The organism is Streptomyces sp. NPDC012825, assembly GCF_042900925.1.
GTDB lineage: Bacteria > Actinomycetota > Actinomycetes > Streptomycetales > Streptomycetaceae > Streptomyces.
On record NZ_JBIBBZ010000001.1, the window covers coordinates 1082807 to 1140477 of the forward strand.

Annotated in this window: 47 protein-coding genes and 1 pseudogene (1 of these 48 cut by a window edge); 37 read left to right on the top strand and 11 right to left on the bottom strand. The window is 73.1% G+C overall.

What is annotated here, in order from left to right:
• Window positions 1-147: 147 nt before the first annotated feature.
• From ACFY7E_RS05205 to ACFY7E_RS05230, 6 genes are all read left to right on the top strand, one after another.
• Window positions 148-1146 (top strand): ABC transporter permease, encoded by a 999-nt coding sequence (locus ACFY7E_RS05205; protein WP_389480877.1) that lies wholly within the window; start codon window positions 148-150, stop codon window positions 1144-1146.
• Window positions 1143-2249, top strand: coding sequence for an ABC transporter ATP-binding protein (locus tag ACFY7E_RS05210; RefSeq protein WP_383448207.1), 1107 nt, complete (start codon window positions 1143-1145; stop codon window positions 2247-2249). Before ACFY7E_RS05205 ends, ACFY7E_RS05210 begins: the two co-directional genes overlap by 4 nt.
• 8 nt (window positions 2250-2257) lie before the next feature.
• Window positions 2258-3427 carry an ABC transporter ATP-binding protein gene (locus tag ACFY7E_RS05215; RefSeq protein WP_389481064.1) on the top strand — a complete coding sequence of 390 codons (1170 nt, stop codon included), beginning with the start codon at window positions 2258-2260 and terminating at the stop codon, window positions 3425-3427.
• 213 nt (window positions 3428-3640) lie between these two features.
• Window positions 3641-4318: a trimeric intracellular cation channel family protein gene (locus ACFY7E_RS05220; RefSeq protein ID WP_383443430.1), complete on the top strand. Its 678-nt coding sequence runs from the start codon at window positions 3641-3643 to the stop codon at window positions 4316-4318.
• Between the two features lie 23 nt (window positions 4319-4341).
• A complete protein-coding gene (locus ACFY7E_RS05225; protein WP_383443427.1) occupies window positions 4342-5205 on the top strand; it encodes a thioesterase family protein in 864 nt (287 codons plus the stop codon).
• 149 nt (window positions 5206-5354) lie between these two features.
• A complete protein-coding gene (locus tag ACFY7E_RS05230) occupies window positions 5355-6518 on the top strand; it encodes a cysteine desulfurase family protein (RefSeq protein WP_389480881.1) in 1164 nt (387 codons plus the stop codon).
• 25 nt (window positions 6519-6543) lie between these two features.
• On the opposite strand, the gene ACFY7E_RS05235 is transcribed toward ACFY7E_RS05230, so the two are convergent.
• Complete coding sequence (locus ACFY7E_RS05235) at window positions 6544-7194, bottom strand: N-acetylmuramoyl-L-alanine amidase (RefSeq protein WP_389480883.1); 651 nt, start codon at window positions 7192-7194, stop codon at window positions 6544-6546.
• A gap of 61 nt (window positions 7195-7255) precedes the next feature.
• Between ACFY7E_RS05235 and mnmA the strand changes: the two genes are divergently transcribed.
• Window positions 7256-8410 carry a tRNA 2-thiouridine(34) synthase MnmA gene (gene mnmA / locus ACFY7E_RS05240; RefSeq protein WP_389480886.1) on the top strand — a complete coding sequence of 385 codons (1155 nt, stop codon included), beginning with the start codon at window positions 7256-7258 and terminating at the stop codon, window positions 8408-8410.
• A gap of 38 nt (window positions 8411-8448) precedes the next feature.
• Here the strand turns inward: mnmA and ACFY7E_RS05245 are convergent, their stop codons facing one another.
• A complete protein-coding gene (locus ACFY7E_RS05245) occupies window positions 8449-9045 on the bottom strand; it encodes an alpha/beta fold hydrolase (RefSeq protein WP_389480888.1) in 597 nt (198 codons plus the stop codon).
• Between the two features lie 78 nt (window positions 9046-9123).
• Here ACFY7E_RS05245 and ACFY7E_RS05250 point away from each other — a divergent pair, with 78 nt between their 5' ends.
• From ACFY7E_RS05250 to gatB, 9 genes are all read left to right on the top strand, one after another.
• Complete coding sequence (locus ACFY7E_RS05250) at window positions 9124-9663, top strand: TIGR00730 family Rossman fold protein (RefSeq protein WP_389480890.1); 540 nt, start codon at window positions 9124-9126, stop codon at window positions 9661-9663.
• A gap of 7 nt (window positions 9664-9670) precedes the next feature.
• Window positions 9671-10369, top strand: a complete 699-nt coding sequence (locus tag ACFY7E_RS05255; RefSeq protein ID WP_389480893.1) for an SDR family oxidoreductase — start codon at window positions 9671-9673, stop codon at window positions 10367-10369.
• Window positions 10370-10371: 2 nt separating this feature from the next.
• Window positions 10372-11370 (top strand): methionine synthase, encoded by a 999-nt coding sequence (locus ACFY7E_RS05260; protein ID WP_383443406.1) that lies wholly within the window; start codon window positions 10372-10374, stop codon window positions 11368-11370.
• Between the two features lie 32 nt (window positions 11371-11402).
• Window positions 11403-13592: an NAD-dependent DNA ligase LigA gene (ligA, locus tag ACFY7E_RS05265; protein WP_389480895.1), complete on the top strand. Its 2190-nt coding sequence runs from the start codon at window positions 11403-11405 to the stop codon at window positions 13590-13592.
• Between the two features lie 316 nt (window positions 13593-13908).
• Entirely contained in the window at window positions 13909-16029 is a 2121-nt protein-coding gene (locus tag ACFY7E_RS05270; protein ID WP_389480898.1) for a putative bifunctional diguanylate cyclase/phosphodiesterase, read from the top strand.
• An 87-nt stretch (window positions 16030-16116) separates the two neighbouring features.
• Window positions 16117-16413, top strand: coding sequence for an Asp-tRNA(Asn)/Glu-tRNA(Gln) amidotransferase subunit GatC (gatC, locus tag ACFY7E_RS05275; RefSeq protein ID WP_015036350.1), 297 nt, complete (start codon window positions 16117-16119; stop codon window positions 16411-16413).
• A 6-nt stretch (window positions 16414-16419) separates the two neighbouring features.
• Window positions 16420-17919, top strand: coding sequence for an Asp-tRNA(Asn)/Glu-tRNA(Gln) amidotransferase subunit GatA (gatA, locus tag ACFY7E_RS05280; RefSeq protein ID WP_389480900.1), 1500 nt, complete (start codon window positions 16420-16422; stop codon window positions 17917-17919).
• A gap of 5 nt (window positions 17920-17924) precedes the next feature.
• Entirely contained in the window at window positions 17925-18158 is a 234-nt protein-coding gene (locus ACFY7E_RS05285) for a hypothetical protein (RefSeq protein WP_356548322.1), read from the top strand.
• Between the two features lie 16 nt (window positions 18159-18174).
• On the top strand, window positions 18175-19686 hold the full coding sequence (gene gatB, locus ACFY7E_RS05290; protein WP_389480902.1) for an Asp-tRNA(Asn)/Glu-tRNA(Gln) amidotransferase subunit GatB: 1512 nt from the start codon (window positions 18175-18177) through the stop codon (window positions 19684-19686).
• A gap of 80 nt (window positions 19687-19766) precedes the next feature.
• Here the strand turns inward: gatB and ACFY7E_RS05295 are convergent, their stop codons facing one another.
• A complete protein-coding gene (locus ACFY7E_RS05295; protein WP_389480904.1) occupies window positions 19767-21812 on the bottom strand; it encodes a protein kinase in 2046 nt (681 codons plus the stop codon).
• 389 nt (window positions 21813-22201) lie between these two features.
• Between ACFY7E_RS05295 and ACFY7E_RS05300 the strand changes: the two genes are divergently transcribed.
• The 6 genes from ACFY7E_RS05300 (at window position 22202) to ACFY7E_RS05325 (ending at window position 31747) form a co-directional block, all read left to right on the top strand.
• Complete coding sequence (locus tag ACFY7E_RS05300) at window positions 22202-24280, top strand: phosphocholine-specific phospholipase C (RefSeq protein WP_389480907.1); 2079 nt, start codon at window positions 22202-22204, stop codon at window positions 24278-24280.
• A gap of 187 nt (window positions 24281-24467) precedes the next feature.
• On the top strand, window positions 24468-26705 hold the full coding sequence (locus tag ACFY7E_RS05305; RefSeq protein WP_389480909.1) for an MMPL family transporter: 2238 nt from the start codon (window positions 24468-24470) through the stop codon (window positions 26703-26705).
• A complete protein-coding gene (locus ACFY7E_RS05310) occupies window positions 26683-27252 on the top strand; it encodes a GNAT family N-acetyltransferase (RefSeq protein ID WP_389480911.1) in 570 nt (189 codons plus the stop codon). Before ACFY7E_RS05305 ends, ACFY7E_RS05310 begins: the two co-directional genes overlap by 23 nt.
• Window positions 27253-27306: 54 nt before the next feature.
• Window positions 27307-27882, top strand: coding sequence for a hypothetical protein (locus ACFY7E_RS05315; protein ID WP_389480913.1), 576 nt, complete (start codon window positions 27307-27309; stop codon window positions 27880-27882).
• 538 nt (window positions 27883-28420) lie between these two features.
• Complete coding sequence (locus tag ACFY7E_RS05320) at window positions 28421-28624, top strand: hypothetical protein (protein WP_389480916.1); 204 nt, start codon at window positions 28421-28423, stop codon at window positions 28622-28624.
• A gap of 93 nt (window positions 28625-28717) precedes the next feature.
• A complete protein-coding gene (locus ACFY7E_RS05325) occupies window positions 28718-31747 on the top strand; it encodes an AAA family ATPase (protein WP_389481066.1) in 3030 nt (1009 codons plus the stop codon).
• Here the strand turns inward: ACFY7E_RS05325 and ACFY7E_RS05330 are convergent.
• The 3 genes from ACFY7E_RS05330 to ACFY7E_RS05340 form a co-directional block, all read right to left on the bottom strand.
• On the bottom strand, window positions 31676-31942 hold the full coding sequence (locus ACFY7E_RS05330; RefSeq protein ID WP_389480917.1) for a DUF6191 domain-containing protein: 267 nt from the start codon (window positions 31940-31942) through the stop codon (window positions 31676-31678). The genes ACFY7E_RS05325 and ACFY7E_RS05330 overlap by 72 nt on opposite strands.
• An 8-nt stretch (window positions 31943-31950) precedes the next feature.
• Complete coding sequence (locus ACFY7E_RS05335; RefSeq protein WP_389480919.1) at window positions 31951-33105, bottom strand: PQQ-dependent sugar dehydrogenase; 1155 nt, start codon at window positions 33103-33105, stop codon at window positions 31951-31953.
• A 168-nt stretch (window positions 33106-33273) separates the two neighbouring features.
• Entirely contained in the window at window positions 33274-34275 is a 1002-nt protein-coding gene (locus ACFY7E_RS05340) for an aldo/keto reductase (protein WP_389480921.1), read from the bottom strand.
• Window positions 34276-34350: 75 nt separating this feature from the next.
• On the opposite strand from ACFY7E_RS05340, the gene ACFY7E_RS05345 reads away from it, so the two are divergent.
• The 7 genes from ACFY7E_RS05345 (at window position 34351) to ACFY7E_RS05375 (ending at window position 44769) form a co-directional block, all read left to right on the top strand.
• Window positions 34351-35316: a 2-hydroxyacid dehydrogenase gene (locus ACFY7E_RS05345; RefSeq protein ID WP_389480923.1), complete on the top strand. Its 966-nt coding sequence runs from the start codon at window positions 34351-34353 to the stop codon at window positions 35314-35316.
• A gap of 501 nt (window positions 35317-35817) precedes the next feature.
• Complete coding sequence (locus ACFY7E_RS05350; protein WP_389481068.1) at window positions 35818-38655, top strand: putative bifunctional diguanylate cyclase/phosphodiesterase; 2838 nt, start codon at window positions 35818-35820, stop codon at window positions 38653-38655.
• Between the two features lie 240 nt (window positions 38656-38895).
• Window positions 38896-40743, top strand: coding sequence for an acetolactate synthase large subunit (locus ACFY7E_RS05355; RefSeq protein WP_389480926.1), 1848 nt, complete (start codon window positions 38896-38898; stop codon window positions 40741-40743).
• Between the two features lie 38 nt (window positions 40744-40781).
• Window positions 40782-41309: an acetolactate synthase small subunit gene (ilvN, locus tag ACFY7E_RS05360; RefSeq protein WP_125663775.1), complete on the top strand. Its 528-nt coding sequence runs from the start codon at window positions 40782-40784 to the stop codon at window positions 41307-41309.
• A 95-nt stretch (window positions 41310-41404) separates the two neighbouring features.
• Entirely contained in the window at window positions 41405-42406 is a 1002-nt protein-coding gene (gene ilvC / locus ACFY7E_RS05365; RefSeq protein WP_389480929.1) for a ketol-acid reductoisomerase, read from the top strand.
• A gap of 236 nt (window positions 42407-42642) precedes the next feature.
• Window positions 42643-44232, top strand: coding sequence for a phosphoglycerate dehydrogenase (gene serA / locus ACFY7E_RS05370; protein WP_389480932.1), 1590 nt, complete (start codon window positions 42643-42645; stop codon window positions 44230-44232).
• A gap of 69 nt (window positions 44233-44301) precedes the next feature.
• Window positions 44302-44769 (top strand): TetR/AcrR family transcriptional regulator, encoded by a 468-nt coding sequence (locus ACFY7E_RS05375; RefSeq protein ID WP_389480934.1) that lies wholly within the window; start codon window positions 44302-44304, stop codon window positions 44767-44769.
• Between the two features lie 427 nt (window positions 44770-45196).
• On the opposite strand, the gene ACFY7E_RS05380 is transcribed toward ACFY7E_RS05375, so the two are convergent.
• The 3 genes from ACFY7E_RS05380 to ACFY7E_RS05390 all read right to left on the bottom strand — a co-directional run bounded on the left by ACFY7E_RS05380 (window position 45197) and on the right by ACFY7E_RS05390 (window position 48039).
• Complete coding sequence (locus ACFY7E_RS05380) at window positions 45197-45868, bottom strand: hypothetical protein (protein ID WP_389480936.1); 672 nt, start codon at window positions 45866-45868, stop codon at window positions 45197-45199.
• A 220-nt stretch (window positions 45869-46088) separates the two neighbouring features.
• Window positions 46089-46562, bottom strand: coding sequence for a hypothetical protein (locus ACFY7E_RS05385; protein ID WP_389480938.1), 474 nt, complete (start codon window positions 46560-46562; stop codon window positions 46089-46091).
• Between the two features lie 364 nt (window positions 46563-46926).
• Window positions 46927-48039 carry a PucR family transcriptional regulator gene (locus ACFY7E_RS05390; RefSeq protein WP_389480939.1) on the bottom strand — a complete coding sequence of 371 codons (1113 nt, stop codon included), beginning with the start codon at window positions 48037-48039 and terminating at the stop codon, window positions 46927-46929.
• Between the two features lie 181 nt (window positions 48040-48220).
• On the opposite strand from ACFY7E_RS05390, the gene ACFY7E_RS05395 reads away from it, so the two are divergent.
• The 4 genes from ACFY7E_RS05395 (at window position 48221) to ACFY7E_RS05410 (ending at window position 52551) form a co-directional block, all read left to right on the top strand.
• On the top strand, window positions 48221-49147 hold the full coding sequence (locus tag ACFY7E_RS05395; RefSeq protein ID WP_389480942.1) for a proline dehydrogenase family protein: 927 nt from the start codon (window positions 48221-48223) through the stop codon (window positions 49145-49147).
• A 34-nt stretch (window positions 49148-49181) separates the two neighbouring features.
• Window positions 49182-50813: an L-glutamate gamma-semialdehyde dehydrogenase gene (gene pruA, locus ACFY7E_RS05400; protein ID WP_389480944.1), complete on the top strand. Its 1632-nt coding sequence runs from the start codon at window positions 49182-49184 to the stop codon at window positions 50811-50813.
• Between the two features lie 176 nt (window positions 50814-50989).
• Window positions 50990-51889, top strand: a complete 900-nt coding sequence (locus tag ACFY7E_RS05405) for a GNAT family N-acetyltransferase (RefSeq protein ID WP_389480946.1) — start codon at window positions 50990-50992, stop codon at window positions 51887-51889.
• Window positions 51890-52014: 125 nt separating this feature from the next.
• Window positions 52015-52551 (top strand): GNAT family N-acetyltransferase, encoded by a 537-nt coding sequence (locus ACFY7E_RS05410; protein WP_389480948.1) that lies wholly within the window; start codon window positions 52015-52017, stop codon window positions 52549-52551.
• A gap of 196 nt (window positions 52552-52747) precedes the next feature.
• Here the strand turns inward: ACFY7E_RS05410 and ACFY7E_RS05415 are convergent.
• A pseudogene (locus tag ACFY7E_RS05415) lies at window positions 52748-53322 on the bottom strand (zinc-binding dehydrogenase); the annotation flags it as partial.
• Window positions 53323-53540: 218 nt separating this feature from the next.
• Between ACFY7E_RS05415 and ACFY7E_RS05420 the strand changes: the two are divergent.
• From ACFY7E_RS05420 to ACFY7E_RS05435, 4 genes are all read left to right on the top strand, one after another.
• Complete coding sequence (locus ACFY7E_RS05420; RefSeq protein WP_389480950.1) at window positions 53541-54440, top strand: LysR family transcriptional regulator; 900 nt, start codon at window positions 53541-53543, stop codon at window positions 54438-54440.
• Window positions 54441-54754: 314 nt separating this feature from the next.
• Window positions 54755-54895 (top strand): hypothetical protein, encoded by a 141-nt coding sequence (locus ACFY7E_RS05425; RefSeq protein ID WP_185893406.1) that lies wholly within the window; start codon window positions 54755-54757, stop codon window positions 54893-54895.
• An 80-nt stretch (window positions 54896-54975) separates the two neighbouring features.
• A complete protein-coding gene (locus tag ACFY7E_RS05430) occupies window positions 54976-56016 on the top strand; it encodes a 3-isopropylmalate dehydrogenase (RefSeq protein ID WP_383433636.1) in 1041 nt (346 codons plus the stop codon).
• A gap of 262 nt (window positions 56017-56278) precedes the next feature.
• Window positions 56279-57367: a branched-chain amino acid aminotransferase gene (locus tag ACFY7E_RS05435; RefSeq protein WP_389480952.1), complete on the top strand. Its 1089-nt coding sequence runs from the start codon at window positions 56279-56281 to the stop codon at window positions 57365-57367.
• Between the two features lie 3 nt (window positions 57368-57370).
• Here the strand turns inward: ACFY7E_RS05435 and ACFY7E_RS05440 are convergent, their stop codons facing one another.
• Window positions 57371-57671, bottom strand: the 3' portion of a protein-coding gene (locus ACFY7E_RS05440) for a cytosine permease (RefSeq protein WP_389480955.1). 1124 nt of this gene lie beyond the right edge of the window; the window shows 301 of its 1425 coding nt (coding positions 1125-1425); its start codon lies off the right edge, out of view; it ends in the stop codon at window positions 57371-57373.

Genomic DNA, 57671 nt, shown 5'->3' on the forward strand with positions numbered 1-57671 from the left:
CACCGGCGGGCCCCCAAATACACGGGGTTGCTGTTCCGGCCCCCCCCCCCCCCCCCCCCCCCCCCCCGGCCCCGGGGGGGGGGGGGGGGGGGGGGGGGGCGGCCGCGCCCCCGGCGGGCCCCCCCCCCCCCCCGACCGGCCGACCGCATGCTTGCATACATAGTCCGACGACTCTTCGCGGTCGTCGTGATGCTGCTCGTCGTCACGTTCGTGACGCTCAGCATCTTCTTCCTCATCCCCAAGATGACCGGCAGTGATCCTGCCGCGATGTTCGTCGGCAAGCAGGCGGATCCGGCCGCCATCGAGGGAGTCCGGCAGAAGCTCGGCCTGGACGAGCCGATCCTGGTGCAGTTCTGGCACTTCGTCTCCGGCATCTTCGTCGGCCGGGACTACGTCGGCGGCGGTGACAGCATCCACTGCGCGGCACCCTGCTTCGGGTACTCGTTCCGCACCGAGCAGGACGTCTCCAGCATGCTGGTCGACGCCTTCCCCGTGACCCTCTCCATGGTCCTGGGCGCCGCCGTGCTGTGGCTGCTCCTCGGCGTGTCGACGGGTGTGGTGTCCGCCCTCAAGCGGGGCACGATGATCGACCGCGCGGCCATGATCACCGCCCTGGCCGGCGTCTCGCTCCCCATCTTCTTCACCGCCATGCTGGCGATGCTCGTCTTCCGCACCCAGCTCGACTGGGTCGACGCCACGTACGTGCCGATCAGCGAGTCCTTCACCGGCTGGTTCGGCGGCCTGCTGCTGCCCTGGGTGACCCTGGCCTTCCTGTACGCGGCGATGTACGCGCGGCTCACCCGCGCCACCATGCTGGAGGTCCTGGGCGAGGACTACATCCGCACGGCCCGCGCCAAGGGCCTGCCGGAGCCGGTCGTGCTCGGCAAGCACGCGATGCGCTCCACCATGACCCCCATCCTGACCATCTTCGGCATGGACCTCGGCGCCCTTGTCGGCGGCGCGATCCTGACCGAGACCGCGTTCAGCCTCCACGGCCTCGGCGGAATGGCCATCAGGGGCGTGAGCGAGCGCGACCTGCCGTTGATCCTGGCGGTCACCCTCATCACCGCCACCTGCGTCGTCATCGCCAACCTCGTGGTGGACCTTCTGTACGCGGTGATCGACCCCCGAGTGAGGCTCGCATGACGGACCAGCTGTCGAAGACCGGAACGGCGGTGGGAGAGCCCGCCGCCGCGGGCGGGTCCGCCCCTTCCGACGCCTTCCTCGACGTGCGCGACCTGAAGATCCACTTCCCGACCGACGACGGTCTGGTCAAGTCGGTCGACGGCCTCTCCTTCCAGCTGGAGAAGGGCAAGACCCTCGGCATCGTCGGCGAGTCCGGCTCCGGCAAGTCGGTGACCTCGCTCGGCATCATGGGCCTGCACACGGTCGGCCAGTACGGCCGGCAGAAGGCCCGCATCTCCGGCGAGATCTGGCTGAACGGGCGCGAGCTGCTCTCGGCCGACCCGGAAGAGGTCCGCCGGATGCGCGGCCGCGAGATGGCCATGATCTTCCAGGACCCGCTGTCCGCGATGCACCCGTACTACACGGTGGGCGCCCAGATCGTGGAGGCGTACCGCGTCCACCACGACGTGAACAAGAAGACGGCGCGCACCCGGGCCGTCGAGCTCCTCGACCGGGTCGGCATCCCCGAGCCCGCCAAGCGGTTCGACAACTACCCGCACGAGTTCTCCGGCGGCATGCGCCAGCGCGCGATGATCGCCATGGCGCTCGTCAACAACCCCGAGCTGCTCATCGCCGACGAGCCGACCACGGCCCTCGACGTGACCGTGCAGGCGCAGATCCTCGACCTGATGCGGGACCTCCAGAAGGAGTTCGGCTCCGCGGTCGTCATCATCACCCACGACCTCGGCGTCGTCGCCGAGCTCGCCGACGACATCCTCGTCATGTACGGCGGGCGCTGCGTCGAGCGCGGCCCGGCCGAGCAGGTCTTCTACGAGCCGCAGCACCCCTACACCTGGGGCCTGCTCGGCTCGATGCCCCGCATCGACCGGGAGCAGACCGACCGGCTCATCCCGGTCAAGGGCAACCCGCCCAGCCTCATCAACATCCCGAGCGGCTGCGCCTTCAACCCGCGCTGCCCGTACGCGGACGTCCCCGAGGGCGGCATCACGCGCACCCAGCGGCCCGAGCTGGAGCTCGTCGGAGAGCGCCACTACTCCGCCTGCCACATGGCGCAGGAGGAGCGCACCCGCATCTGGACCGAAGAGATTGCGCCGAAGCTGTGAGCGAGACCATGGAACCCCTGCTCAAGGTCACCGGCCTGCAGAAGCACTTCCCCATCCGGAAGGGTCTGCTCCAGCGCCAGACCGGCGCGGTCAAGGCGGTCGACGGCCTCGACTTCGAGGTCTACCCCGGTGAGACCCTCGGCGTCGTCGGCGAGTCCGGCTGCGGCAAGTCCACGATGGGCCGGCTCATCACCCGCCTGCTCGAACCGACCGGCGGCACGGTCGAGTTCCAGGGCAAGGACATCTCCCACCTCGGGGTGTCCGGGATGCGTCCCTTCCGCCGGGACATCCAGATGATCTTCCAGGACCCGTACGGCTCGCTGAACCCGCGCCACACGGTCGGCACGATCGTCTCGGCGCCCTTCCGGCTCCAGGGCGTCGAGCCCGAGGGCGGCGTGAAGAGGGAGGTGCAGCGCCTCCTCGGCCTGGTGGGCCTCAACCCGGAGCACTACAACCGCTACCCGCACGAGTTCTCCGGCGGCCAGCGCCAGCGCATCGGCATCGCCCGCGCGCTCGCCCTCAAGCCGAAGCTGGTCGTGGCGGACGAGCCGGTCTCGGCCCTGGACGTCTCCATCCAGGCGCAGGTGGTCAACCTCCTGGACGACCTCCAGGACGAGCTGGGCCTCACCTACGTGTTCATCGCGCACGACCTCTCGGTCGTCCGGCACGTCTCGGACCGCATCGCCGTGATGTACCTCGGCAAGATCGTCGAGCTCGCGGACCGCACGTCCCTGTACACGGCCCCGATGCACCCGTACACCCGGGCCCTGATGTCGGCGGTCCCGGTCCCGGACCCGCGCCGCCGGGGCGTCAAGAGCGAGCGCATCCTCCTCAACGGGGACGTGCCCTCGCCGATCGCCCCGCCGCCGGGCTGCCGCTTCCACACCCGCTGCTGGAAGGCCACGGAGGTCTGCAGGACCCAGGAGCCCCCGCTCCTGGAACTCCGCCCGGGCCAGCGGGTGGCCTGCCACCACCCGGAGAACGCGGAGGGCCTGGCGGTGCCGGGGGCGCGGGAGTCGGTGGAGATCACGAAGCGCCCGGAGCCCGACGCCACCGGGGCGGCCGTCGAGCCGGAGTCCCTGGTCAAGACGGACGGGGCGACCGAGCCCGCGTCCGGGGCGGCGAAGCCGGTCGAGGCCGCCGATCCCGCCGCCGAGGGCGACGCGCCGAAGGCGTGAACCCCGAGAGGTCCCCGTCGCCCGGTGGCGACGGGGACCTCTCGCGTGTGCGGGTGGCACGGCCGGTACGACGGGACCTCCCGCGTCCGCGTGCGGCACGGCCACCGGCGCCGGGGAGCGGGGGCCGCAGCCCCGCCAGGGGCGCCGGGACACCGGACCCGCCCCCGCGGGCCGACACCCACCCCCTGCGGGAACCACCGGCACAATTGGGCGGTGCTCCACGAACTGTTCACCCCCTCCGTCCAACACGCCCTCGATCTCGTCGGCATCTTCGTGTTCGCCATCTCCGGCGCCCTCCTCGCCGTCCGGAAGAACTTCGACGTCTTCGGCATCGCCGTCCTCGCCGAGGTCACCGCCCTGGGCGGCGGTCTCTTCCGCGACCTGATCATCGGCGCCGTACCCCCCGCCGCCTTCACCGACCTCGGCTACTTCCTCATGCCCCTGGTCGCGACGGTCCTCGTCTTCTTCCTGCACCCCCAGGTGGAGCGCACCCAGGTCGCCGTCAACGTGTTCGACGCCGCCGGGCTCGGTCTCTTCTGCGTGACGGGGACGACGAAGGCGTACGACTACGGCCTCGGCCTCACCTCCTCCGCCGCCCTCGGCCTCGCCACCGCCGTCGGCGGCGGCGTCCTGCGCGACGTGCTCGCCAACGAGGTGCCCTCGCTGCTGCGCTGGGACCGCGACCTGTACGCCGTCCCGGCGATCGTGGGCGCGGCGATGGTCGTGCTCTGCATCCGCTTCGACACCCTCAACGCCTTCACGAGCGGCGCCGCCGTCCTCACCGCCTTCGCGCTCCGCCTCCTCGCCATGCGCTACCACTGGCGCGCGCCCCGCGCCTGGAACCGCCGCTCCTCCGCCAGCGAGGAACCGGAGAAAGCTACCGCTCAGTAGTAACCTGCGGTACCTTCGGGTCCATGAGCACGAGCACCGAGACGAACGCCGTCGCGTCCTCCGCCGTCACGAACGAGTTCGACCGCGACACCGCCGTCACCCTCCGGGAGCCCGGCGTCTACGACGCCGACCTCTCCGCCGGCTGGACGATCATCCACGCCGTCAACGGCGGCTACCTCCTCGCCCTGCTCGGCCGCGCCCTCGGCCACCACCTCCCGCACCCCGACCCGTTCACGATCTCGGCGCACTACCTCACGCCGTCCGTGCCCGGCCCCGCGGTGATCCGGACCGAGACCGTCCGCACCGGCCGGACCCTCTCCACCGGACAGGCCTCGCTCTTCCAGTACGCCGAGGACGGCACCGAGGTCGAGCGCATCCGCGTCCTCGCCTCGTACGGAGACCTCGACGCCCTCCCCGACGACGTCCGCACCAGCGCGACGCCCCCGGCGATGGCCCCGATCGAGAACTGCTTCGGCGCCTCCGACGGCCCCACCCCGCAGATCCCCGGCTCCTCCGCCATCACCGAGCGGCTGGACATCCGACTCGACCCGGCCTGCGTCGGCTGGGCGATCGGCGCCCCCTCGGGCAAGGGCGAGATGCGCGCCTGGTTCGGCCTCGCCGACGGGCGCGAGCCCGACGCCCTCTCCCTGCTGCTCACCGTCGACGCCCTGCCGCCGACCTCCTTCGAGCTGGGCCTGAAGGGCTGGACCCCGACCGTCGAGCTCACCACCCACGTCCGCTGCCGCCCGGCCCCCGGCCCGCTGCGGGTCTCCATCACCACCCGCAACCTGGCCGGCGGCTTCCTGGAGGAGGACGCCGAGGTCTGGGACAGCGCCGACCGCCTGGTCGCCCAGTCCCGCCAGCTGGCCCGCGCCCCGCGCGGCTGAGGCCGCACCCCGGACCACCGCCGCCCCCGTCCTTGCCGCACAGGGACGGGGGCGGCGGCACACCCGGAAGCGACCGCGCACCCGGGTACGGCGGCACGAACGGGCCGGGCGCCGGGAGCCCCGCGGCGGACTCGTAGAATCGACCCACCATGGCTTACCTCGACCACGCCGCGACCACGCCCATGCTGCCCGAGGCGATCGAGGCGATGACCGCCCACCTCGCCGTCACGGGCAACGCCTCCTCCCTCCACGCCGCCGGACGGCGGGCCCGGCGGACCGTCGAGGAAGGGCGCGAGACCCTCGCCGCCGCCCTCGGCGCCCGGCCGAGCGAGGTCGTCCTCACCTCCGGCGGCACCGAGGCCGACAACCTCGCCGTCAAGGGCCTCTACTGGTCCCGCCGCGACGTCGACCCCCGCCGCGTCCGCGTCCTGGCCAGCCCGGTCGAGCACCACGCCGTCCTCGACGCCGTCGACTGGCTCGCCGTCCACGAGGGCGCGAGGGTCGAGTACCTGCCCGTCGACCGCCACGGCCGGGTGCACCCCGAGACCCTGCGCGAGGCGATCGCCCGCGACCCCGAGACCGTCGCCCTGGCCACCGTCATGTGGGCCAACAACGAGATCGGCACCCTCATGCCGGTCCGCGAACTCGCCGATGTCGCCGCCGAGTTCGGCGTCCCGCTGCACGCCGACGCCGTCCAGGCCGTGGGGCAGGTCCCGGTCGACTTCGCCGCCTCCGGACTCGCCGCCATGACCGTCTCCGCCCACAAGATCGGCGGCCCCTACGGCATCGGCGCCCTGCTCCTGGGCCGCGAGCACACCCCCGTGCCCGTGCTGCACGGCGGCGGCCAGGAGCGGCACGTCCGCTCCGGCACCCTCGACGTCCCGGCCGTCGCCGCCTTCGCCGTCGCCGCCCGGCTCGCCGCCGAGCGGCGCGAGGAGTTCGCCCGCGAGGTCGGCGCCCTGCGCGACGCGCTCGTCACCGCCGTCCGTACGTCCGTCCCCGACGCGATCCTCGGCGGCGACCCCGTCGACCGGCTCCCCGCCAACGCCCACTTCACCTTCCCCGGCTGCGAGGGCGACTCGCTGCTCCTGCTGCTCGACGCGGCCGGCATCGCCTGCTCCACCGGCTCCGCCTGCACCGCCGGCATCGCCCAGCCCAGCCACGTCCTGCTCGCCACCGGCACCGACCCCGACCTGGCCCGGGGCACCCTGCGCTTCTCCCTCGGCCACACCTCCACCGAGGAGGACGTGGCGGCGGTCGCCGGGGCGATCGGCCCGGCCGTGGAGCGGGCCCGCACGGCCGGCCTCACCTGAGCCGCCGGCCCCGGACCCCGGCCCCTCACGCCGGCTTCTTCGACACCTCCCGCACCAGCCGCAGATACCGGTCCCAGTCCCAGTGGGGACCGGGATCGGTGTGGTCGGTGCCCTCGACCTCGACGTGCCCGATGATGTGCTCCCGGTCCACGGGTATCCCGTACCGGGCGCAGATGTCGGCCGTGAGCCGCGCCGACCCCTCGTACATCGCCGCCGTGAAGTCCTGCGGCCGGTCGACGAAGCCCTCGTGCTCGATGCCGATGCTCCGCTCGTTCATGTCCCGGTTCCCGGCGTGGAAGGCCACGTCGAGCTCCCGGATCATCTGCGCCACGTGCCCGTCCTTGCGGACCACGTAGTGCGCGGCGGCCCCGTGCCCCGGGTTCTTGAAGACCTTCAGGGCGGTCGCGTAGCTGCCCTGCACGACGTGGATCACGACCCGGTCGACCGTGTAGTCGTCCGGCCGGTCCGCCCGCCGCCAGTTCGCCCGCGCCGCCGACGTCCACTCGGCGCCCGCGTGGTCCAGCTCCCCCTCCACCCGCTTCCTCTGCGACCCCGGCAGCCGCCACCAGAAGCGCGCCAGCTCCTCCCGGGCGAGCACGGCCGTGCCCACCACCGCGGCCCCGCCGCCGAGCAGGACGGCCCGCCGCCCCACCGCCCTGTTCCCCTTGCTCCCCATGCAACCGAGAACGCTCACCACCGCGCCGGTGGTTCCCGGCGCCCCGTACCCTGGTGGGGCTATGACTCAGACCCCGCCCCAGCGCCCCCACGCCCGCCCCCTCCGGGTCCTCGCCGCCATGTCGGGCGGCGTGGACTCCGCCGTCGCCGCCGCCCGCGCCGCCGAGGCGGGCCACGACGTCACCGGCGTCCACCTCGCCCTCTCCGCGAACCCGCAGTCGTTCCGCACGGGAGCGCGCGGCTGCTGCACGATCGAGGACTCCCGCGACGCGCGCCGGGCCGCCGACGTCATCGGCATCCCCTTCTACGTGTGGGACCTGGCCGAGCGGTTCCGCGAGGACGTCGTGGACGACTTCGTCGCGGAGTACGAGGCCGGCCGCACCCCCAACCCCTGCCTGCGCTGCAACGAGAAGATCAAGTTCGCGGCGCTCCTCGACAAGGCGCTCGCCCTCGGCTTCGACGCGGTCTGCACCGGCCACTACGCCACCGTCGTCCTGAACGGGGACGGCACCCGCGAGCTGCACCGCGCCTCCGACGAGGCCAAGGACCAGTCGTACGTCCTCGGCGTCCTCGACGAGAAGCAGCTCGCGCACGCGATGTTCCCGCTGGGCGACACCCTCACCACCAAGGACGAGATCCGGGCGGAGGCCGAGCGGCGCGGGCTCGCGGTCGCGAAGAAGCCCGACAGCCACGACATCTGCTTCATCGCCGACGGCGACACCCAGGGCTTCCTCGCCACCCGCCTGGGGAAGGCGGAGGGCGACATCGTCGACGAGACGGGCACGAAGGTCGGCACCCACGAGGGCGCGTACGGCTTCACCATCGGCCAGCGCAAGGGCCTGCGGATCGGCCACCCGGCCGCCGACGGGAAGCCCCGTTACGTCCTCGACATCTCGCCCGTGAACAACACGGTCACGGTCGGCCCCGCCGAGGCCCTCGACGTCACCGCCCTCACCGCGATCAGGCCCCGCTGGTGCGGCACCGCCCCCGAGGGTTCCGGCCGCTACACCGCCCAGCTCCGCGCCCACGGCGGCGAGACGCCGGTGAGCGCGACGCTGGAGGACGGCGAACTGCGGGTCGCCTTCGACGAGCCGGTCCGGGGCGTCGCCCCCGGCCAGGCGATCGTGCTGTACGACGGCACGCGCGTGGTGGGCTCGGCGACGATCGCCACGACCGTGCGCGCGACGACGGCCCCCGCCCCGGCCGCCACCGCCTGAACCGCCACCGCCCGGCGCCCGGCCGGCCCCGGGCGCCGCTAGGCCGTGCCCGGAAAGCCCCGCTCCTCCGCGACGATTTCCGCGCATTCCGTGAGGAACTCCACCAGGACCGGGGCCAGGACGTGCGGGGCGACCTCGTGCGTCTGGCCCGTCAGGGTGCGGTGCCGGGCCCGGGGGAGGGACGCCGCCAGGGCGCGGGCCGCGCGCCGGGTCTCCGCCGGGCTGGAGCCCCCGTCGACCACGAGCACGCGCGCGGAGATCCGCCCGAGGGGCGCGTCGAGGGGCGGCGGCTCGTACACCGACACCGGGCCCACCGGCAGCCCGGCCGCCGCGGCGGCGAGGGCGAGGACGCCCCCCGTGCCCGTGCCGTGCACGGCCGCCCCGGGGCCCGCCGCCGCCAGGACCGCCGCCAGGTCCTCGATCTCCCGCCCGGCGCCCCCGTGCCCCCGGCGGTCGTACGCCACGACCGGGATGCGCCGGGCGAGCAGCCCGGCCAGCGCCCGCCCGCCCGCCGCCCCCGGGGGCCCGCCCACCAGGACGAGCGGCGGCCCGTCCCCCTCCCCGTACCGCTCGTACGCGATCGGCGTCCCGTCCCGTGACGTGACGCGCCCGCCGAACCTGTTCACCTCGTCCATGGCAGGGCAGACCGGGGTCGTCGCGGGAACTCATCGCCGCCCGGCGGACCTCTTTCACGACCGCCTACGGTGGAGGCCATGAACATCTGCGTCTTCCTCTCCGCCGCACGGCTCGACGAGCGGTACACGGCCCCGGCCCGCGAGTTCGCGACGCTGCTCGGCAAGGCGGGGCACACCCTCGTCTGGGGCGGCTCCGACACCGGCCTGATGAAGGTCGTCGCGGACGGCGTGCAGGGGGCGGGCGGGCGGCTCGTCGGGGTCTCCGTGGACTTCCTCGCCCACAAGGTCCGCCCGAACGCCGACGAGATGGTCGTCACCGAGGACCTCGCGCGGCGGAAGGCACTGCTCCTCGCCAAGTCCGACGCGATCGTCGTCATGGTCGGCGGCACCGGCACCCTCGACGAGGCCACCGAGATCCTGGAGCTGAAGAAGCACGGCAAGCACCGCAAGCCGGTGGTCCTGCTCAACACGGCGGGCTTCTACGACGGCCTGAAGGACCAGTTCCGGCGCATGGAGGAGGAGGGCTTCCTCCCGATCCCCCTCGCCGACCTCGTCTTCTTCGCCGACGACGGCCCGGCGGCCCTCGCGCACCTGGAGGCGGAGATCGCCTCCCGCTGATGCGAGCATGGGGGCCATGGCTACTCATGTGATCACCGGAGCCGGTTCCGGCATCGGCGCGGCCGTCGCGCGCCGCCTCCACGCGCGCGGGGACGACCTCGTGCTCCACGCGCGCGACGCGGGACGGGCCAAGGAGCTCGCCGCCGGGTTCCCGGGCGCGCGGACCCTCGTCGGGGACCTCGCGGACCCGGACCGGCTCTCCTGGGCGTTCTCGCACCAGAGCCTGCCCGAGCGGGTGGACGGCCTGCTGCACGTCGCGGGCGTCGTCGACCTCGGAACGGTCGGCGAGCTCACCCCCAAGGCCTGGCACCACCAGCTGAACGTGAACCTGGTCGCCCCGGCCGAGCTCACCCGCCACTTCCTGCCCCAACTGCGGGTCTCCCAGGGCCACGTCGTCTTCGTGAACTCGGGCGCCGGGCTCAACGCGCACGCCGAGTGGGGCGCGTACGCCGCCTCCAAGCACGGCCTGAAGGCCCTCGCGGACTCCCTGCGCCACGAGGAGCACGCCCACGGCGTCCGGGTCACCTCGGTCTACCCGGGCCGCACCGCCAGCCCCATGCAGGCGAAGGTGCACCAGCAGGAGGGCAAGGAGTACGACCCGTCGAGGTGGATCGACCCCGAGTCGGTCGCGACGGCGATCCTCACCGCGCTCGACCTGCCGCGCGACGCCGAGATCAACGACCTCACCGTCCGTCCGGGGCGGTAGGCGTGAACGACACCAAGCTCTGGGGCCCCGCCACCGGCGTCGGGTCCCTGCCCGGCGGCGACGCCCGCGAGGCCGCCAAGACCGTCACCGGCTCCTTCGAGGACTTCCCGTTCCTCGCGGAGCTGCCCGCGCGCGGGCCCGGCGCCGACATGATCGGCCGGACGGCCGGCATGCTCGTCGACCTGTACGCGCACGTGGAGCCGAGCGGCTGGCGGTTCAGCGACCGGCCCGGCCGCGACACCCGGCGGGCCCGCTCCTGGCTCGGCGAGGACCTCGACGCCCTGGAGGAGTTCACCCAGGGGTACGAGGGCCCGCTCAAGGTGCAGGCGGTGGGTCCCTGGACGCTCGCCGCGGCCCTGGAGCTGCGCGGCGGCGAGGCCGCCCTCGGCGACGCGGGCGCCTGCCGGGACCTGGCGGGATCGCTCGCCGAGGGGCTAGGCCGGCACCTGGCCGAGGTACGCGGGCGCGTGCCGGGCGCCCGGGTGGTCCTCCAGCTCGACGAGCCCTCGCTCACCGCCGTACTGCGCGGACAGGTCCGCACGGCCAGCGGTTACCGCACGTACCGGGCCGTGGACCGGCAGGTCGTGGAGGGCGCCCTGCGGGACGTGGCCGCGGTCCACGACGGGCCCGTGGTCGTCCACTCCTGCGCCCCCGACGTCCCCTTCGCGCTGCTGCGGCGGGCCGGCGTCGCCGGGATCTCCTTCGACTTCGGGCTGCTCACCGAGCGTGACGAGGAGGCGATCGGGGAGGCCGTGGAGGGCGGCACGAAGCTCTTCGCCGGTGTGGTGCCGTCCACCGACGGCCCGTTGTCGGACCCGGGCGGTAGCGTCATGGGTGTCAGGACGCTGTGGCGCAGGCTGGGGCTGAATCCGGGGACCCTCGCGGAGTCCGTGGTGATCACCCCCACGTGCGGGCTCGCGGGCGCGTCGCCCGCTCACGCCCGCGCGGCGCTCGCCCAGTGCGTCCGGGCTGCGAAGTCGCTCGCGGACAACCCGGAGTGACCGGGGACCGAGGCACGGGAGGACGGACGAAGGTGACAGTCGACGAGGGGGCCCTGCCCGCCGGGGCACGGGAGAAGCACGCGGACCTGGCCGAGCGGATCGAGGAGCACCGCTTCCGGTACTACGTGAAGGACCAGCCGGTCATCAGCGACGGCGAGTTCGACAGGCTCCTGCGCTCCCTGGAGGCGCTGGAGGAGGAGTACCCGGAGCTGCGGACCCCCGACTCGCCGACCCAGAAGGTCGCCGGGCAGTACGAGACGGAATTCACGGCCGTCGAGCACCGCGAGCGCATGCTCTCCCTCGACAACGCCTTCGACGACGAGGAACTGGCCGCCTGGGCCGAGCGCGTCGCCCGGGACGTCGGTACGCCCGACCACCACTTCCTGTGCGAGCTGAAGGTCGACGGCCTGGCCGTGAACCTGACGTACGAGCACGGGCGGCTGACCCGGGCCGCGACCCGCGGCGACGGGCGCACCGGCGAGGACATCACGCCCAACGTGCGCACGATCGAGGACGTCCCGGAGCGGCTGAGCGGCGACCGGATCCCGGAGCTCGTGGAGATCCGCGGCGAGGTCTACTTCCCGATGGAGGCCTTCCTCGGGCTCAACGCCCGCCTGGTCGAGGCCGGGGAGAAGCCCTTCGCCAACCCGCGCAACGCGGCGGCCGGTTCGCTCCGCCAGAAGGACCCGAAGGTCACCGCCTCCCGTCCGCTCCACATGGTGGTGCACGGCATCGGCGCCCGCGAGGGCCTCGACATCGCCCGCCTCTCGGAGGTGTACGGGCTGCTCCACGCGTGGGGCCTGCCCACCGCCCGGCACAACAAGGTGGTGAAGACGCTCGACCAGGTGCGGGAGTTCATCGCGTACTTCGGGGAGAACCGGCACTCCGTCGAGCACGAGATCGACGGCGTCGTCGTCAAGCTCGACGAGATCCCGCTCCAGGGCCGGCTGGGCTCCACGGCCCGCGCCCCGCGCTGGGCCATCGCCTGGAAGTACGCGCCGGAGGAGGTCAACACCAAGCTGATCGACATCAAGGTCGGCGTCGGCCGCACCGGCCGCGTCACCCCGTACGCGCAGGTGGAGCCGGTGACCGTGGCCGGCTCCGAGGTCGAGTTCGCCACCCTCCACAACCAGGAGGTGGTCAGGGCCAAGGGCGTCCTGATCGGCGACACGGTCGTGCTGCGCAAGGCCGGCGACGTCATCCCGGAGATCCTCGGACCGGTCGCGGACCTGCGGGACGGCAGCGAGCGGGAGTTCGTGATGCCGTCCGAGTGCCCCGAGTGCGGGACGCCGCTGAAGCCGATGAAGGAGGGCGACATCGACCTCCGCTGTCCGAACGCCCGGACCTGCCCGGCCCAGCTGCGCGAGCGGCTCTTCTTCCTGGCCGGACGGCAGTGCCTGGACATCGAGCACTTCGGCATGGTGGCCGCCGCGGCGCTGACCCGGCCCCTGGAGCCGGCCGAGCCGCCGCTCGCGGACGAGGGCGGCCTCTTCGACCTCACCGTCGAACAGCTCCTGCCGATCAAGGCGTACGTCCTCGACCAGAGCAGCGGACTGCCCAAGCGGGACCCGAAGACCGGCGAGGACAAGATCGTCACCGTCTTCGCCAACCAGAAGGGCGAGCCGAAGAAGAACGCCCTGGCGATGCTGAGGAACATCGAGGAGGCGAAGACCCGCCCGCTGGCCCGCTTCATCAACGGCCTCTCGATCCGGCACGTGGGACCGGTCGCGGCCGCCGCCCTCGCCCGCGAGTTCCGCTCCCTGGAGCGGATCGAGCAGGCGAGCGAGGAGGAGCTGGCGGCCGTCGACGGGGTCGGCGGGATCATCGCGGCGGCGGTGAAGCAGTGGTTCACCGAGGAGTGGCACCGCGAGATCGTGCGCACGTGGCGGGCCGCCGGGGTCGCCCTGGAGGACGAGGGCGCCGGCGAGGACGAGGGGCCGCGTCCGCTGGAGGGGCTCACGGTCGTGGTGACCGGCACCCTGGAGAAGTTCACCAGGGATGGCGCAAAAGAGTCGCTCCAGCGGCTCGGAGCGAAGGTGACCGGTTCCGTTTCGAAGAAGACCTCCTTCGTCGTCGTGGGTGAAAACCCTGGTTCGAAGTACGACAAGGCGATGCAGCTGAAAGTTCCGGTTCTGGACGAGCAGGGCTTCTCGATCCTGCTCGAACAGGGACCCGACGCCGCTCGGGAGGCCGCGGTCCCCGTACCCGAGACTCCCCAGTAGCCCCTTTCCGCCCCGGGAGACGTCACCCGTTCGGCGCATACCAGACGGTGAGGGGTGGCCGGGTCTCATTTGGGCAAGACACGGAGAGCGCTGCCCGTCGGAGCCCTCGGCGGCCTAGTGTGGTGACCGTGCGTCTCGTCCTGCACGATCGCGCGAGGGCTCTGCCGGTCGTGGCGTCAGGACAACGGCCCCGTGGCACGAGGAGCGGCCGCCCGCCGGCGGCCCCGCACCGGACGACGGCGGCCGGACGACGGACGGCCGCCTGCTCGCGGCCCATCGCACACCGACGGCACCGCCGCCTGTGAGAGGGACGGAAATGGAACCGACCGAGAGCGCCGCCCGGGTCCACCGGCCGCACGGCCGCGTGGTCCCCGAGGGCCTCACCTCCCGGCTGCCCGCGGTCGTGGTGGGCATCGCCGCCGTCCTGCTCGCCGCCGGGCTCCGGCGAGCCCTCACCCACGGGCACGGGCTCTTCCCCGGCGGGATCACCGGCTGGTCCCTCGCCCTCCTCGCCGGCCTCATCGTCGGCCACCTGGTCGCCCTCGGCCGCGACCGCTGGTGGGGCGGCACCGGCTCCGGCGCCGCCCTCACCCTTGCCGTCCTCCTGCTGTACGGCTGGGTGCCCGCCGGACTCGTCGCGCTGACCGTCGTCACCCTCGTCGGCGCCGCCCGCCACCACCGCTGGCGACAGGGCCTGCTGCACGGCGCCGCCGACGTCCTCGGCGTCGGCGCCGCCGCCCTCGTCCTCGCCCTCTTCGGTGACGTGCCGACCGTCGAACGGCCCTGGCAGCCCCTCGACTGGACGATCGGGGACCTTCCGGAAATCGTGCTCGCCGCGGCCACCTACCTCGTGGTCACCCGGCTCCTCCTGTGGTACACGCTCGCCCCCCGGGGCCGCGGGCTGCCGACCGCCGCCCGCACCGCCCTCCTCCGGCAGGGCCTCGTCGCCGTCGCCCTCCTCGGCATCGCCCCCCTCATCTGTGCCGTCGCCGCGAGCCACCCGGTCCTCCTGCCGCTCTTCGCCGTCCCCCTCATCGCCCTCGACTCCACCCTCTGGATCGCCCGCGCCCGCGCCGAGGAGCAGCTGCGCGACCCCCTCACCGGGCTCCCCAACCGCCAGTGGCTCCTGGAGCGGGCCTGGACCGCCCTGGAGGACGCGGAGGGCCAGGGGGCCCGCGCGGCCCTCGTCCTCATCGACCTCGACCGCTTCCGCTCGGTCAACGACACCCTCGGACACCTCGCCGGCGACCGGCTGCTCCTCCAGATCGCCGACCGGCTCCGCCTCGCCCTGCCCCGCGGCGCCGAGGCCGCCCGGCTCGGCGGCGACGAGTTCGCCGTTCTGCTGCCCACCGCCGACTCCACCACCAGCGCCCAGCGCGTCGCCCGCCACCTCGTCGCCGAGCTCTCCTCCCCGCTCGACCTCGACGGCCTCACCCTCGTCCTGGAGGCCAGCGCCGGCGTCGCCGTCTTCCCCGACCACGCCCTCGACGCCGAGGGCCTGCTGCGCCGCGCCGACGTCGCCATGTACCAGGCCAAGCGGGACCGCACCGGCGTCGAGGTCTACGAGTCCAAGCGCGACTCCAACACCCCCGACCGGCTCGGCCTCCTCGGCGACCTGCGCCGCGCCCTCGACGCCCACGAGGTCCAGCTCCACTACCAGCCCAAGGTCCGCTTCGACGGCCAGGTCGCCGGTCTGGAGGCCCTCGTCCGCTGGGTCCACCCCGAGCGCGGAAAGGTTCCGCCGGACGAGTTCATCGCCATCGCAGAGTCCTCCGGCCTGATGCCCCACCTCACCGAGTACGTCCTGGAGACCGCCCTCGCCCAGGTCGCCCGCTGGCGCGCCCAGGGCCTCGACGTCCCGGTCGCCGTCAACGTCTCCCCGCGCGACGTCCACACCCCCGGCTTCGCGGGCGCCGTCGCCGCCCGGCTCGCCCGCCACGGCGTCCCGGCCGGCTCCCTCCAGCTGGAGATAACGGAGCACGTGCTCCTGGAGGACCCCCAGCGGGCCGCCGACACGCTCAACGGGCTCACCGGCCACGGCGTCAAGATGTCCCTCGACGACTTCGGCACCGGCTACTCCTCCCTCGTCCACCTGCGCCGGCTCCCGGTCAGCGAACTGAAGATCGACCGCTCCTTCGTCGCCCGGCTCGCCGTCGACACCGAGGACGCCGAGATCGTCCGCTGCACCGTCGACCTCGCCCACTCCCTCGGCCTCCTCGTCGTCGCCGAGGGCGTCGAGGACGACGAGACCTGGGAGCGGCTGCGCGACCTGGGCTGCGACGCCGTCCAGGGCTGGCTGGTCGCCGCCGCCATGCCGCCCGGGGAGGCCACCGCCTGGCTCCTGGCCCGCGGCGAGCACGGCTGGCGCCGCCCCGCCGACCTCACGCCCCCGACCGACCTGGACCACCCCTCGGGCCAGGTCGTCCCCCGGGGCTGACCCGGCCCGGCCAAACCGTTTCACGGGCGGTGGCACCGGCCCCATAGGATGGACCCACACCATCAAGCTCACCCCGTGAGGATCCGCATGCCTGGCATCACGCGCGAGGAGGTCGCCCACCTCGCACGGCTGGCGCGTCTGGAGCTGAAGGGCGAAGAACTCGATCACTTCGCCGGCCAGCTCGACGACATCATCGGCGCGGTCGCCCGCGTCTCCGAGGTCGCCGACCAAGACGTACCGCCGACCTCCCACCCGCTGCCGCTGACCAATGTCATGCGCGCGGACGAGGTCCGTCCGTCGCTCACCCCCGAGCAGGCGCTCTCCGGCGCCCCGGCCCAGGAGCAGCAGCGTTTCAAGGTGCCGCAGATCCTGGGGGAGGACTAAGAAGTCATGACGGACAACACCATCATCAAGCTCACCGCGGCCGAGATCGCCGGGAGGATCGCCGCCGGCGACCTGACCGCCGTCGAGGTCGCCGAGGCCCACCTCGCCCGCATCGAGGCCGTCGACGAGAAGGTCCACGCCTTCCTGCACGTCGACCGCGAAGGCGCCCTCGCCCAGGCCCGCGCCGTGGACGAGAAGCGCGCCCGGGGCGAGAAGCTCGGCCCGCTCGCCGGTGTGCCGCTCGCGCTCAAGGACATCTTCACCACCGTCGGCATCCCGACGACCGTGGGCTCGAAGATGCTGGAGGGCTGGATCCCGCCGTACGACGCGACCCTGGTCAAGAACCTGAAGGCCGCCGACGTCGTCATCCTCGGCAAGACCAACATGGACGAGTTCGCGATGGGCTCCTCCACCGAGAACAGCGCCTACGGCCCCACCGGCAACCCCTGGGACCTCACCCGGATCCCCGGCGGCTCCGGCGGCGGCTCGTCGGCCGCCCTCGCCGCGTACGAGGCCCCCCTCGCCATCGGCACGGACACCGGCGGCTCCATCCGCCAGCCCGCCGCCGTCACCGGCACGGTCGGCGTCAAGCCGACCTACGGCGCGGTCTCCCGCTACGGCATGGTGGCCTTCTCCTCCTCCCTCGACCAGGGCGGCCCCTGCGCCCGCACGGTCCTGGACGCGGCCCTGCTGCACGAGGCGATCGCCGGGCACGACCCGCTCGACTCCACCTCCGTCGACGCCCCGGTCCCGCCGGTCGTCGAGGCCGCCCGCAACGGCTCCGTCGCCGGCATGCGCGTCGGCGTCGTCAAGCAGTTCCGCGGCGAGGGCTACCAGGCCGGCGTCGTGCAGCGCTTCGACGAGTCCGTCGAGCTGCTGAAGTCGCTGGGCGCCGAGATCGTCGAGCTGGACTGCCCCAGCTTCGACCTGGCCCTCTCGGCGTACTACCTGATCGCGCCGTCCGAGTGCTCCTCGAACCTGGCCCGCTTCGACGCCATGCGCTACGGCCTGCGGGTCGGCGACGACGGCACCCGGTCCGCCGAGGACGTCACCGCCCTCACCCGCGAGGCCGGTTTCGGCGACGAGGTCAAGCGCCGCATCATCCTGGGCACGTACGCGCTCAGCTCCGGCTACTACGACGCGTACTACGGCTCGGCCCAGAAGGTCCGCACCCTCATCACCCGCGAGTTCGAGAAGGCCTTCGAGGAGGTGGACGTGATCGTCTCCCCGACGACCCCCACCACCGCCTTCCCGATCGGCGAGCGCGCCGACGACCCGATGGCCATGTACCTCGCGGACCTGTGCACCATCCCGACCAACCTGGCCGGCAACGCCGCCATGTCGCTGCCCTGCGGCCTCGCGCCCGAGGACGGCCTGCCGGTCGGTCTGCAGATCATCGCCCCCGCCATGAAGGACGACCGGCTCTACACGGTCGGAGCAGCCGTCGAGGCCGCCTTCGTGGAAAAGTGGGGACACCCGCTGCTCGAGGAGGCTCCGTCGCTGTGAGTGCCATGGCAAAGAAGGCCAAGAACTTCAAGAAGTCGAAGACCGGTCTGTACGTCTCGCTGGCCAGCACCGCCTTCGGCGCCGTCAGCGTCGCCAAGCAGGCCAAGCTGGCCCGCAACGACGGCGACGCCCTGCGGCTGATCGACGCCGCCGTGTCCGCCGCCGCCATCGTCACCGGCCTGGCGATCCTCTACCGGGAGCTGAAGCGCCTGGGTGACGAAGACGTCCTGCTGGGCTGAGAGGGAAAGTCTCACCGTGACTGTCACTGAACTGCTGTCGTACGAAGCGGCGCTCGCCGCGTACGACCCCGTCATGGGCCTGGAGGTCCATGTCGAGCTCGGCACGCGGACCAAGATGTTCTGCGGCTGCTCCACCGAGCTGGGCGCGGACGCCAACTCGCAGACCTGTCCGACCTGCCTCGGCCTGCCCGGCTCGCTCCCGGTCGTCAACGCGATCGGCGTCGAGTCCGCTATCAAGATCGGCCTCGCGCTGAACTGCGAGATCGCCGAGTGGTGCCGCTTCGCCCGGAAGAACTACTTCTATCCGGACATGCCGAAGAACTTCCAGACCTCCCAGTACGACGAGCCGATCGCCTTCAACGGCTACCTGGACGTCCAGCTGGAGGACGGCGAGGTCTTCCGCGTGGAGATCGAGCGCGCCCACATGGAGGAGGACACCGGCAAGTCCACCCACATCGGCGGCGCGACCGGCCGCATCCACGGCGCCTCGCACTCGCTGCTCGACTACAACCGGGCCGGCATCCCGCTCATCGAGATCGTCACCAAGCCGATCGAGGGCGCGGGCGAGCGGGCCCCCGAGGTCGCCAAGGCGTACGTCGCCGAGCTGCGCGAGCTGATCCGCGCCCTGGGCGTCTCCGAGGCGCGCATGGACAAGGGCCAGATGCGCTGCGACGTGAACCTGTCGCTGCGCCCGCACGGCAGGGAGGCCTTCGGCACCCGCTCGGAGACGAAGAACGTCAACTCGCTCCGCTCGGTGGAGCGCGCGGCGCGCTTCGAGATCCAGCGGCACGCGGCCGTCCTGTCCTCCGGCGGGACGATCGTGCAGGAGACCCGTCACTTCCACGAGGACGACGGCTCCACCACCTCCGGCCGCATCAAGGACAACGCCGAGGACTACCGCTACTTCCCCGAGCCGGACCTGGTGCCGGTGGCCCCCTCGCGCGAGTGGGTCGAGGAGCTGCGGAAGGGCCTGCCCGAGCTGCCGCGCGTGCGCCGCAACCGGCTGCGCGAGGAGTGGGGCGTGTCCGAGCTGGACATGCAGTCGATCCTCAACGCGGGCGCGGTCGACCCGATCGTCGCCACGATCGAGGCGGGCGCGGACGCGGCCTCGGCCCGCAAGTGGTGGCTGGGCGAGCTCGCCCGCAACGCCAACGAGCAGGGCGTCTCCCTGGAGGAGCTGGCGATCTCCCCGGCGGACGTGGCCCGGGTCTCGGCCCTGGTCGCCTCCGGCGACCTCAACGACAAGCTGGCCCGCCAGGTCATCGAGGGCGTACTCGCCGGCGAGGGCACCCCGGACGAGGTCGTCGAGAAGCGCGGTCTGAAGGTCGTCTCCGACGACGGCGCGCTCGGCGCGGCGGTCGACGAGGCCATCGCGGGCAACGCGGCCGTCGCGGACAAGATCCGCGGCGGCAAGGTCGCGGCGGTCGGCGCCCTGGTCGGCGCGGTCATGAAGGCCACCCGCGGCCAGGCGGACGCGGCGAAGGTCAAGGACCTGATCCTGGAGAAGCTGGGCGTCTCCGAGGGCTGATCCCCGTCCCGTACGCGTACGGACGAGAGAGCGGCCCCGCACCGGAACTCCGGTGCGGGGCCGCTCTCCGTACGTCCCGGCTACCGCTTGAGGAGCGGGGCGGCGACGACGGCGTTGCCGTTGTCGGTGCAGGTCGCCTCGACCTTGAGGCGCAGCCGCAGGGCTCCGGAGACGTTCAGGGCCTTCGTGACCGGCTTGCCCAGCTCCACCGTCTCGTTGAAGAGGGCGGGCTGGTTGTCGACGGAGACGACGACCCGGGCGGACTCGATCTTCGAGCCGTCGTCGATCCCGGCGGTGAACTCGAAGCTCTTCCACTCGCGGTTGAGGTCGTACTCCACGGAGGCGCCGTTGTAGCAGTCGCCGATCAGGGTCGCCCCGTACTCCTTGGTGTTGATCTTGGCGGCGCCGACGGTGAAGTCGTCGGGCTCGCTGACGGAGGCGAGCGTGGTCAGATCGGCCACGGGGAGGTCCTGTACGGAGCCGGGGTCGTCCGTCGGGCTCGCCGACTCCGAGGGGGAGGCGGGGTCCTCGGTCGGCGCCTCGCCCGTGGGCTCCTCCGGCGGGGTCTCGGTGCCGGGGTCCGTCGCGGGCTCCGCCGTGGCGGCCGGGGAGGTGGAGACCGGGTCGGCGGCGGTGTTCCTGCCGTCGTCCTCCTTGTCGCCGAGGAGCTGGACGCCGGCCACCGCGAGGGCGGAGACCACGACGACACCGGCCACGGCGCCGATCAGCGGGCCCTTGCGGCGCCGGCGGCGCGGCTCGGGGGCCGGGGTGGGGGCGGTGGCCGGGCCCGACGCGGAGGGAGGCGTCGGGGGGCCGAAGCCGGGCGTGCCGAGGCCGGAGCCGTGGAAGCCTGAGCCGGGCGCACCGAAGCCGGGCCCACCGGAACCGGGCGCACCGAAGCCGGGGCCGTGGGCGCCGGGTGCGGCCCCGGCGGGCGGCTCGGTGGACGACTGGTGGGCGGCGTGCTGCGGGGCGACGGGGGACGCCGGGGCGGCGACGGGCGGGGCGACCACCGGCTGCGGGGTCACGACCGGGGGCGGCGACACGACGGGCCGCGGGGGCGTCGTGGGCGGCCGGTCCTCCGGCGCGGCGGTGGCGGCCGGCGGCGGGGTCGCGGGCCGCGGCGGCGCGGTGGGCGGGACGGTCGGGGCCGACGGGGCGGCGGGGGTCGGCGGGACCGCGTCCGCGACCGCCGGGACCGCGTCCGCGACCGTCGCCGGGCGCGAGGTCGTCGTGGTGGACACCACTCCGTGCCGTACGTCCTTCACCCAGGACGACAGGGAGATCGGGCGCCGCCCGGCGTCGGCCGAGGCGATGCTCAGGACCCGGTCGCGCTGCTCCTCCGGCAGCCCGGCGATCTGCGGCAGCGCGCGGAACCCGGAGACCAGTTGCTCGGGCGCGGTCGGCGGGGACTGCCCGCTGAGCAGGAAGTACGCGAGGGCGCCGAAGGCGTAGCGGTCGGTGGCCGGGGTGCGCTTGCCGTCGAAGACCTCGGGGGCCGCGTAGCCGGGGGTGAACCACACCTCGGCGGTCTGGTGGTCGGCGGTCAGCTTGCTGAGGCCGAAGTCGACGAGGGTCGCCTGGCCGTGCTCGTCCACCATGACGTTGCCCGGCGAGAGGTCGCCGTGGACGACCGTGCGCCCGGACGGGGTGGCCTTCCCGGAGTGCAGCCAGTCGAGGACGTCCGCGAGCTGTTCCAGGGTCCGCATCACCTCGCGCCGCTCGGCGGGGGAGGCGAGGGTGCGCTCGGCCCGCCAGTCGCGCAGGTCGAGGCCGTCGACGTGGTTCATGACGAGCACCAGGGCCCGGCCGGTGATCGTCCCGGACTCGCCGGGCCGGTGGATCGGCGGGCCCTGGAAGTGCTCCCGCACGCCGACGACGCCGGGGCGGTGCACGAAGCGGAGCAGCTCGGCCTGCTCGTTCCACTTCTGGCTGATCCGCTCGAAGATCTCGGGCGTGATCGTCGTCTTCGAGTCGAGGACCTTGACGACGACCGGCTCCGCGCCGCCGGCCAGCTCGATCTCCGCGAGATAGAGCACGGCCTCGCCGCCGCGCCCGATGGACCGCAGGAGCCGGTACCGGTCGGGCGCGGAGTCGGGGCCGATGTGGTGTGCCGTCTTGCTCAAGTTTCCCCCAGGGCACGGTGATTGACAGGGGCTCAGCTTGCCGCTCCGGCGGGCCCGGGGTCAACGCGGCTGCGTGTGCGCGGAATCCCCCGTCCCGCCGCCCGTCCGGCCGGATTCGTTCACGCGTCCGCCCGGGTCCGCCCACCTGCCTGATCGGGCCCGCGTGCCCGTCCGGCCGGGACTCCCCGGCCCTCCCGCGACCTCGGTGAAGCACGGTGAGACGGCCGGAAAACGATTGGATTCCCTTCGCGTCCCCTTGGACGTTCACCACCGCGCCCCCGCCGGGTCTTCTCGCCGTCACTCCGTCTCACTACCGTCCCCGACGAACCACCCAATGGCTCGAAGGAGAACCATTGGCCGTCGACTGGAGGTCGGTCTTGTCGTCCGAGATGTCCCGCAGAAGGCTCCTCGCACTGGGCGGCGGCGCCCTCGGCACCGCCGCGGCCGGATCGCTGCTGCCGCCGTCCCTGCAGGCCGCGATGGCCGCGGAGCCCCACTCCGGGGGGTTGTCGGCGGTCCGGCACGTGGTGATCCTGATGCAGGAGAACCGTTCCTTCGACCACTACTTCGGCACCCTCCGCGGGGTCCGCGGATTCGGCGACCGCAATGCCATTGAGCTCCCCTCCGGCAGGCCGGTCTTCGAACAGCCCGCCGGAGCCGCCAAGACCGTCCTCCCCTTCCCGATCCGGGACGCCGCCGAGACGCAGAAGAAGGACCTCCAGTACATCGGCGACCTCGACCATTCCTGGGGCGGCGGCGCCAAGGCCTGGCACGGCGGCTGGATGGACGGCTGGGTTTCGGCCAAGACCGCCGCCACCATGGCGTACTACGACCGCCGTGACATCCCCCTGCACTACGAGCTGGCGGACACCTTCACCGTCTGCGACGCCTACCACTCGTCGATCCACACCTCGACGAGCCCCAACCGCAACCACCTCTGGTCCGGCTGGACCGGTCACGAGGCCGACGGCAGCCGGGCCGTCAGCAACGCCGCCTACGCCGAGGCCACCCACCCCGGCTACGGCTGGTCCACCTACGCCGAGCGGCTCGAAGCCGCCGGGCGGAGCTGGAAGACGTACACCGAGTGGGAGAACTTCACCGACAACAACATCGAGTTCTTCACCACCTTCAAGAAGATCGCCCGCAAGGCGCTCGCCCGCACCGGTGGCCACACCTTCATGGAGTCCTTCTACGCCGCCGTGCGCGGCACGAAGGACCCCGCCGAGCGGACCCGGCTCCTGGGCCTGCTCGACGAGGGCGTCGCGGAGCTCACGAAGCCCGAGCGCTCCCTCTTCGAGCGCGGCCTCCGCCGCGTCGAGAGCGGCACCCTCGCCGACGCCTTCCGCGCCGACGTCGCCGCCGGCACCCTGCCCGAGGTCTCGTACCTCGTGCCCTCCGCGATCGACTCCGAGCACCCCGGCTCCTCCTCCCCGATCGCCTCCGCCACCCTCGTCTACAAGGTGCTCGACGCCCTCGGTTCCCACCCGGACGTCTGGCGCCACACCGTCGTCCTGATCAACTACGACGAGAACGACGGCTTCTTCGACCACGTCCCGCCGCCCGTCCCGCCCGCCGACGACACGGACGAGCGCTGGAAGGGGCAGCCCACCGGCCTCGGCATCCGCGTCCCGCTGCTGGTCGTCTCGCCCTGGTCGGTCGGCGGCTACGTCTGCTCCGAGACCTTCGACCACACCTCCGTGATCCGCTTCCTGGAGAGGCTCACCGGCGTCCGCGAGCCCAACATCACCCCCTGGCGCCGGACCGTCACCGGCGACCTCACCTCCGCCTTCGACTTCCGCCGGGGCCGCAGGCAGCCCGAGGTCGAGCAGCCGGGACCGGTCCCGCCGTTCACCGGCCGCTGGCGGCCCCAGCCCCCGGCCGTGCAGCGGATGCCCGTCCAGGAGCCCGGCGTCCGCCCCGCCCGCCCCCTGCCCTACCAGCCGGACGCCGCCGCCACCGTCCGCGCCGGCGCCGTCACGGTCGCGCTGAGCAACCGGGGGAAGGCGAGCGCGCACTTCGCCCTCTACCCGTACGCGGGCGAGTTCGACGTCCCGCAGCACCGGGACGTCAGGGGTACGGGGGAGTGGACCGTCCCCGTCCCCGGCGACCGCTACCGCTTCACGATCACCGGTCCCAACGGCTTCCGGCGCGAGTTCGAGGGCCCCGCGACGGGCGGCGCCGAGCTGGCCACCCGGATCGACCACCACGACCGCGACCTGCACCTCACCGTACGGAACACCGGCCGCGCTCCCGTCTCCTTCACCGTCCGGCCGCTGGGGTACGTGGACGAGGACGACCTCGCGGACTGGACCCGCACCGTCACCGTGAGACCCGGGAAGACCCGTACCGTCGTCCACTCCGCCGCCGACGCGCACGGCTGGTACGACGTCGAGGTGACCGCCCCCGGAGGCTTCCGCCGCCGGCTCATGGGCCACGTCGAGAACGGCCGCGCCAGCGTCTCCGGCTGAGCGCGGAGGACGGGCCGGGGCGCGGGCGGGGACGTCCTCGCGCCCCGGTGAACCACACCCGTGTGACCATCGACACGAAAGGGACAAACGATCACGTTTGGCTGCGAGAGTGGGCGCACATAGGTCATGCGTTCTTTATCGGGCCTTTCCCGGGAAAGATCCACGAACCACCCAGGGAGCACGTCCTTTGGCAGCCATCGCCCGATGGTGCATCAGGCACCGCCTCGTCGCCGTCCTCCTCTGGCTCCTCGCCCTCGGCGGGACCGGCACCGGGGCGGTCCTCGCGGGGAACGCGTACTCCAACGACTACGAGGTCCCCGGCACCGAGTCCGGCCGTGCCACCGTCCTCCTCGAACGGGGCTTCCACGGCCTCGGCGGCGACGAGGACACCATCGTCTGGCACACCGAACGGGGCGGCGTCCGCGCCGACGCCGTCCAGGAGCGCATGACCGGCGTGCTCCGCGAGGTCGAGCGGCTGCCCGGTGTCGCCGCCGTCACCTCCCCCTACGGAGACACGGCGGGACGGATCAGCGAGGACGGCCGCACCGCCTACGCCACCGTCACCTTCGCCGAGCAGGCCGACGACATCCCCGAGGGGCAGGCCGAGGCCCTCGTCGACACCGCCAGGGCCGCCGCGACCGACGACCTCCAGGTCGAGCTGGGCGGCACCGCCGTCGCCCTCACCGAGGCCCCCGGCGGGCACGTCGCCGAGGCCGTCGGCGTCGCCGTCGCGGCCGTCGTCCTCTTCCTCGCCTTCGGCTCGCTCGCCGCCTCCGCGCTCCCCATCGCCACCGCCCTCGTCAGCGTCGGCATCGCGTACTCCGGGATCGTGCTCCTCGGGCACGTGATGACGGTCGCCGACTTCGCCCCCATGCTCGGCATGCTCGTCGGCCTCGGCGTCGGCATCGACTACGCGCTCTTCATCGTCACCCGGCACCGCAGGGGCCTCAAACGCGGCCTGTCCGTCGCCGAGGCCGCCGAGGCCGCCGTCGCCACCACCGGCCGCGCCGTCGTCTTCGCCGGGGCCACCGTCTGCATCGCCCTGCTCGGCATGCTGATCCTGCGGCTGGGCTTCCTCAACGGCGTCGCCGTCGCCGCCTCCCTCACCGTCGTCCTCACGGTCGCCGCCTCCGTCACCCTCCTCCCGGCGCTGCTCTCCCTGATCGGCCGGCGCGCCCTGTCCCGGCGCGAGCGCCGCGCCCTCGCCGAGCACGGGCCGCGACCCGAGCTCCCCACCGGCTTCGCCGCCCGCTGGTCCGCCTTCGTCGAGCGCCACCCCAAGCTCCTCGGGGCCGTCGCCGCCGTCGTCATGGCGGTCCTGGCGCTGCCCACCCTCTCGCTCCACCTCGGCACCTCCGACCAGGGCAACAACCCGGCCACCGCGACCACGCGCAAGGCCTACGACCTGCTCGCCGACGGCTTCGGGCCCGGCGTCAACGGCCCCCTCACCCTCGTCGCCGGACTCGACGGAGCCGACGACCGGGTCGCCCTCGACCGGCTCCCGGCCGCGCTCTCCGCCACCAAGGGCGTCGCGGGCGTCTCCCCGGTCGCGTACAACAGCTCCGGCGACACCGCCGTCCTCACCGTCGTCCCCGACTCCTCGCCACAGTCGAAGGCCACCAGCGAGCTGGTCGACCGGCTGCGCCAGGACGTCCTGCCGAGGGCCGAGGCGGGCACCTCCCTCGACGTGAACGTGGGCGGCGTCACCGCCTCGTACGACGACTTCGCCGAGATCATCGTCGGCAAGCTGCCGCTCTTCGTCGGCGTCGTCATCGCCCTCGGCTGCCTGCTCCTCCTGCTCGCCTTCCGCTCCATCGGCATCCCGCTCAAGGCCGCCGTCATGAACGTCATGGCCGTCGCCGGGGCCTTCGGCGTCGTCGTCGCGGTCTTCCAGTGGGGCTGGGGGAGCGAACTCCTCGGCCTCGGCAGCGCCGGGCCGATCGAGCCCTTCCTCCCCGTGATCATGGTCTCCGTCCTCTTCGGACTCTCCATGGACTACCAGGTCTTCCTGGTCAGCCGGATGTACGAGGAGTGGCTGGAGACCGGCGACAACCGGCGGGCGGTCCGGATCGGCCTCGCCGAGACCAGCCGCGTGATCAACTCCGCCGCCGTCATCATGATCTCCGTCTTCCTGGCGTTCGTGCTCTCCGGCGACCGGGTCGTCGCGATGTTCGGCATCGCGCTCGCCGCCGCCGTCGCCCTCGACGCCTTCGTCCTGCGCACCCTCCTGGTCCCCGCCCTCATGCACCTGCTCGGCGGCGCGAACTGGTGGCTGCCGAAGGGTCTCGACCGCCTGCTGCCCCGGATCAGCATCGAACCCCCGGAGTGCCGGACCGCGGCCGACGCGCGTGCGAAGATCCCCGCACAGTGCCCGACGGTCCCGACCACGGAGGAGAACGAGGATGTTCGCGATACCACTGGGTGACGACGGCGCCGAGCTGCGGCCCCTGGAGCCCTGGCGGGCCGAGGAGTTCCTGGCCCACATGGACCGGGGCCGGGAGTACATCGGGCGGCACATCGGCCTCCCGGACGTCGTCACGGACCTCGACTCCGCCCGCGCCTTCCTCCGCTCGTACGCGGAGAAGACCGCGAACGACACGGGCCGGATCCACGGCATCTGGACCGGGGGCACCCTCGTCGGCGGCGTCATGTTCCGGACCATGGACGTGGCGCAGGGCACCGCCGAGGCGGGCTGCTGGCTGGAACCGTCCGCCGCCGGGAAGGGCCTGGTCACCCGGGCCTGCCGGATCATCATCGACTGGGCGGTCGAGGAGCGCGGCATCCACCGCGTCGAGTGGTACGCCTCCACGGAGAACGGGCCCAGCGTCGCCGTCGCCCGCCGCCTCGGGATGACGAAGGAGGGCGTCCTGCGCGAGAACTACCCGCGCCGGGGCTTCCGCACGAGCACGGAGCTCTGGTCGGTCCTGGCCCCGGAGTGGCGCGCGGCGAAGAAGGAACGGACGGGGGAGTAGCCCGGGGCCGGCGCGTTAAGACCGCTCTCATGCGGGCCCCCTAGCGTGCGCGGCATGGACATCGAGACGACCGAGAAGACCGGGCCCGCCGAGCGGACGGAGCCCACCGGGCAGGACGGGCAGGACGGCGGGGCGGCGAAGGCCACGACCACCGGGGACCGCGACGGAGACCGTGACGGGGACCCCGACGGGCGGCACCTCTCCGACGACCTCGACGCGGACCTCGACGACGAGGCCGCCCCCACCGGTACGGGCACCGGCGTCGGCGCCGGTGCCGCCGCCGTCGTCTCCGCCGCCCTCGGCGCCGTCGCGCTCACCGGCACCTGGGCCGGCAGGGTCGTCTCCGAGCGCGAGACGCTCGTCGGGCAGATCAAGACCTCCGGCTCCGGCACCCCCACCCAGCAGATCAGCGAGATCTACGGCGACGCCTGGCACAGCACCGCCCTGGTCAACGGCGTCTTCGCCCTGATCGCCCTGATCGTCGCCGTCGCCGTGCTCGTCCTTCCCCGGCGCCCCGCCCTGGTCCGCGCGGTCGCCGTCGCCGGCGCCGTCCTGGGCGGCCTCGGCCTGCTCCTGTCGGCCGGCACCTACTTCGACCTGTTCCTGAGCCTCCCGACCGCCGGTTCCTGAGCCGGCCCCGGGCGCCGTCCCCCCCGGCCGGTCGTCGTGACCGCCCCGGGCGGCCGGACCCGGGGCGGGCGTGTGATCATCGGCGCGTCGCGTTCCTTCGCCCGCGAGGTGATCCTCTTGACGAAGGTGGCACTGCGTCCCTACGCACTGTTGCCCCGGCAGTACGACGAACGGAAGGTGCCGGCCGCCACGATCGATCCGCGCGGCCGGGCCCTCTGGCTGATCTGTCCTCGCCTTCCCGAACGGCGACCTCGTCGGACGCCACGCCCGCCCCGTCTGCCGGGGCCCGAACGCCTTCCTGCACACCCGCCGCACCCTGCGGCAGTGGTGGGTGCTGACCTCGCGCCGGCTCTGCACCCCGTGCGGCAGCGGCGACGTACGGCACCCGCCGGCCCACCCCGTCGTCCCGGGTGCTCTCTAAGGACCCCCGCGTCCCGAACATAGGGCACTCGCCCGATGCGGCCGGCCCCCCTGCGAGACGACCGTGGAGGCGTCGCGAGAAGCGACGCCGATACCGGACCCACCCAGGGAGCCCCCGATGTTCGAGTACGAGATCGACCGCATGAACCACGCCCAGCTCGTCCGCGAGGCCGCCGCCCGGCGCCTGACCCACGAGGCCGCCGCCTCCACCGGCCGGGAGCCGCGCCGCTCCGGCCGCCGGAGCGGGGGCCAGGACACGCACCGGGACGCGGAGGGCCCGGCGGACGGCGACGGCCCCGGCCGCTTCGTCCGGGCCGCGTGACCCCGCACGATGCCCGTCCCCCGTACCGCCCCCGTCCCCGCCACCCGTACCGTCCTCGTCCCCCGTACGAGCGCTTCCCGAGGCGCCTGTGCGATGCTCGGCTCCGTGGAGACCAGGTCCGTCAGCCCCGTCTTCGTCGGCCGGGCCGGCGAACTCACCGTCCTCGCCGAGGCGCTCTCCCGCGCGGCCGCGGGAGAGCCCCAGGCCCTGCTCATCGGCGGTGAGGCGGGCGTCGGGAAGACCCGGCTCATCGAGGAGTTCACCGGCACCGCCTGCGAGCGGGGCGCCGTCGTCGCCCTCGGCGGCTGCGTCGAGCTCGGCGCCGACGGACTGCCCTTCGCCCCCTTCTCCACCGCCCTGCGCGCGCTCCGCCGCCGCCTCCCCGACGAGCTGACCGCCGCCGCCGACGGCCAGCACGGCGAACTCGCCCGGCTGCTGCCCGAACTGGGCGACCCCGGCGGCCACGATCCCGCCGACGAGGACTCCACCGCCCGCCTCTTCGAACTGACCGTACGGCTCCTGGAACGGCTCGCCGCCGACCGCACGATCGTGCTCGTCCTGGAGGACCTGCACTGGGCCGACACCTCCACCCGCCATCTGCTCACCTACCTCCTGCGCACCCTCCGGCGCGGCCGGATCGTGGTCGTCGCCAGCTACCGCGCCGACGACATCCACCGCCGCCACCCGCTGCGCCCCCTCCTCGCCGAACTCGACCGGCTCCGCACCATCCGCCGCATCGAACTCCCCCGCTTCACCCGCACCGAGGTGCACCGCCAGCTCACCGGCATCCTCGCCGCCGAACCCGCCCCCGGCCTCGTCGAGGAGGTCTTCGAACGCTCCGACGGCAACGCCTTCTTCGTCGAGGAACTCGTCGTCTCCCACGAGGCCGGCTGCGCCCCGGGACGGCTCGGCGACTCCCTGCGCGACCTCCTCCTGGTCCGGGTCGAGGCCCTCCCCGAGGACGCCCAGCGGATCGTCAGGCTCGCCGCCGAGGGCGGCTCCACCGTCGAGTACGGCCTGCTCGCCGCCGTCGCCCGGCTCGCCGAGGACGAACTCATCGAGGCGCTGCGGGCCGCCGTCGGCGCCAACATCCTGCTCGCCGTGCCCGACGGCGACGGCTACCGCTTCCGGCACTCCCTCGTCCGCGAGGCCGTCAGCGACGACCTGCTGCCCGGCGAACGCTCCCGCCTCAACCGCCGCTACGCCGAGGCCCTGCAGGCCGACCCGACGCTCGTCCGGGCCGACGAGCGCGCCGCCCGGCTCGCCACGTACTGGTACCACGCCCACGACCCGGCCAAGGCCCTGCCCGCCGTCCTGCGCGCCTCCGTCGCCACCCGCAAGCGCCACGCCTACGCCGAGCAGCTCCGGCTCCTCGAACGGGCCATGGAACTCTGGGACGAGGCCCCCGCCGAGGTCCGGGCCGCGCTGCGTCCCATCGACTACGCCGACGCCTACCCGCCCTGCGGCTGCGACCCCGCGACCACCCCCCTGCGCTACCTCGACCTGCTCGCCGAGGCCGCCGTCGCCGCCCGGCTCAGCGGCGAACGCGAACGCGCCCTCAAGATCGGCAGGACGGCGCTGCGGATCCTCGGCGGCGAGGAGGAGAACGACCCCCTGCGCGCCGCCTGGTTCTGGACCGAGAAGGCCCGCCTCCAGTCCAACCTCGGCCGGGGCGACGGCCGCGAGGAGATCGCCCGCGCCCAGGAACTCGTCAAGGGCCTGCCGCCCTCCGCCGTCCACGCCGTCGTCCTCGTCGGCGCCGCCGGCTGGGGCATGCTCCGCGACCCCGGCCCCGAGGCCCTCGCCGCCGCCGAACGCGCCGTCGAGTACGCCCGTCTCGTCAAGGCCGAGTCGATCGAGCTCAACGCCCGGCTCACCCTCGGCACCATCATGGTCGCGGCCGGCGACGTGGAGACCGGCCTCGCCGAGATGCACGAGGTACGCGAACGGACCACCGCCCTCGGCCAGTTCACCGAGGCCACGCGCGCCCACATCAACATCTCCTCCTCCCTGGAGTTCCTCGGCCGCTCCCACGAGGCCGTCGAGACCGCCGAGGCGGGCCTCCGCCTCGCCCGCGGGTACGGGCTCGTCGACAGCATCGGCTGGGTCGAGGGCAACAGGGCCGAGTCCCTCTTCTCCCTGGGCCGGTGGGACGAGGCCCGGGAGGCCGCCGAGCGGCTGCTGCGCTCGGCGAGCAGCACCAAGCCCCGGGGCTCCGCCGCCCTCTGCCTCGCCCGGCTCGCCGCCGCCCGGGGCGAACGGGACGCCGCCGCCCGCCACCTCGCCGACGCCCGCGCCCTCTACGGCACCCGCGACCCGATCCCGCAGTACACCCTGCCCATGGCCCAGGTCGCGATCACCGTGGCCGCCGCCGAGGGCCGCGTCGCCGACGTCCGGGCCGAGCTCGCCGCCGCCGAGCGGGGCGGCTTCCCGCCCGGCACCCACCGCTACGGCTGGCCGCTCGTCCTCACCGCCGTCGCCGCCGAGGCCGACAGCCGGGGGCTGCCCGCCGCCGACGAGGGCCGCGCCGAGGCCCTCGCCCTGGTCCGCCGCTGCCTGCGCGCCCTGGCCGCCCCGGTCCCCGTCTGGGCCGCGCACTCCCTGCACGCCTCCCAGGAGCTGGCGCGCGCCGAGGGCCGCGAGACCGCCGCCCGCTGGGCCGAGGTCGTCGCCGCCTACGAGCCGCTGGACCGCCCCGCCCAGCTGGCCCGCGCCCGCTACCGGCTCGCCGACGCCCTGCTCGTCGAGGGCGGCCGGCGCGAGGAGGCCGCAGCCCTGCTGCGCGAGGTCCGCGCCACCGCCGACCTCCTCGGCGCCCGCCCGCTCCGCGAGGACGCGGACCTCCTCGCCGCCCGCGCCCGGCTCTCCCTCGCGCCCGAGGAGGAGCCCCCGGCACCGGCGGAGTCCGGGGACGACGCCTTCGGCCTGACCCGCCGCGAACAGGACGTGCTGCGCCTGGTCGCGGCCGGCCGCACCAACCGCCAGATCGCCGAGGAGCTGTTCATCTCACCCAAGACGGCCAGCGTCCACGTCTCCCACATCCTCGCCAAGCTAGGAGTCGCCGGCCGCGGCGAGGCCGCCGCCCTGGCCCACCGCCTGCACCTGCTCGACGTCCCGCTCTGACGCGGCGCCCGCGTCGAGGTCGTCCTCCGCGCGGGGGACCCGTATCGTCACCCGTCCCGACCGCAGGCCTATCGGCCCGCGCCCCGGATCCGCGTCCCCCTGGTCCTCCCGGGTCAGGGACAGCCGCTGCCGCTCGTCCTCCGCGTGCCTGCGCCCCGGCGCGAACACCTCCGCCATCGGACCGAACACGGTCACCGCCTCCCTCACCCCACCCGGACGCGGAGGATCCTGTCGTCGCCGGGCCCGGGCGTGCCCCGGGTGTCGGTCTCGCTGGTCACCAGCCACAGCCGGTCGCCGCCCGTCGCGAGCACGGTCCGCAGCCGGCCGTGGTCGCCCCGGAGGAACGCCTCGGGCTCCCCGGAACGTTCCGCGCCGGCGAGCGGGACCCGCCACAGCCGCTCGCCCCGGAGCCCGGCCATCCAGATCGCACCCTTCGCGTACGCGATCCCGCTGGGGGAGGCCTCCGAGGTCGGCCACTGGGCCACCGGGTCCGTGAAGCCCTTCCGCCCGGCCCTCCCCTCGGCCTCCGGCCAGCCGTAGTTCCGCCCGGCCGCGATCAGGTTCAGCTCGTCCCAGGTGTTCTGGCCGAACTCGGCCGCCCACAGGCGCCCGTCCGCGTCCCAGGCGAGCCCCTGCACGTTCCGGTGGCCGTACGAGTACACGACCGAGTCCGGGAAGGGGTTGCCGGGCGCCGGGCGGCCCTCCGGCGTCATCCGCAGGACCTTCCCGCCCAGCGACCCCCGGTCCTGCGCCAGACCGGTCCGGCCGGTCTCGCCCGTCCCCGCGTACAGCATCCCGTCGGGGCCGAACGCGATCCGCCCGCCGTTGTGCGTGAACCCCTTGGGGATGCCGGTCAGGACCGGCTCCGGCGGGCCGAGCCGGTCGCCGGCCCCGCCCCCGTACGCCATGCGCACGATCCGGTTGTCCGAGGCCGCCGTCAGGTACGCGTACACCCGGCCGTCCCGGAAGGCGAGGCCGAGCAGACCGCCCTCGCCGCCCGGCACGACCCCCGGCACCTCGCCGAGCGGCGTCCTCGCGCCGGTCCGCCCGTCGATCCGGGTGATCGTCCGCTCGTCCCGCGAGGAGACGAGCAGGTCCCCGCCGGGCAGCTCCGCGAGCCCCCAGGGCGACTTCAGGCCCTCGGCCAGCGTCCCCGCCACGGTCACCCCGGCGGCGGCCGGGGCCGGGGCGGAGGGGGAGGCGGGCGCGGAGGCCGACGACGGCGGGGCCGCTCCCGGGCGCTCCCGCGCGCTCCCCGAGGAAGGGCTCCCCGGGGAGGCGTCCTCCGAGGAACAGCCCGCCGCCAGGACCAGCGCGGCGGCGCCTCCCAGGGCCTTCAGGACGACAGGACGTTTCATGGCGCGCTCCCCTTCGGAGGGTCCGGCGGGCTCGACGGGTCGAACGGCACCCCTCCCCCTGAGAACACCTCCCGGCCCGGCGGGGTTCCCGCCGGGACGTCCGGCTCCGGTCCCCCCGGCCCTGGCCCCTGTCCCGGCTCCGGTCCGCCCGGCCCCTCCCCGGGCCGCTCAGTCCCAGGACCCCCGGGGCGCCGGGAGCGACGCGATCTCCGTCAGGTCCTCCGCCGTCAGCCGCAGCGAGGCCGCCGCCGCGTTCTCCACCGCCCAGTGCTCCCGCTTCGTCCCCGGGACCGGCACGACGTGCCGCCCCCGGCCGAGCACCCACGCCAGGGCCACCTGCGCCGGGGTGACGTCCGCCCCGTGCCGCGCGGCCACCCGCCGCAGGCCCGCCACGAGCGGCTGGTTCGCCGCCATCATCTCCGCCGTGAACCGGGGGTGCCGGGCCCGCGGGTCGTCCGGCTCGAAACCGCCGCCCGGCGTCAGCGTCCCGGTCAGGAAGCCGCTGCCCAGCGGCATCGCCGCCAGGAAGCCGACGCCCCGGGCCGCGCACCAGGGCAGCAGCCGCGCCAGCGCCTCCTGCGACCACACCGACAGCTCGGCCTCCACCGCCGCCACCGGGAAGACCTGCTGGATCCGCTCCAGCTGCCGGATCGTTCCCTCATGGGCGTCGCGGCCCGCGCCCCGGCGTCCCGACCGGGCGCCGACGGCGCAGAGCCCGAGCGCCCGCACCTTGCCCGCCGACACCAGCCCGGCCATCGCGCCCCAGGTCTCCTCGACCGGCACCTCGGGATCCGCCCGGTGCAACTGGTACAGGTCGATGACGTCGGTCTGGAGCCGCCGCAGCGAGGCGTCGCAGGCCCGGCGCACGTATCCCGGGCGCCCGTTGGCCACCACGTGCTGGTCGCCGACGAGCAGCCCGCACTTCGTGGAGACGAAGGCGTCGGCCCGGCGCTCCTTCAACACCCGCCCCACCAGAAGCTCGTTGGTGAACGGGCCGTACATGTCGGCGGTGTCGAGCAGGCTCACCCCGGCGTCGAGGGCCGCGTGCACGGTCCGCAGCGAACGGTCCCCGCGCTGCTGCGAACGGCTGTACGCCCAGTTCATCGGCATGCACCCCAGGCCGATCGCACCCACGTCGAGCGCCGTCGCCCCGATAGTCCTGCGCTCCACCTGCCGGTACCCCTCCCTGTGCCGCCCCCCAAAGTAACCAATGGGGCGGGGGATTCTTCGCATAGCCTCCCGGACATGAGATGCGAAGACACGACCGCTGACGTGTGGCTTCCGATTCCCGCGGACGAGATCGAGGATCTCCCCGAGCCGGGCGGGTCGGGCCTGAACTACCTTTTCTGGGACGGCGGACCGGAGTTCCCGGCCGATCCCGCGCACTGCGCCTTCTACGTCGTCCCGTACATGAAGGGCTCGGAGATCGCCGTCCGGCCGCTGGCCGGGATGACCTCGGTGCGGGTCGTGCAGACCCTCTCCGCGGGCATCGACCACGTTACTCCCGGCATCGGGTCGCTGCGGCCCGGCGTCGCCCTGTGCAACGCCAAGGGCGTGCACGAGGCCAGCACCGCCGAGCTCGCGCTCGCCCTGATCCTGGCCTCGCTGCGCGGTGTCCCCGGGTTCGTGCGCGGCCAGGACGCCGAGGAGTGGCGGGCCGGCTTCTACCCGGCGCTCGCCGACAAGTCCGTCCTGATCGTCGGGTACGGCTCGATCGGCGCCGCCGTCGAGGACCGGCTCGCGCCCTTCGAATGCGCGCGGGTGGTGCGCGTCGCGCGCTCCGCCCGCACCACGGAGCGCGGCCCGGTCCACGCCCTGGCCGACCTGCCGGCGCTCCTCCCGGAGGCGGACGTCGTGGTCCTCTCCACGCCGCTCACGCCCGCCACCAGGCATCTCGCCGACGCCGGGTTCCTCGCGCGGATGAAGGACGGGGCGCTCCTCGTGAACATCGCCCGGGGTCCCGTCGTCGACACGAACGCCCTGCTCAAGGAGGTCGAGAGCGGCAGGATCACGGCGGCGCTCGACGTCACGGACCCGGAACCGCTGCCGGCCGGGCATCCTTTGTGGCACGCTCACGGTGTCCTGATCAGTCCCCATGTGGGCGGTTCCACCTCCGCCTTCATGCCGAGGGCGAAACGGCTGATCGCGGGGCAGCTGCGGCGGTTCGCGGCGGGAGAGGACCTGGCCAACGTCCTCCTCACCACCGGCTGAGCCGCGCCCGCGCGCCGCGGCCGCCCGGCGCACGCCCGGCGCGCGCGGGCACAAGTCCCCTGCTCGTCACGGAGAGTACTGCGACCCTGTCCCTGTGTGACCAACCTGGTGTATCGTCCCGGAGCGGGGGACTGCGTCGAGTACGGGCTGACGCCGGGGAGCGAAGTGACGGGACATCAGATTCCGAGGGGGGCGACGGGTGGAGCACGGCCCGAGGACCGACGATCCGGCGCGGCGGCACCGCCGTCCGCCGGCCTTCCGTGGCTCGCCGCCGGCCTCGTGTGCTCGGTGCCGGACCAGGCCGTGCCGCCCCGCGCACCGGGCCGCGCGGGGCCGCCCGGCCCCGGCGGGCGCGCGGTGGCCGGCGGCGTCGCGCCCCCGGGCCGCGGCACCGCTCCCGGCCCCCACGACTGCGACGGGCACGCCCCCGGGAGTGCCGACGAGCCGCCCGCCCGGCCGCACGACGCGGCCGCGTGCGGGGGCCCGGCGCCGGAGGGCCCGGTGAGCGCCCCGGGGGCCGTCCTCGTGCGCCGCCCCGCCGGCGACGCGGACCCGGGGCCCCCGCCCCCCGACCGCCCCGGCGCCGGGGGGATCCTCGCCCAGATCGCCCTGGGACTCCTCTGCGCGGGCTACACGACCGGCGCCTCCCTCGGCTGGGGGTCGCCGGAACTGGCGCTCTTCATGGGCGACTTCGGACTGAGCGCCGCCGCCCTCATCGCCGCGGTCTCCTGCTACCTCTACGCCAGGACCCACCGCGGCGGCGCCCGCCCCGCCTGGCTGCTGTTCGCCTTCTCCTCGCTCATGGCCGCCGCGGGGAACGCCGTGTGGGGCTGGTACGAGGTCGTCCTGCGCACCGAGGTGCCGGACTTCTCCTTCGCCAACCTCTTCTTCCTGCTCTTCGCGCCGCCCGCCGTCGTCGGCCTCCTCGTCCTGGCCAAGAAACCCGCCAACCGGGCCGGCTGGGTCTGCCTGGCCCTGGACACCTGGCTCATCGGCGGCTCCCTGCTCACCCTCTCCTGGAGCCTGGCCCTCGCCCGCACCGCCCACGTCGAGGGCGAGTCCGTCGCCCGGGCCGCGCTCTCCCTCGCGTACCCCCTGCTCGACATCGTCCTCGTCAGCATGGTGCTCGTCCTGCACTTCCGGCGCTCGCAGGCCAACCGCTCCGCGACCAACACCGCGATCGCCGCCCTCGCGCTCACCGTCCTGTGCGACGCCCTGTTCACCTCGCCGCTGCTCCGCGAGAACTACGCCTCGGGCCAGCTCCTCGACGCCGGCTGGTTCGCCGGCTCCCTGCTGCTCGCCTACGCGCCCTGGGGGGTCCGCCGGCCCCCGGACGGTACGGCCGCCGCGCGCGGCCAGGGGCTCCACAGCCGCCCGATCGCCGGCTCGCTCGCCGCCCTCACCCCGTACCTCGCCGCCGCCGTCTGCACCCTCGGCATCCTCTACAACGTGGTCGAGGGGCGCCGGGTCGACCGCGTCGTCGTCCTCACCGGCTGCGCGGTGGTGCTCGCCCTCGTCGTACGGCAGGGCATCATGCTCCTCGACAACATCGCCCTCACCCACGAACTGGCCCACAAGGAGAACCACTTCAGGTCGCTCGTGCAGGGCTCCAGCGACGTCATCATGATCGCCGCGCCCAACGGCAGGCTCCACTACGTCAGCCCGGCCGCCTCCGGGGTGTACGGGCGGGACGCCGACGAGCTCGTCGGCACCGAGCTCGCCGCCCTCATCCATCCCGACGACCTCGGCGCCGTCGTGCACGAGGTGCGGCGGTTCCTGGCCGCCTCGCCCGCCGAGGAGCCCACCACCCGGATCGAGTGCCGCTTCCGCTCCGGCCACGGGGGCGGCTGGCTCAACGTCGAGTCGACCGTCAACCGCCACCAGGGCGGCCTGATCTTCAACAGCCGGGACGTCACCGAACGCGTCCGCCTCCAGGCCCAGCTCCAGCACAACGCCGAGCACGATCCGCTCACCGACCTGCCCAACCGGGCCCTCTTCACCCGGCGGGTCCGGCAGGCCCTCGGCGGCCGCCGCGCCTCCGACCCCGGCACCGCCGTGCTCTTCATCGACCTCGACGGCTTCAAGGCGGTCAACGACCGCCTCGGCCACCAGGCCGGCGACGACCTCCTCGTCCAGGCCGCCCGCCGCCTCCACGACTCCGTACGGACCGGGGACACCGCCGCCCGGCTCGGCGGCGACGAGTTCGCCGCCCTCATCCTCGGCGACGGCGGCCGCGACCGCACGGCCCGCCGCGACCAGGTCCAGGAGATCGCCGACCGGCTCCGGCTCACGCTCTCCCGGCCGTACCGCCTGGACGGCGGCCAGGAGGTGCGGGTCGCCGCCTCCATCGGCGTCGCCTTCGCCGAGCCCGGCACCGACGCCGGCGACCTGCTGCGCAACGCCGACCTCGCCATGTACCGGGCCAAGGCCGCCGGCAAGAACCGCGTCGAGCTCTACGCCCCCCAGATGCAGGCCGAGGTCGTCCGGCGGACGGAGCTGGCGGCCCGACTGCGCACCGCCCTCCACGACGGCGAGTTCGCCCTGCTCCACCAGCCGGTCGTCGACCTCTCCACCGGCCGGATCGCCGCCGTCAGCGCCCAGGCCCGCTGGCGCTCCGCCCAGGGGATCCTCTTCACCCCCGCCGAGTACCTCCGCGTCACCGACGAGGGCGAGCGCACCGCCGAGTTCGGCCGCTGGCTGCTCGAAGAGGCCGTGGAGCAGGCCGCCGAGCGGGCGGGAATCGGCCATCGCACCCCCGTCGCCGTCCGGCTCTCCGCCCGCCGCCTCCTGGACCGCTCGCTGCCGCTCGGCTCCGTCGAGGCCCTGCTCACCCGGCACGGCCTCCCGTCCGGCTCGCTGATCGTCGAGCTCGCCGACAGCGACCCCCGGATCCCGCTCGACGAACTGGAACAGCGCCTGGCCGCCCTGCGCCGGCTCGGGGTGCGGATCGCGCTCGACGGCTTCGGCGGCGGACACGTGACGGTCGACGCGCTGCGGCGGCTCCCCGCCGACATACTGAAGCTGGACCGGGGGCTCGTCGAGGGCGTCGTGGAGTCCGCCCGGCTCCGCAAGATCACCCGCGGCGTGCTCCGCCTCGCCGGCGACCTGGGCATGCGGACCGTCGCCGACGGCGTGGACGTCCCGGAGCAGGTCGTCGCCCTGCGCGCCATGGGCTGCACCCACGCCCAGGGCACGGCCTTCTCGGGCCCGCTGGACGAGTACCGGCTGCGCAGGGCCCTGGTCCGGGACGAGTACCCGCTGCCCGGAACGGTCCCGGTGCAGGTCGGAAACCGACCCCCGATCGGCTCGAATAGTGAGACGCCCGTCCCACCCACTTGACAGTGAAGCGGGCTGAGGGAGAGGGTCAATGCCATGCGCACCCGAATTCTCGTACTTGGACAGCGCGTCGGCTGAAGCAGGGCCACCGTAGGCCCGGCTTAGAACGCACCCGACGCGCTCCCCTCGCTTGCCTCACGGCACGAGGGGTTTTTTGTTGCACCGGCTCACTTTGAAACCGCAGCAAAACCTCGTAAAACACCTCGCAAAAACCCTCGCACCAACCCTCTGCTTCGAGAAGAGATGCTGATGACCGAGCAGGCCACCGGGCACCATCCGCAGCCGCGGCCCCGCAACGGCGCGACGACCTCCCCCGTCGAGCACGTCACGGGCGCGCAGTCCCTCATCCGTTCTCTCGAAGAGGTGGGCGCGGACACCATCTTCGGTCTCCCCGGTGGCTGCATCCTCCCGGCCTACGACCCGCTGATGGACTCGCGGAAGGTGCGCCACATCCTGGTCCGCCACGAGCAGGGCGCGGGCCACGCCGCCACCGGCTACGCCCAGGCGACCGGCAAGGTCGGCGTCTGCATGGTGACCAGCGGTCCCGGCGCGACCAACCTGGTCACCCCGATCGCCGACGCGCACATGGACTCCGTCCCGCTCGTCGCGATCACCGGCCAGGTCGCCTCCAAGGCCATCGGCACGGACGCCTTCCAGGAGGCGGACATCTGCGGCATCACGATGCCGATCACCAAGCACAACTTCCTGGTCACCAAGGCCGAGGACATCCCGCGGACGATCGCCGAGGCCTTCCACATCGCCTCCACCGGCCGCCCCGGCCCGGTCCTGGTCGACATCGCCAAGGACGCCCTCCAGGCCAAGACCACCTTCAGCTGGCCGCCGCAGACCGACCTGCCCGGCTACCGCCCGGTCACCAAGCCGCACGCCAAGCAGATCCGCGAGGCCGCCAAGCTGATCACCGCCGCCAAGCGGCCCGTCCTGTACGTCGGCGGCGGCGTCATCAAGTCCGGCGCGACCGCCGAGCTGAAGATCCTCGCCGAGCTCACCGGCGCCCCGGTCACCACCACCCTGATGGCCCTCGGCGCCTTCCCCGACAGCCACCCGCTGCACGTGGGGATGCCGGGCATGCACGGTTCGGTCACCGCCGTCACCGCGCTGCAGAAGGCCGACCTGATCGTCGCCCTCGGCGCCCGCTTCGACGACCGCGTCACCGGCAAGCTCGACAGCTTCGCCCCGTACGCCAAGATCGTCCACGCGGACATCGACCCGGCCGAGATCGGCAAGAACCGCGCCGCCGACGTCCCGATCGTCGGCGACGCCCGCGAGGTCGTCGCCGACCTGGTCCAGGCCGTCCAGGCCGAGCACAGCGAGGGCAACACGGGCGACTACAGCGCCTGGTGGAGCGACCTGAACCGCTGGCGCGAGACCTACCCGCTCGGCTACGACCTGCCGGAGGACGGCAGCCTCTCGCCGCAGCAGGTCATCCAGCGCATCGGACAGCTCGCCCCCGACGACACGATCTTCACCGCGGGCGTCGGCCAGCACCAGATGTGGGCCGCCCACTTCATCGACTACGAGCAGCCGGCCACCTGGCTGAACTCCGGCGGCGCCGGCACGATGGGCTACGCGGTCCCCGCCGCGATGGGCGCCAAGGCCGGCATGCCCGACCGTCCCGTCTGGGCGATCGACGGCGACGGCTGCTTCCAGATGACCAACCAGGAACTCACCACCTGCGCCCTGAACAACATCCCGATCAAGGTCGCCATCATCAACAACGGCGCCCTCGGGATGGTCCGCCAGTGGCAGACCCTCTTCTACAACCAGCGCTACTCCAACACCGTCCTGCACTCCGGCCCGGACGAGCTGAAGGCGAACAGGGGCACCCGCGTCCCCGACTTCGTCAAGCTCTCCGAGGCCATGGGCTGCGTCGCCCTGCGCTGCGAGGACCCGGCCGACCTGGACAAGGTCATCGCCGAGGCCAACGCCATCAACGACCGCCCGGTCGTCGTCGACTTCATCGTCCACGAGGACGCCCAGGTCTGGCCGATGGTCGCCGCCGGCACCTCCAACGACGAGGTCATGGCCGCCCGGGGCGTCCGCCCCGACTTCGGCGACGGCGAAGACGACTGAAGTACGAAGAGCGACAGCGAAAAGGAAGAGACCCCGACATGTCCACCAAGCACACGCTCTCCGTCCTCGTCGAGAACACGCCCGGCATCCTCGCCCGGATCGCCGCCCTGTTCTCCCGTCGCGGCTTCAACATCGACTCGCTCGCCGTCGGCGTCACCGAGCACCCCGACATCTCCCGCATCACCATCGTGGTCAACGTCGAGGGCCTGCCCCTGGAGCAGGTGACCAAGCAGCTCAACAAGCTGGTCAACGTCCTGAAGATCGTCGAACTCGAGCCCAGCGCCGCGATCCAGCGCGAGCTCGTCCTGGTGAAGGTCCGCGCCGACAACGAGACCCGCTCCCAGATCGTCGAGATCGTCCAGCTGTTCCGCGCCAAGACCGTGGACGTCTCGCCCGAGGCCGTCACCATCGAGGCCACCGGTTCGAGTGACAAGCTGGACGCCATGCTCAAGATGCTGGAGCAGTTCGGCGTCAAGGAGCTCGTCCAGTCCGGCACGATCGCCATAGGGCGTGGCGCCCGGTCCATCACGGACCGGTCCCTGCGGTCCCTCGACCGCTCCGCCTGAGCCCTCGTCCGTTCCGCCTGACGAGACCGCACGACCTCCCTTCCCCCGCCCGCCGTACGGTGGGACGCAACACCAGCACACCAAGGAGAATCCCAGTGGCCGAGCTGTTCTACGACGCCGACGCCGACCTGTCCATCATCCAGGGCCGCAAGGTCGCGGTGATCGGTTACGGCAGCCAGGGGCACGCCCACGCGCTGTCGCTCCGTGACTCGGGCGTCGACGTCCGCGTCGGTCTCCACGAGGGCTCCAAGTCCAAGGCCAAGGCCGAGGAGCAGGGCCTGCGCGTGGTCACGCCCGCCGAGGCCGCCACCGAGGCCGACGTCATCATGATCCTCATCCCGGACCCGATCCAGGCCCAGGTCTACGAGGAGTCCATCGCCCCGAACCTGAACGACGGCGACGCCCTCTTCTTCGCGCACGGCTTCAACGTCCGCTTCGGCTTCATCAAGCCCCCGGCCGGCGTCGACGTCGCCCTGGTCGCCCCGAAGGGCCCGGGCCACCTGGTCCGCCGCCAGTACGAGGAGGGCCGCGGCGTCCCCGCGATCGCCGCCGTCGAGCAGGACGCGACCGGCAACGCCTTCGCCCTGGCGCTCTCGTACGCCAAGGCCATCGGCGGCACCCGCGCCGGCGTCATCAAGACCACCTTCACCGAGGAGACCGAGACCGACCTCTTCGGCGAGCAGGCCGTCCTCTGCGGCGGTGCCTCGGCGCTGGTCAAGGCCGGCTTCGAGACCCTGGTCGAGGCCGGCTACCAGCCGGAGATCGCCTACTTCGAGTGCCTGCACGAGCTGAAGCTCATCGTCGACCTCATGTACGAGGGCGGCCTGGAGAAGATGCGCTGGTCCGTCTCCGAGACCGCCGAGTGGGGCGACTACGTCACCGGCCCCCGCATCATCACCGACGCCACCAAGGCCGAGATGAAGAAGGTCCTCACCGACATCCAGGACGGCACCTTCGCCAAGAACTGGATGGACGAGTACCACGGCGGCCTGAAGAAGTACAACGAGTACAAGACCCAGGACGAGCAGCACCTCCTGGAGACCACCGGCAAGGAGCTGCGCAAGCTCATGAGCTGGGTGAACGACGAGGAGGCGTAAGCCTTCGGGGGCGGGGCCGGACGTACTGTCCGGCCCCGTTCCGCATCGTTGGACACGCCGTCCAACACGGACGGGTGATCCTTCCAACGAGGCGCACGAACGGCGCCGACGCACCACTACACTTCTGAACAACATACGCGTCAGGCCCACAGCGTCGTGCGCTTTCACGCGGCAAGCCCCCTCCACCGCCTGCGGCCGTCGGGACGGCCGTCCGCACTGGACCTGTGAGGACTCACGTGAGCTCGAAACCTGTCGTACTCATCGCTGAAGAGCTGTCGCCCGCCACCGTCGACGCGCTGGGCCCGGACTTCGAGATCCGGCACTGCAACGGCGCCGACCGCGCCGAGCTGATCCCCGCCATCGCGGACGTGGACGCGATCCTGGTCCGTTCCGCCACCAAGGTCGACGCCGAGGCCATCGCCGCCGCGCAGAAGCTGCGCGTGGTCGCCCGCGCCGGAGTCGGCCTGGACAACGTCGACGTCTCCGCCGCCACCAAGGCCGGCGTGATGGTCGTCAACGCCCCGACGTCGAACATCGTCACCGCTGCCGAGCTCGCGTGCGGTCTGCTCGTCGCCACCGCGCGCAACATCCCGCAGGCCAACACGGCGCTGAAGAACGGCGAGTGGAAGCGCTCCAAGTACACCGGCGTCGAGCTGAGCGAGAAGACCCTCGGCGTCGTCGGCCTCGGCCGCATCGGCGTCCTGGTCGCCCAGCGCATGTCCGCCTTCGGCATGAAGATCGTCGCGTACGACCCCTACGTGCAGCCGGCCCGCGCCGCCCAGATGGGGGTGAAGCTGCTGACCCTGGACGAGCTCCTGGAGGTCGCGGACTTCATCACCGTCCACCTGCCGAAGACCCCGGAGACCCTCGGTCTCATCGGCGACGAGGCGCTGCACAAGGTCAAGCCCTCCGTCCGCATCGTCAACGCCGCGCGCGGCGGGATCGTGGACGAGGAGGCGCTGTACTCGGCGCTCAAGGAGGGCCGGGTCGCCGGCGCGGGCCTCGACGTGTACGCCAAGGAGCCCTGCACGGACTCCCCGCTCTTCGAGCTCGACCAGGTCGTCTGCACCCCGCACCTCGGCGCCTCCACGGACGAGGCCCAGGAGAAGGCCGGCATCGCCGTCGCCCGCTCGGTGCGCCTGGCGCTCGCCGGCGAGCTGGTCCCGGACGCGGTCAACGTCCAGGGCGGCGTCATCGCCGAGGACGTCAAGCCCGGTCTGCCGCTGGCCGAGAAGCTCGGCCGGATCTTCACCGCCCTCGCGGGCGAGGTCGCGGCCCGGCTCGACGTCGAGGTCTACGGCGAGATCACCCAGCACGACGTGAAGGTGCTCGAACTCTCCGCGCTCAAGGGCGTGTTCGAGGACGTGGTCGACGAGACCGTGTCGTACGTCAACGCCCCGCTGTTCGCGCAGGAGCGCGGTGTCGAGGTGCGCCTGACCACCAGCTCCGAGTCGCCCGACCACCGCAACGTGGTCACCGTGCGCGGCACCCTCGGCAGCGGCGAGGAGGTCTCGGTCTCCGGCACCCTGGCCGGCCCCAAGCACCTCCAGAAGATCGTCGCCGTCGGCGAGTACGACGTGGACCTGGCGCTCGCCGACCACATGGTCGTCCTGCGCTACGAGGACCGCCCGGGCGTCGTCGGCACGGTCGGCCGCATCCTCGGCGAGGCCGGTCTGAACATCGCCGGCATGCAGGTCTCCCGCGCGGAGGAGGGCGGCGAGGCGCTCGTCGTGCTCACCGTGGACGACACCGTCCCGCCGGCGGTCCTCTCGGAGATCTCGGCGGAGATCGGCGCCAACTCGGCCCGCTCGGTCAACCTGATCTGACGCACGGCCCCCGCACCACCCCGTACCCGGCCGCTGGACGACCGTCCAGCGGCCGGGTGCAGTGCTGTCATGGGGCACGAGGAAGACCTGCTCGAAGGTGCCAAGCACCGTCTCCTGGAGACGGGGTGCGGGCGGACCACGCCCCGCGACGCCGTCGCCGCCTCGGGCACCGACCCCGCCTCCACCGGCCACCACTACGGCTCCGGGGACGCCCTGCTCCAGCATGCGTTCCTCGCCGTCATCAAGGAATGGGGCGAGCGTGTCGGCCCCGTAGAAACCGGCGAGGTCCGACGAGAGCTGCCGACCGGCCCGTACCGGCGCTTCCACACCGTCCAGGAGCAGGTCATCGACGCGGCGGAGGCGAGCCGTCCCGTCGGGAAGCTCCAGACCGAGGTCGTCACCCGCCTCGACGACGAGAAGCTCCGCGATGCGATCAAGGAGCCCCGGCGCGAGAGCCACCTCGGCACCGACCCCGAGACGGGCCCGGAAAGGCCCACACGATCGGCCCCCTCTGCCAGGCCCGCCCGACGGGCGTGATGATCCGGTGGATGATCCACCCGAACACGGCCCCGACCGCGGACGACCTCACTGAGGACCTCAAAGTGCTGACGAAAGAGTGAGACTGACGTCTCGTCACCATCGTCCCGGGCCCGCCCCCACGCGGGCCCGGGACGACATGTCTACGGCTCCGTGGGGAGTAGCCAGCTGACGACGGCGCGCACGCCGCCGGAGAGCGCGGCGGCAAGCAGGGTGAGCCAGACGGGGGGACGGAGCCGGTTCGACGTGCGGCGCTTCATGCGGAACTCCATGGGACGGACCTCCAGGTGGTCCGGGCCGCGGAGCGGGGCGAGCGGAGACGCTGGAGGGGTGCGGACTGTGCTGAGGGACGCGCGTGGCGCCATGCGCGCACGGTGAGGATGTCGACGGGGGTGGTGGCCTGCACGGCCATCGCCCCCGTGGCAGGTCAGGGAGCGTCCGCGTCGATCCCGAGCATGTCTGTGTACGTGCCGAGGAGTGCCACCAGTTGGGTGGTCGGCAGGCTGTGCAGCCTCTGGACGTTCATGCCGAGGATGAGGTTCCCATCGGTCGGCGGGCGGGGGCTGGGCATCGGGGCGCCCGGGAGGTTCTCGTCCGTCGGGGCGTGGACCCGTCCGAATCGGTCGCGGTGGAGGACCAGGGCTTCGACGAGCCATTCGATCAGGTACATGCCCCGGCGGGGGTTGCTGGACAGGCCCCGCTGGAGGTACTGGGCCAGGGCCTCCCCCTCGACCGGGCCGTCGGCGAGTGCCGCCCGGGCGGCCTGGGCGGACCAGTGGTCCTTGAAGAGACCGTGCAGCAGGAGGCGTCCTCGGGTGTGATCCTCGGGACGCACCTCCGCCCAGGCGAGGCCGGCGGCGCTGGCCGAGTACCTGCCACGCGCGCCGTCCAGCAGGCCGACGGTGCCGAAGAAGCGCAGGCATTCGGTCACGGTCTCGCCACCAAGGCGGACCTCGGTGGCGACCTGTGAGCTCTTCACCACGAGCCGGGAGGGGCCGCTGAGCCGAATGGCGGCCAGGAGCACATTCTCCTGAGGCCGCATGCCGGTCCGGTTCGTGGGCAGTGCGCGCTCGGGGATCGCATCACTCGGATGGGACACGGAACTCCTCCTTCAGGTCCTTGGCGGCCACGATGAATGCCGCCATGGGAACACCAGTTCTTATTTGCCGGAACAAGCCCGGATCTGAATGGCGTAGTCGATTGCGTCCCGCTAGAATGACTACGCGTCAAAACGGTTTTGGATAGATCGAAATGTTTTGCGCATCGAGCACCGTCGGTGGCCGCCGACGGTGCTCAGCGCTTTCGGGAAGCGTTCGGTCTCAGGTGCCCTCTCCGTCCTGGTTCCGGGCGATCGTGTAGACGCCGGGCCTCTTCCGAATCACCGCGCCCTTCTTCTTCAGGCGGCTCAGCTCGGCGTGCACGTTTCCCGGGGGGGTGTCGGGGCGCCGCTCCTGAACGTGGGCGACGATCTCTCCGGCCGTCGCCTCTTCCCGGTCGGCCAGGAAGCTCCGTACGACTTCGGCCACGGTTGTCTTGGCTGTCCGGGAGCCGTGTTCCGGCGATGTGGAGAACAGCTCGTCCTGACCGCCGTGTTGCGGCGGGACAAGGTCCGCGAGGCGGCTTTCGACAGCTCCGAGTGCCTTCTCCGACGCCGATACCCGCAGGGTGGCCTCGTCGAGTTTGATCATCGCCGTGCGCATCAGCTCTTCGGCGTCTCGCCGCATGCCCACTTGCAGCTCCAGTAGCTGGCGCAGTAGGTGGGCGCTCGATAGCAGGTAACTCCTGTCGATCATCGCTTTCCTCCTTTCATTCCGAGACGGACGATAGCGACTCGGCAAACCTGCAAGGTTCGCCGGCATGCGTGTTGGCCGCGACTTCTCACGGGTGGGGCTTGGAATCCCTTGTGCGAGCGGGAATCTTCGGGATGTCCGACCCGTCTGGCGAATTCGGGTGAATTCTGGCAGCGGCCTTGACGTCGCCTCTCCGGGCGCCACAGAACGGCGTTCGGTGGGGCACGGTTAGGGGTCGGACCCGCTCTTGGCCAACAAGGTGGTCGTGGGGGCCTGGAGCGCGCGGCCGATGTCCGTGTGGGCCCGCGGCTTGCCTTCGTTGCCTGGATGGGAGCCCTGCCAGCCCGCAGTTCGATGGACCTAGCCGCTAGAGCCGGGCCGACTTCAGGGACATGTGGAGCAGCAGCCGGTCCTCGCCGTCGTCCAGGTCCAGGCCGGTGAGCTGCTCCACCCGGGAGAGCCGGTAGTAGAGGGTCTGCCGGTGGATGCCCAGGGCCGCCGCCGTGCGTCCCGCCTGGCCCGCGTGGTCGAGGTACGCCTCGGCCGTGCGGGCCAGTTCCGTGTGGGCGGGGGCGAGCAGCGGCGCGACGACCGGGTCGACCTCGGGGTGGTAGAGCGCCGCCAGGAGCCGGTACGGGCCGATGGCCGCCCACTCCGCGACCGGGCCCAGCCTCGGCTGCGCCGTCGCGGCGCGGGCCGCCGTGCTCGCCTCCCGCCAGGCCGCCGGGAGCTCCGCGAGGCCCCGGCGGGGGGTGGCGACCCCGGCCGGCGCGTCGCCCCGCAGCCGCTCGGCGGCCGAGCGGGCGGGGGAGGGGTCCTCGGCCGTGCGCAGCCGTACGAGGACGGCGAGGGACGCGGCGTCCGGGAGCGCGGTGACCGCCGCCGCGCCGGGGACGGCCCGTACCGAGGGGGTCTCGCCCTGCCACGGGGTCACGCAGACGACGGCGTGCAGCCCGTCCGCGCCGGGCCCCAGGGCCGCCCGCAGCGCCGCGACGGCCATGTCGCTCTGCCAGCCTCGCCCGGCGGTCAGGGCCGCGGCGAACTCGCGCGAGAGGTCGGCGCCCGCCCGCTCCTCGTCGGCGAGGAGCCCGCCGATCCGGGCGGCCACCTCCATGGCCGCCGCCAGCCGCTCGGGCGCGGGGCCCGGCTCGGCGTCGAGCAGCCACACGTACCCGAGGACGACGCCCCGATGGCGTACGGGCAGGCAGATCCGGTCCCGGAAGACGCCCGCGTCCGGGGAGGCGGGGATGCGGACCGGGCCCTCCGCCCGGGTGATGCCGAAGCCCTCGAACCAGGCGCGGACCGCCGGGGTGGACCGCCGGGTCAGGATCGACCGCGTCCGGACCGGGTCCATGGCGGTGTCGTCGTCGCTGTCGTGGGCGCCGAAGGCGATCAGGCCGAAGTCGCGGTTCTCCAGGGTCGCCGGGGCCCCGAGGAGCGCGGAGATCTCGTCCACCAGGTCTTGGTAATCGGCCTTCACGGCGCCATTCTCGCACCCTCTCAGACAGATGTATGAGGAGCGGGCCACGGATGCGTGACAGCTGTAGGTGGCGGACGATCGGAGCGATTCGTAGGTTTCACAGTGGTTATCCGTGCTGTTCCGGTTGGTTCTCTTCGCCCTGGTACGGCCCCGTTCTACCCTTGCCCTCTGGAGGTGCCCCGTGCTGGGTCCCGTGATCCTCGCCGCGTCGCGCAGCGACAAGATGCGCCGTTTCGTGTCGGCCGCGCCCGGGACGAAGCAGGTCGTGGCACGCTTCATCGCCGGCGAGACCGTGGACGACGTCGTCCCGATCGTCCGGGAGCTGAGCGAGCGCGGCCTGGAGGTCACCCTCGACGTCGTCGGCGAGGACATCACCACCGTCGAGCAGTCGCACGCCGCCCGGGACGCCTACCTGGAGCTGATCGGCCGCCTGAAGGAGCTGGGCCTCGGCGAGCGCGCCGAGATGTCCGTGAAGCTGTCGATGTTCGGCCAGTCGCTCGACGACGGGCACGCGCTGGCGCTCGCCAACGTCCGGCCCGTCGTCGAGGCCGCCGCCGGGATCGGCACCACCGTCACCCTGGACGCCGAGGACCACACCACCCTCGACTCGATGTTCGCCATCCACGAGGAGCTGCGGAAGGACTTCCCGCAGACCGGCTGCGTCATCCAGGCCTACCTCTTCCGCACCGAGGACGACGCCCGCCGCCTGGCCGCGAACGGCTCCCGCGTCCGGATCGTGAAGGGCGCCTACAAGGAGCCCGCCTCCGTCGCGATCCAGGACAAGCCGGAGATCGACAAGGCGTACGTCCGGATCACGAAGATCCTGATGGAGGGCAAGGGCTACCCGATGATCGGGTCCCACGACCCCCGCCTGATCTCCGTCGGCCAGGAGCTGGCCCGCCGCGCCGGGCGCAAGCCGGACGAGTACGAGTTCCAGATGCTGTACGGCATCCGCAGCGAGGAGCAGAACCGCCTCGCCGCCGAGGGGCACCGCATGCGCGTCTACACCGCGTACGGCACCGACTGGTACGGCTACTTCATGCGCCGCCTGGCGGAGAAGCCGGCCAACCTCCTCTTCTTCGTCCGCTCCATCCTCACCAAGGGCTGAGCCCCACCACCCCTCCGAAGGAGTACAGAGACTCATGGACGCTGTGACCCAGGTCCCCACTCCCGTCAACGAGCCGGTGCACGGCTACGCCCCCGGCTCCCCCGAGCGCGCCCGTCTGGAGCTCAAGCTCAAGGAGCTGGCCGAGAACCCGCGCGAGCTGCCGATGACCATCGGCGGCGTGAAGCGCCCGGGCGGCGGCGAGGAGTTCGAGGTCGTCCAGCCGCACAACCACCGGGCCGTCATCGGCACCTTCCGGGGCGCCACCCGGCAGGACGCGCAGGACGCGATCGACGCCGCCCTGGCCGCCGCCCCGGCCTGGCGCGCGATGTCCTTCGACGACCGCGCCGCGATCATCCTGCGCGCCGCCGAGCTGCTCGCCGGCCCGTGGCGCGAGACGCTGGCCGCGTCCACCATGCTCGGCCAGTCCAAGACCGCCCAGCAGGCCGAGATCGACACCCCGTGCGAGCTCGTCGACTTCTGGCGCTTCAACGTGGCGTACGCCCGCCAGATCCTGGCCGAGCAGCCCCCGGCCAACTCCCCGGGCGTCTGGAACCGTCTGGACCACCGCCCGCTCGAGGGCTTCGTCTACGCGATCACGCCGTTCAACTTCACGGCCATCGCGGGCAACCTGCCCACCGCCCCCGCCCTCATGGGCAACGTGGTGGTCTGGAAGCCGTCCCCGACGCAGACCCACGCCGCCGTGCTCCTCATGGAGCTCCTGGAGGAGGCCGGCCTGCCCAAGGGCGTCATCAACCTGGTGACCGGCGACGGCATCGCCGTCTCCGAGGTGGCCCTGAACCACCGCGACCTGGCCGGCATCCACTTCACCGGCTCGACCAAGACCTTCCAGCACCTGTGGAAGACGGTCGGCAACAACATCGAGAACTACCGCTCGTACCCGCGGATCGTCGGCGAGACCGGCGGCAAGGACTTCGTCGTCGCCCACCCCAGCGCCGACCGCGCCGTCCTGAAGACCGCGCTGACCCGCGGCTCCTTCGAGTACCAGGGCCAGAAGTGTTCCGCGTCCTCGCGCGCGTACGTCCCGGCCTCGATCTGGAACGACGGCTTCAAGGAGGAGTTCGCGGCCGAGGTCGACGGCATCACCATGGGTGACGTCACCGACCTGTCGAACTTCATCGGCGCCGTCATCGACGACCGCTCGTTCGCCAAGAACAAGGCGGCGATCGACCGCGCCAAGTCCGACCCGAGCTGCACGATCGTCGCCGGCGGCACCTACGACGACTCGGTGGGCTGGTTCGTCCGCCCGACCGTCATCGAGTGCACCGACCCGGAGAACGAGGTCTTCACGACCGAGTACTTCGGCCCGATCCTCGCGGTGCACGTCTACGACGACGAGAAGTACGACGAGATGCTGACCCAGATGGAGTCGGTCTCGGACTACGCGCTCACCGGCTCGGTCATCGCCAACGACCGCGCCGCCGCCGCGTACACGATGGAGAAGCTCCGCTACGCCGCGGGCAACTTCTACATCAACGACAAGTCGACCGGCGCCGTCGTCGGCCAGCAGCCCTTCGGCGGCGGCCGCGCCTCCGGCACCGACGACAAGGCCGGTGCCCCGCAGAACCTGATGCGCTGGACGCTGACCCGCGCCATCAAGGAGACGCTGGTCCCGCCGACCGAGTACGGCTACCCGCACATGGGCTGACGCCCCCGGCCGCGCGAGCGGCCCCTGCCCCTGCCCCCCGGGCAGGCCCCCGACACCGCCCCCGACCCCGGTCCCCCAACCGAGGCCGGGGGCGGTTCCCCTTCCCGGGTCCCGCGGCGCGTCCCGTCACGGACCGGCTCTGGCCGTATGAGCATTCCTCTGACTAGAGTCAGAGAATGAATGGCACGGAGATCGACCGGGTACGGCGGTTCAACCGCACCGTCACCGAACGGGTGGGCGTGCTTCACGACCACTACCTGGGCCGTGACCGGCCCGTCGGCGAGGCCCGGCTGCTGTGGGAGATCGGCGAGCGGGGCCAGGACGTGCGGCGGTTGCGCGAACGCCTCGGGCTCGACTCGGGCTACGTCAGCCGGCTGCTGCGCTCTCTGGAGACGGACGGCCTGGTGACGGTGGAACCGCAACCCCGGGACAGGCGGGTGCGTACCGTCCGGCTCACCGACGCGGGCCGTGCGGAGCGCGCCACGCTGGACCGCCGCAGCGACGAGCTGGCCGGCTCCCTCCTGGAGCCGCTCAACACCGCCCAGCGCGTCCGGCTGGTGACCGCCATGGCCGAGGTCGACCGCCTGCTGACCGCCGGGACGGTCGCGCTGGACGCGGTCGACCCGGACCACCCCGACGCCCGGCACTGCCTGCGGTCCTACTACACCGAGCTGCAGGAGCGCTTCGAGACCGGTTTCGACCCCGCGCGGAGCCTGCTGCCCGACGCCGGCGAACTCCGGCCGCCGCGCGGCCTTTTCCTGGTCGCCCGGCTGCACGGCGAGCCCGTCGGCTGCGCGGGCCTGAAGCTGCCGTCCGGCGCCCCGGCCGAGGTCAAACGCATGTGGGTCGCGCCCCACACCCGGGGCCTCGGCCTCGGCCGCCGGTTCCTGTCCGAGCTGGAGGCCCGGGCCGCCCGGCACGGCCGTGACGTACTGCGTCTGGACACCAACAAGACCCTCGACACCGCGATCGGCCTGTACCTCTCCCACGGCTTCGAGGAGGTCCCCGCCTTCAACGACGAGCCGTACGCCCACCACTGGTTCGAGAAGCGGATCACCCCGGCGCCGCCGGAGTAGGGGTTCCGGCGCGCTCCTTCCGGGAGGCGCCCCGCGGGCCCGCGCCGGGACACGGATGACGACCGCGGTGCCGCGGCCGGACAATTCGCTTTCGGGGGCCGGCCCGGCGTGGAAGGCTGAGGCCCATGATCGTGAGGACCGCGCCCACCCATGAGGTCGGAGCCGCCCGGCTCCGTTCCGTACGCGAGATGCTCGACCTCGCCTTCGAGGGGGACTTCGACGACGAGGACTGGGACCACACCCTCGGCGGCGTCCACGCCTGGATCGAGGACGAGCGGGGGATCGCCGCCCACGGCGCCGTCGTCATGCGGCGGCTGCTCCACGGGGGCCGTTCGCACCGCGTCGGGTACGTGGAGGGGGTCGCCGTCCGGGCCGGTCTGCGCCGCCGGGGGCTCGGCGGGGCGGTCATGGCCGAGCTGGAGCGGGTGATCGACGGGGCGTACGCCTTCGGGGCGCTCTCCGCCTCGGACGCGGGCGCCGCCCTCTACCGGGGGCGCGGCTGGCAGCTCTGGGAGGGACGCGTCGAGGCGTTCACGCCCGGCGGGATCGTCCGCCTCCCGGAGGAGGAGGGCGGCGTCTTCCTGCGCCCGGCGGCGGGGCGGGACCTGCCGGACCCCGCCGTCCCGCTCGTCTTCGACCGGCGGGACGGCGACATCACGTGACCTGACGGGAAGGAGACGCGGCGGCGCGTCAGGCCCCGCCGCGCCCTCGGCCGCCGGGCGTGCCCGGCCCGGTCCGGTGAGCCGGTAGGAGCGGCGGCCCGGCCCGCGCTCGGCGGCGTGGAACCCGGCCTCTACCGGACCGGCCTCCTCCGGGCGGTTCGGGACGGGTGGAAGGCAACACAGGCAGGGGCGCCGGTCAGACCGCGACGAGCATCTTCCCCACGTTCTCGCCCCGCAGCATCCCCAGGAACGCGTCCACGACGCGCGCGAAGCCCTCCACCACCGTCACGTCGAGCGGCAGCGAGCCGTCGCGCAGACGCGGGGCGACGAGGTCGTACAGCTCCTCCTGCGCGTCCGTGTGGTCGCCGACGAGGAAGCCTTCGAGCCGGATGCTCTTCCCGACCGGGTCGAAGAGGTTGCGCGGGGCCGGCGGGGGGCTGAGAGCGAGTGGTACCGGCCCACCGCGCCCACCCAGGCGATCCGGCCGCGCGGGCGCAGCGAGCCGATCGCGGCCTCCAGGTGCTCGCCGCCCACCCCTTCGAGCGCCGCGTCGATCCCGTCGGGCGCGGCCTCCGCGAGCAGCTCCGCCACCGGTCCGTCGTGGTGGTCGAAGGCCGCGTCGAAGCCGACCTCCTCCGTCAGGTACGCCACCCTGCGCGCCGAACCCGCGCTGCCCGCCAGGCGCCCCGCGCCGAGCAGCCGGGCGAGCCGCCCCGCCGCCGTTCCCACCCCGCCGGCCGCCGCCGACACGAAAAGCCGATGGGACGGGCGGTCTGACGGACGGTGATCATGGTGTCGTGCGTCATGCCGTCGACCGTAGGAGGCGGGCGACGGGCCGGGCAGGGGGTGGCGTCGATGCCTCCGGGGGATCCATGAAAGCCGTTCATGGACGCAGGTGGGAGCGGACGCGACACCCCCGCGACGAGCGTCCGTGCGCAGGTGCGCGGACGCACGAACACGCAGGTACACACGAAGGGACGGCGCCGCGCATGGACGGGTCGGGGAACACGGCCGCCGATCCGGCCCCGCACGAGCTCCGCGTCCTCGTCGCCGCCGGGCGCGAGCGCGGCTTCTCGGCCGCCGCCGTCGCCCTCGGCACGACCCGGTCCGCCGTCTCGCACTCGGTGCGCCGCAGCGAACGCAAGCTGGGCGCCGTCCTCTTCGAGCGCGGCCGGACCGGCGCCGTCCCGACCCCCGCCGGGGAGCGGGCCCTCGGGTACGCCCGGCGGGTGCTGCGGCTCCTGGAGGTGATGGCCGCCGAGGTGTGCGCCACGAGGGCGGACGCCCCGGCCGTCCCCGCAGGACCGCTGCGGATCGCGGCCTTCCGCAGCGCCGCCCTGCACCTGCTGCCCCGCGCCCTGGGGCGGCTCGCGGAGCGGCACCCGGAGGTCGTGCCGGAGGTGCGGATCGTACGGGAGGTGGGGCGCGGCACGGCCGGCGAAGTCCCCGACGGGCGGGCCGACCCGGCGATCGCGACGCTCGGCACCACCTCGCCGGTGCCGCCGGAGCTGGTCGGCGGCGTCCTCCTGGAGGAGGGGTACGCCCTGGTGCACCCGGCCGGGCACCCGGCGCCGCGCACGCTCCCGCTGGCCGACTGGACGGAGAACTGCACCTCGTACACCCGGGAGTGGCGGGCCGGGCAGGAGTGGCTGCCGCCCGCGACCGTGGAGGCCGAGGACGACGGAGCGGTGCTCTCGATGGTGGACACCGGCTTCGGGATGGCCGTGATGCCGGAGCTCTCCCTGGTCGGAGCACCGTCCTCGGTGCGGATCACCGATCTCGGACCGGACCGCCCGACGCGGTCGGTGGGCTACGTCACCACGCCCGAGCCGGCCCCTTCCCCCGCCGTGCGGGCCCTGATCCGGGAGCTGCGGGCCGTCGCGGAGTGACCCTCGGTGCCCCGCCGTCTCAGATAGTAGGAAGTCCGAGTAATTGTGGAGACAGATGCGGCGGCCTGCCCTAGCTTTGTAGGAGCCGAACGTCTCGCTTCATCAGCGAATGGCGGTCGAGAGCGCGACGCCTCGTGCGGGCAACCCCCGCGGCGGCGCTCCCCGCCCCTTCCGGCGCCTTCGATCACCACTGATCCCCGCACGTCACCGACCGCTCCCGGTCTCCGGCCCCACCGGCCGCGAACCAGCGCCGGTCCCGCACGTCGCAGATCTCCGCACGCCGGATCACCACTGATCTCGAGGAGTCGATCCCCATGGCACCCGTCGCCGCCCAGGCCGCCCGCCGCGTCCGCCACTCCGCCGCCCGTCCCGCCGACGAGGCCCGCCAGAACGCCGCCGCCGCTCTCCAGCGCGCCCTCGACCGCCGTGACAACGGCGGCTCCACCGGCCACTGAACCGCGCCGCCCCCTTCGGACGTTCGTCCACATGGTGGACGTTACGTGTCAGACGATGGGACGACCAGTAGGGTGCCGACATGTCTCACAGCATCGATCTCGCAGTCATCCCCGGCGACGGCATCGGCCAGGAGGTCGTGGCCCAGGGCCTCAAGGTCCTCTCGGCCGTCCTTCCCCAGGACGTGAAGCTGGAGACCGAGGAGTACGACTTCGGCGCCAAGCGCTACCACGCCACCGGTGAGACCCTCACCGACGCCGACCTCGACTCCCTCAAGAAGCACGACGCCATCCTGCTGGGCGCCATCGGCGACCCGTCGGTGCCCTCCGGCGTCCTGGAGCGCGGCTTCCTCCTGAAGCTCCGCTTCGCCTTCGACCACCACGTGAACCTGCGTCCCTCGAAGCTGCTCCCCGGCGTGGCCACCCCGCTCGCCGGACAGCCCGAGATCGACTTCGTCGTGGTCCGCGAGGGCACCGAGGGCCCGTACACCGGCAACGGCGGCACCATCCGCAAGGGCACCCCGCACGAGGTCGCCACCGAGGTCTCGGTCAACACCGCCTTCGGCGTCGAGCGCGTGGTCCGGGACGCCTTCGCCCGCGCCCAGGCCCGCCCGCGCAAGAAGCTCACGCTGGTCCACAAGAACAACGTGCTGACCTTCGCCGGCCACCTCTGGACGGACACCTTCCACCGCGTGGCCGCCGAGTTCCCCGAGGTCACCACCGACTACCTGCACGTCGACGCCGCGACGATCTTCCTCGTCACCGACCCGGCCCGCTTCGACGTGATCGTCACCGACAACCTCTTCGGCGACATCATCACCGACCTCGCCGCGGCCGTCTCCGGCGGCATCGGCGTCGCCGCCTCGGGCAACATCAACCCGAGCCGCGACTTCCCGTCCATGTTCGAGCCGGTCCACGGCTCCGCGCCGGACATCGCGGGCCAGGGCAAGGCCGACCCCACGGCCACCGTCCTCTCCGTCGCCCTCCTCCTGCGCCACCTCGGTCACGAGACCGAGGCCGCCCGCGTCGAGGAGGCCGTCGCCGCCGACCTCACCGAGCGCGGCGACGCCGTCCGCACCACGGACGAGATCGGCGACGCGCTCGCCGCGCGAGTAGCGAGCTGACCCGCGCCGACTGACACCAGACAGCAGCCGCCGGGTCGCACAGCGCCCGGCGGCTGTCCCATGCGCGGCCGCGGGGTGCGCACCCTCCAAGAACCCCGGACCGCGTCAGCCCGTTTCACGCACCGCCCCCCACGCGCGATAATCGAACGTGGGGCCGCGGCATACGGGCACGGTCGGACGTCCACCTCGTCAGGGACAGCAGTCTCCGGCAGCGACGTGCGCGCGCGGTCCCCTCCCCACGACCGGTGAAGGACACGCACTCATGACGACGCCCACGATCGAGCTCAAGCCCTCCTCCAGCCCGCTGTCCGACGCGGAGCGCGAGGCGATCCTGGCCAGCCCGGGATTCGGCCGGCACTTCACCGACCACATGGTCACCATCCGGTGGACCGAGGGCCGCGGCTGGCACGACGCCCAGCTCGTCCCGTACGGCCCGCTCGCGCTCGACCCGGCCACCAACGTCCTGCACTACGCGCAGGAGATCTTCGAGGGCCTGAAGGCCTACCGCCGCCCCGACGGCTCGGTCGCCAGCTTCCGCCCCGACGCCAACGCCCGCCGCTTCCAGGCCTCCGCCCGCCGTCTGGCCATGCCCGAGCTGCCCGTCGAGGCCTTCGTCGAGGCCTGCGACGTCCTCGTCCGGCACGACAAGGCGTGGGTCCCGGAGCACGGCGGCGAGGCCTCGCTCTACCTGCGCCCGTTCATGATCGCGACCGAGGTCGGCCTGGGCGTCCGCCCCGCGAACGAGTACCTCTTCGTCGTCATCGCCTCCCCGGCCGGCCCGTACTTCCCCGGCGGCGTGAAGCCCGTCTCCATCTGGCTCTCCGAGAACCGCGTCCGCGCCGTCCCCGGCGGCGTCGGCGACGCCAAGACCGGCGGGAACTACGCCGCCTCCCTGCTCGCGCAGGCCGAGGCCGCGGCCAGGGGCTGCGACCAGGTCGCCTACCTCGACGCCGTCGAGCACAAGTGGGTCGAGGAGCTCGGCGGCATGAACCTGTACTTCGTGTACGGCGACAAGCTGGTCACCCCCACCCTCACCGGCTCGCTGCTCGCCGGCATCACCCGCGACTCGCTGCTCAAGCTCGCCGCCGACCTGGGCCTGGAGCCCGAGGAGGGCCGCGTCTCCATCGACCAGTGGCAGGCCGACAGCGAGAACGGCACCCTGACCGAGGTCTTCGCCTGCGGCACCGCCGCCGTCATCACCCCGGTCGGCACGGTCAAGTCCGAGCGGGGCGAGTGGACCCAGTCCGGTGGCGAGCCCGGCGCGGTCACGATGAAGCTGCGCGAGGCGCTCCTCGCAGTCCAGACCGGCCGGGCCGAGGACACCCACGGCTGGATGCACGAGCTGGGCTAGCCGTTACGGCTCCACCCGCAGCGGGGTCTCCGAGGCCGTCACGGTCGCGGGGGCCCCGCTCGGCGTCAGTGCGGCGTACAGCGCGCCGCCCACGATCCCCGAGAACACGAAGCTGCAGTCGATCCCGCCCGTCAGGGCGAGCAGCGGCCCCTCGTAGAGCGGCGTCGACACCGCGGCCAGGCCGACCGCCGCGCCGATCGCCCAGGAGGCGGTGGCGCGCGGGTGCCAGCCCGCCGAGAACCAGTAGATCCCGCCGCGCGCACGCCGGTTGTAGACCTGGAGCGCCTCCGGGTCGTAGACGCCC

Excerpts from the sequence above, each read along its gene's own strand:
- ACFY7E_RS05205 (WP_389480877.1), top strand. The coding sequence starts at position 148 with ATGCTTGCATACATAGTCCGACGACTCTTCGCGGTCGTCGTGATGCTG.
- ACFY7E_RS05210 (WP_383448207.1), top strand. The coding sequence starts at position 1,143 with ATGACGGACCAGCTGTCGAAGACCGGAACGGCGGTGGGAGAGCCCGCC.
- ACFY7E_RS05215 (WP_389481064.1), top strand. The coding sequence starts at position 2,258 with ATGGAACCCCTGCTCAAGGTCACCGGCCTGCAGAAGCACTTCCCCATC.
- ACFY7E_RS05225 (WP_383443427.1), top strand. The coding sequence starts at position 4,342 with ATGAGCACGAGCACCGAGACGAACGCCGTCGCGTCCTCCGCCGTCACG.
- ACFY7E_RS05230 (WP_389480881.1), top strand. The coding sequence starts at position 5,355 with ATGGCTTACCTCGACCACGCCGCGACCACGCCCATGCTGCCCGAGGCG.
- ACFY7E_RS05235 (WP_389480883.1), bottom strand. The coding sequence starts at position 7,194 with ATGGGGAGCAAGGGGAACAGGGCGGTGGGGCGGCGGGCCGTCCTGCTC.
- mnmA (WP_389480886.1), top strand. The coding sequence starts at position 7,256 with ATGACTCAGACCCCGCCCCAGCGCCCCCACGCCCGCCCCCTCCGGGTC.
- ACFY7E_RS05245 (WP_389480888.1), bottom strand. The coding sequence starts at position 9,045 with ATGGACGAGGTGAACAGGTTCGGCGGGCGCGTCACGTCACGGGACGGG.
- ACFY7E_RS05250 (WP_389480890.1), top strand. The coding sequence starts at position 9,124 with ATGAACATCTGCGTCTTCCTCTCCGCCGCACGGCTCGACGAGCGGTAC.
- ACFY7E_RS05255 (WP_389480893.1), top strand. The coding sequence starts at position 9,671 with ATGGGGGCCATGGCTACTCATGTGATCACCGGAGCCGGTTCCGGCATC.
- ACFY7E_RS05270 (WP_389480898.1), top strand. The coding sequence starts at position 13,909 with ATGGAACCGACCGAGAGCGCCGCCCGGGTCCACCGGCCGCACGGCCGC.
- gatC (WP_015036350.1), top strand. The coding sequence starts at position 16,117 with ATGCCTGGCATCACGCGCGAGGAGGTCGCCCACCTCGCACGGCTGGCG.
- gatA (WP_389480900.1), top strand. The coding sequence starts at position 16,420 with ATGACGGACAACACCATCATCAAGCTCACCGCGGCCGAGATCGCCGGG.
- ACFY7E_RS05285 (WP_356548322.1), top strand. The coding sequence starts at position 17,925 with ATGGCAAAGAAGGCCAAGAACTTCAAGAAGTCGAAGACCGGTCTGTAC.
- ACFY7E_RS05300 (WP_389480907.1), top strand. The coding sequence starts at position 22,202 with ATGTCCCGCAGAAGGCTCCTCGCACTGGGCGGCGGCGCCCTCGGCACC.
- ACFY7E_RS05310 (WP_389480911.1), top strand. The coding sequence starts at position 26,683 with ATGTTCGCGATACCACTGGGTGACGACGGCGCCGAGCTGCGGCCCCTG.
- ACFY7E_RS05315 (WP_389480913.1), top strand. The coding sequence starts at position 27,307 with ATGGACATCGAGACGACCGAGAAGACCGGGCCCGCCGAGCGGACGGAG.
- ACFY7E_RS05320 (WP_389480916.1), top strand. The coding sequence starts at position 28,421 with ATGTTCGAGTACGAGATCGACCGCATGAACCACGCCCAGCTCGTCCGC.
- ACFY7E_RS05325 (WP_389481066.1), top strand. The coding sequence starts at position 28,718 with ATGCTCGGCTCCGTGGAGACCAGGTCCGTCAGCCCCGTCTTCGTCGGC.
- ACFY7E_RS05335 (WP_389480919.1), bottom strand. The coding sequence starts at position 33,105 with ATGAAACGTCCTGTCGTCCTGAAGGCCCTGGGAGGCGCCGCCGCGCTG.
- ACFY7E_RS05345 (WP_389480923.1), top strand. The coding sequence starts at position 34,351 with ATGAGATGCGAAGACACGACCGCTGACGTGTGGCTTCCGATTCCCGCG.
- ACFY7E_RS05355 (WP_389480926.1), top strand. The coding sequence starts at position 38,896 with ATGCTGATGACCGAGCAGGCCACCGGGCACCATCCGCAGCCGCGGCCC.
- ilvN (WP_125663775.1), top strand. The coding sequence starts at position 40,782 with ATGTCCACCAAGCACACGCTCTCCGTCCTCGTCGAGAACACGCCCGGC.
- ACFY7E_RS05375 (WP_389480934.1), top strand. The coding sequence starts at position 44,302 with ATGGGGCACGAGGAAGACCTGCTCGAAGGTGCCAAGCACCGTCTCCTG.
- ACFY7E_RS05385 (WP_389480938.1), bottom strand. The coding sequence starts at position 46,562 with ATGATCGACAGGAGTTACCTGCTATCGAGCGCCCACCTACTGCGCCAG.
- pruA (WP_389480944.1), top strand. The coding sequence starts at position 49,182 with ATGGACGCTGTGACCCAGGTCCCCACTCCCGTCAACGAGCCGGTGCAC.
- ACFY7E_RS05405 (WP_389480946.1), top strand. The coding sequence starts at position 50,990 with ATGAATGGCACGGAGATCGACCGGGTACGGCGGTTCAACCGCACCGTC.
- ACFY7E_RS05410 (WP_389480948.1), top strand. The coding sequence starts at position 52,015 with ATGATCGTGAGGACCGCGCCCACCCATGAGGTCGGAGCCGCCCGGCTC.
- ACFY7E_RS05420 (WP_389480950.1), top strand. The coding sequence starts at position 53,541 with ATGGACGGGTCGGGGAACACGGCCGCCGATCCGGCCCCGCACGAGCTC.
- ACFY7E_RS05425 (WP_185893406.1), top strand. The coding sequence starts at position 54,755 with ATGGCACCCGTCGCCGCCCAGGCCGCCCGCCGCGTCCGCCACTCCGCC.
- ACFY7E_RS05430 (WP_383433636.1), top strand. The coding sequence starts at position 54,976 with ATGTCTCACAGCATCGATCTCGCAGTCATCCCCGGCGACGGCATCGGC.
- ACFY7E_RS05435 (WP_389480952.1), top strand. The coding sequence starts at position 56,279 with ATGACGACGCCCACGATCGAGCTCAAGCCCTCCTCCAGCCCGCTGTCC.